Here is a 57,671-nt window from a genome sequence, read left to right as displayed (position 1 = left end):
CATGATGCGCAAGTTTGGAGAAGGTAAATACCAAAAGGATTCGGAAAAAATCAAGGACCTCCGTGTGGCTTTTGTTGTGGATGAATGTCACCGTGCGGTTACGCCTCAGACCCAAAAAGACATCAAGGGCTTTTTCCACAATTCGCTCTGGTATGGCTTCACAGGCACACCGATTTTCAAGGAAAATAAACGAAAGCAATTAGGCGATTTGGCACAAACCACCCACCAACAATATGGCGAACGCCTACACGAGTATACGGTCAAAGAAGCCATCCATGACGGAGCAGTTCTGGGATTCAAGGTGGATTATCGAAATACCATTATTTCGCTGATTCCTGAAAAAGATCTTCCTGACTCTGTTTATGAAGATAAAGAGCACATGCTAGAAGTCTTGGATGCTATCCTAAACAAAAGTTATCAACAGTTGGGCTTTCCAAATGGTGTGGGCAAGACTTACGAGGCTATCTTAACGGTTAAGTCCATTCCACAAGCTCAGGCTTATTACAATCTGCTCAAGAGTATCAAGGCAGGACACGAACGTGTCAAGGTGTCAGAGCGAGCTAAGCGCGTGCTACCTGACTTTCCAAAGATGACGGTCACTTACTCAGTGTCGGAAAATGAAGAAGAGTCTATCGACTACCAAGACCACATGAAACAGGTCATGGACGACTACAATCAGGAGTTCGGTACCCATTTTAACATGGCTGATTTGCGTGGCTTTAACACGGATATCAATAATCGTTTAGCCAGAAAGTTAGATAAATACATTCCTCGCAATGAGCAGTTGGATTTGGTTATCGTCGTTGACCGTCTTTTGACAGGTTTTGATGCCCCATGTCTATCCACTCTCTTTATCGACCGTAAGCCCATGCGTCCACAGGATTTGATTCAAGCCTTTAGTCGCACCAACCGCATCTTTGACAGTAAAAAGCGTTATGGCCATATCATCACCTTCCAAAGACCAGAGGCCTTTAAAGAGGCTGTGGATAACGCCCTTAAACTCTACTCAAACGGTGGTGAAAATGACGTCACTGCCCCAGATTGGGAAGAGGAAAAAGCCAACTTCATCCAAGCCTGGATAGACTTTCAAGTAAAGGTGGAAGATGTGGAAAACTATGTCATCACGATTGAGCAAGCCACTAGCCCACAACTCCGTCGCATTGCCAAGGCTTACCAAACCTTTGACAAGTATCTGGCATCTATCCGTGTCTATAGTGAATACGATGAAGCGGCTATCTATGCGGAGACAGGCCTATCAGATGAAAAGCTTGAAACCTATCTGGGAATCTATCAAAATATCCTAGCAGAGCTCAAAAGCCGAGCAGAAGACGACGGTGATGATAATCTCTTTGATATCCACTACGAACTGGAATCCGTCCAAGTCGACGAGATAAACTATGCTTACATCCTGACCCTGATTCAAAGTATGATTCAGCAGGAGGAGGATAGTCCACAAGCCCTCAGTGACAAGGATATCGAAACGGTTGATAACTATATCCAGAGTCTGGAACGCACCAATCCTAAACTAGCCGAAATCATCCGAAACCTGTGGAAAGAAGTCCAAGCCAATCCCAAAGATTACCAAGGACAATCTATCACTGGTGTCTTGGACACTATGATTGAAGCCATCATCGACGACCATCTCAAACACTTTGCCAGAAAATGGTATGTCGGACTCGATGAACTTCGTTACTATGTCCAACACTATCGCAAGGGTGCTAAGAAGCAATCTGGAGAAAGCCAGCTCACCAAGAGCCAACGCTACAAAGACTACAAAGCAGAAACAGCTGATGCCCTTAACCCGCTCAGCTACAAAAAACACATCAAAGAAGCCTACACCAAACTCATCGAAGAGGTTATTGAACCCCTGAGAGTGGGGAGGTAGAGAGAATGGAAATATCTCAACTAGACAGAATTTCATATTCAATTTTATTGCAAGAGACTTTAGAATTAAGACAAGTTTTACAGTCAATTGTAAATTCTCAAGATACTATTGATAATTCTGACATCTTTATTCCCTTTCTACCTATTATGTCTTCTGTGTGTCTCGGTTGGTGTGATTTATTTACGAAAGAAGGTATAAAAATAGAAATTCCTGATATAGAAGGTTATAGTTGTGTAAGGTTGCTAAAAAATTGTAGAATTGGTTTGAAGTTATATTGTGACCAGAGAATTGGCAAAGCAACTAAACAACTTAAGAAGAATTCTGAAGAAACATATCGGTTATTAAAAACTGACTATAATATCTTTCAAAGATTAGTCGTTTCTATGTTAGGGCAATGTGACTTTGGCGTTTTTACAATTAACAAATTACCTTATGGGAATACGAGTCAACTCTTTCTTTATATCTCAGACATAATTAATTTTGAAAGGTATAAATCCCTTGGAGTATGGGAAATAGAAGCACGAAAAGTTGTTTTTGAATTTTCTAAATTACTTTCCCAATTTATAAATACAATTATAGACTCATTTGCCAAATCGAATATGATCGATAAGGACTCCCAAATTGAATTGGTGCGATTTAATTTTTCTTATGATGATTATTTTCTAATTGATGAAAAGCGTAGAAATATATTACGAGGTAATTTACCTTTCGAAGTACAATTACAGTTGTTTAATATTGTTTGTCAGAATAATTTCATTACTAATGTTTTACCAAAAATATTGCAAAGTAGTAGTTTCTTATATAATAGAACTAAAATACAAACATATTTAGTAAGTGTTATCACTATTAACAATATTATTAATAAATATCCAAATATAAAATATCAAAAGCTATTGAAGCAAATTATAGAAACTAAAGAAGTCTATTTCGGTAAAGGAAGTATGTTTAGGAATAATATTTTTCATTACATGATTCAGGGGATTGAAGAATCAGTATTTTTAAATCCAGACCTATATTTCAATGAGTTTGTTGAATTCTATAGTAAGACAGATTTCAATCAGTTTATGCAGGAAATAAGTGAAGAAATTGATAAAATCAATGAAATAATATACCAGTTAATTAAGTTTTATGAAGATTAAGCTATTCAGCATACTTTGGAGAAAGGTGTTACATATGTCAAAAAAATTCCATATATTTTCCGATGAATCTAACCATGATAAGAGTATTACTAATAAAGGTGATAATATTAATATTGATAATAAAGGGTTATCTAGAGAGTATGTTAGATCTTTTCTAATAATAGATACATCATGTTTGAATTGTGTAAGAGATGAAGTAGAAAACTTAGAAAAAAGATACTTTTCTTGTCAAGGAAGTGAGCCCAAGGGTAAGAATCTTTTTAAACTTTCCGAAAAAGTTGGATTAAAAAATTTATCAGATGGAGCTGCAAATTATTTTTTTAAATTACTAGATATTATTGATAAGTATGATATTAAGATATTTCTTGTGATATTCAATAAATTTGAATATGTTATCAATAAGAGTGTGGAGATAGACTTAAATAGATTGTCAAAAAAAATAAAGTGTACTCTTGAAGAGGATAAGGAAATAAAGTATTCATTCGCAAAATATTTTGAAAACCATTATAGCGATAGATTATGTAATGCTCTTTTTAAGGAAAAGGATTCACAGACAAATTATAGGATAAAAAAAGCCATACATGATATGAATAAAGGATTGAAAAACCACAAACTAAAAGATTATGAATATATAGTAGGTAAAAATCTATATTCACTGATAGATGATGGTATTGTTAGCTTTAATACAAAGGGAAGTTATAAGTGGGATTATACTTTTGAGAGTAAAGTGTTCTTGGACTTGATGAATCAGGATGATAATAGAAAGATAACAATTTCTTTTGATAAAGGAACTAGAGTGAGTGCGGTTTTCAAAGAACAGTTGATTTCAAGAAATATAGAAAATATAGAAGTTACTGAGGATATAGAATCAAAAGAGGATATATTTATTAGATTCTCTGATTATTTTGCTACTTTTTTTGGGAAATTATCTAGATCATATTCAAATTCATTTAAGTTAAAAGATTTCGAAACGGGCAAAAAAAATTATAGTACAGTTGAATCCATTCCTCAAAGCTGGTTTGCACTAGATGAAACACAATTTTATCTAGCAAAAAGAATAGGAGAATTAATTAATAAAGGTTCAGTAATTTTGTTGCACGGTATTTTAGCAGATACTCCAATTGGTTTAAAAAATTATTTTCAGTTTATCTCTGATTTTAAAGAGTTTAGTGATTATCAAGCAGTAGATAATGTGAAATTGAGTCAATTGAATAATCAGAGATTATCAGAAACATGGAATACTAGTTATTCAAAACAAGGAATATTTTTTTCACCATATGATGCAACATATGGAGCTTTAAGCGAAAATTTTGGAAAGTCTTAGTAGATTAACCAATTATAGTGTTGAAATATTAAAATGAGACAATTAAAAATAAGATTTAAAAAATATAATGATGTTTGGGAAAATGTTAAGTTAACAGAAATAGCACCCATTGTAATGGGGCAATCACCTGATAGTAAAAACTATACTGATAATCCGAATGATTATATATTAGTACAAGGTAATGCAGATATGCAGAATGGTAGGGTTGTCCCAAGAGTCTGGACAACACAGATTACAAAGTTAGCCGAAAAAGGTGATCTAATTTTAAGTGTTCGAGCACCCGTTGGAGATATAGGTAAGACAGACTACAATGTTGTTTTAGGTCGTGGAGTAGCAGCGATAAAAGGAAATGAGTTTTTGTTTCAACTATTAACAAAAATGAAACAATATCACTATTGGGCAAAATTCTCTACGGGATCAACTTTTGAGAGTATTAATTCAAATGACATAAAATCAGCTGAAATTTATTTGCCTAGTATAGAAGAACAATCCGCTATCGGCTCCCTTTTCCGTACCCTCGATGACCTTTTGGCTAACTACAAGGACAATCTCGCCAACTACCAATCTCTCAAGACGACCATGCTCTCCAAGATGTTTCCAAAAGCTGGACAGACAGTTCCTGAGATACGTTTGGATGGATTTGAAGGTGAATGGGAAAAAGTGAGGTTGAAAGATGTAACTGAGAGTATCGAATACGGATTAAATGCCTCAGCTAAGGAATTTGATGGAGAAAATAAATATATTCGTATAACTGATATTGATGATGTTTCTCGTAAATTTAAAGAAGATAGTCTAACATCTCCAAACATTAACGTAAGTGAATGTGACAACTATCTATTGTGCGAGAAAGATATATTATTTGCTCGTACTGGTGCTAGCGTTGGGAAAACGTATCTTTATGACATGAAAGATGGTAAAGTTTATTTTGCCGGTTTCTTGATTCGTGCTCGAATAAAAGAAAAATTTGATTCAAAGTTTATTTTTCAAAATACATTGACTAATAGATTCACACAGTATGTAAAAGTAATTTCTCAAAGATCGGGACAACCAGGAGTTAATGGGAAGGAGTATGGGGAATATGAGTTGTTTTTACCAAAATATAGAGAACAACAAGCCATCGGTGCCTATTTCTCTAATCTTGACAACCTCATCACTGCGCACCAAGAAAAAATTTCACAGCTCGAAACACTCAAAAAGAAACTCTTGCAAGATATGTTTATCTAACCTTCAAAATACTCCTTATCAGTACCCATCAGCACACCATTTTTCGAATAGTATAAGTGAGTCCCTTTGATCCTTTCAAAGGGTGTTCCTTAGTAGTTAATAACTTAAAAGTATTTACTTTTAATAACTTTAGAGTTATAATAAATTCGAGAAGAGGTTGCTTTGTGCACGCTATTTATTTTTATAAGGACAAACAGGGGAATCAACCGGTCTTGGACTACATGAGGGAGTTAGCTTGTCGCGATAACAAGGACAGCCGAATCAAACTCAACAAGCTCAACGACTATATTGAACTTTTGAGCCAGCATGGAACTCGTGCTGGCCAACCCTACATCAAGCATTTGGATGCGGAGATCTGGGAGTTGAGACCCTTGCGGGATCGGATTTTATTCGTGGCTTGGTTGGATGGGAGCTTTGTCTTACTGCATCATTTTGTCAAAAAGACACAAAAGACACCTAAACGAGAGATCGAGAAAGCCAAGCGGGAGTTGCAAGATTTGAAGGAAAGAGGGCTAAGAGATGAAGAATAGTGCCATCGGTAGCAATTGGAAAGATGTGAGAGCAGAGCTCTTCACCAAGGAAGAAATCTTGGAAAGTGATCTGCGGGTCGCGATTATGACAGAGCTGATTGAGGCTCGGCATGAAAAGGGCATTAGCCAAAAGAAACTAGAAGAACTTAGTGGGGTCAGTCAACCGGTCATCGCTCGGATGGAGACAGGAAAGACCAGTCCTCAATTGGACACTGTCTTAAAAGTCTTAGCCAGTCTGGGCAAGACCCTCGCTGTCGTCCCACTTGAGCAAGAAAAGGTCTAAAAGAAATCAGAAAGAATTACTATGGAAACAACACAAACGTCCCAGTCGCTTTATCAAGCTCTGTGGAACTCAGCGGATGTGCTCCGCTCTAAGATGGATGCCAACGATTACAAGTCATATCTCTTGGGTATGGTCTTTTACAAGTATTTGTCGGACAAGATGCTCTTTTTCGTGGCAGAGACCATGGAGAAGGAGACAGAAAGCTTGGAAGAGGCACTGGCGGTCTATCGTAGATACTACGAGGATGAGGAGACTCATGAGGACCTCTTGGCAGTCATCACTGATGAGATGAGCTATGCCATTCATCCTGACTTAACCTTTACGGCCTTGGTAGAGCGAGTGAATGATGGAAGTTTTCAGCTAGAGGACTTGGCCCAGGGCTTCCGTGATATTGAACAGAGTGACGAGCTCTATGAAAACCTTTTTGAAGATATCGATCTCTACTCTAAGAAACTTGGTGCGACTCCACAAAAGCAAAACCAGACTGTTGCGGCTGTGATGAAAGAGTTGGCTGTCTTAGATGTGGCAGGTCATGCTGGTGACATGCTTGGTGATGCTTACGAGTACTTGATTGGTCAGTTTGCGACGGATTCGGGTAAAAAAGCTGGTGAGTTCTATACACCGCAACCTGTTGCCAAACTCATGACCCAGATTGCCTTTTTAGGACGTGAGGATAAGCAAGGCTTTACCCTTTACGATGCGACTATGGGGTCAGGATCGCTCTTGCTTAATGCAAAACGCTATTCACGTCAACCACAGACAGTGGTTTACTTTGGTCAAGAGTTGAATACCTCAACCTATAACCTGGCACGTATGAACATGATTCTACATGGTGTGCCGATTGAAAATCAGTTTTTACACAACGCTGATACCTTGGATGAGGATTGGCCAACCCAAGAGCCGACTAACTTTGACGGTGTTCTCATGAATCCACCTTATTCAGCCAAGTGGTCTGCTAGCTCAGGATTCATGGATGATCCTCGATTCTCACCATTTGGGAAACTAGCACCTAAGTCTAAGGCTGATTTTGCCTTCCTCTTGCACGGCTACTATCACTTGAAACAAGACAATGGTGTCATGGCTATCGTTCTACCTCATGGGGTGCTCTTCCGTGGTAATGCTGAAGGGACTATTCGTAAGGCTTTGTTAGAAGAAGGAGCCATTGATACGGTTATCGGTCTGCCTGCTAATATTTTCTTTAACACCAGTATTCCAACGACGGTTATCATTCTCAAAAAGAACCGCACCAATCGTGATGTTTACTTTATCGATGCCTCTAAGGAGTTTGATAAGGGGAAAAATCAGAACATCATGACAGATGCCCATATTGAGAAGATTCTTGATGCTTATAAGAGCCGTGAGGATATGGACAAGTTCGCTCATCTGGCTAGCTTTGAAGAGATTGTGGAAAATGACTACAACCTTAATATTCCTCGCTATGTGGATACCTTTGAGGAAGAAGAAGTGGAGCCCTTGACCGAGATTGTGGCTAAGATTAATCAGACCAATTTGACGATCGAAAGTCAGACAGCATCCCTTCTTGATATGCTTGGTCAGCTTCATGGAACCACACCAGAAGCAGACGAAGAACTCAAAAAATTTGTCGAAGCATTTAAGGGGTAATTGCATCTTTCATTTACTTTTTCCGAATAATAGAAGTAGAGGGGCCAACCTTCTATTTTTTCTTAAGGAGAGGTAAATGGAAAAAAGACACAAGCATGTCTCACCGACCTTGGATATCATGGCTAAGAAGATTTTTAGTCTGCCTGAGGTGACGGTGGCTTTCATTCGAGATATTTTGGATTTGGATGTTGTGGATGCTCAGATTTTGGAGGGGACACAGCTTCATAAAAAGGACTTTGAGGAGGATGAGCTTTTCTCAACGTCAGTGGATGTTCGGGCTAAGTTGAATGATGGAACTGAGGTCATTATTGAAATTCAGGTGCGTAAGCAGCATTATTTTCTCAATCGTTTTCATTATTATTTGGCTAATCAGCTGGTGGAAAATGTGCAACAATTACGTCAACAAGGACAGACGCATAAGATGTATGAGCAGATGGAGCCAGTCTATGGCATAGCTATCTTGGAGAAGACCTTGTTGCCAGATGAGGAGTCCCCGATTAATACTTATTGGATGGCCAATAGTCGGACGGGCAAACTTTTGAATTCTTACTATAAGGACGGTAAACGTCAGAACCTTCTTCAGATTGCCTTTTTAGAGTTGGATAAGTATAATAAAGGTAAACATATTACGGATGAAGGGCGGCAGTGGCTAGAGTTTTTTGGAAATCTTCCATTTTCTAAGGAACCTAGTCAAGCGGTCACGCATGCCGATTCATTACTGGATTCATCTAGCTGGACACAGGAGGAAAAGGCGATGATTGATGAACGCATACGTATTCAAGAAAATTATGACATGACTATGGAAACAGCTATCGATGAAGCACGTGAAGAAGGCATAGAGAAAGGGTTAGAGCAGGGACTAGAACAAGGCTTGGAGCGAGGTCGCCATGAGGGACAACTAGAACTGATTCGTAAGATGCTGTCAAAAGGTCTCTCTCTAGAAGTTGTGTCAGATGTGACTGGTCTATCGCTTGAAGAATTAGAGGCATTGTTATCGTAAGAGCCAACCGATAGGAGGAAAAGGCGATGATTGATGAACGCATACGTATTCAAGAAAATTATGACATGACTATGGAAACAGCTATCGATGAAGCGCGTGAAGAAGGTTTGGAGAAAGGGTTAGAACGAGGCCGTCATGAGGAGCGTCTAGAACTGATTCGCAAGATGCTGTCAAAAGGCCTTTCACTAGAGGTAGTATCAGATGTGACTGGTCTATCGCTTGAGGAACTAGAGGCATTGTTATCTTAAAATCAGTTGATTTAATCATTTTTTGAAAAGTCAGAGGCAGTTTTTGTCTCTTTTTTATTTTTGGGTATTTAACATTTGTAATACTAAAACATTCGGAAAATAATACTTTGAATCATAAAATTAAAAAAGACTGTCAAACGTTTGACAGAAATCTGAGAAAACAGATTTAAAACAATTTGATTGTTATAGCCGATAAATCTTGCTAAATAAGGATTGGAGGGAAATTAGATGTTTGTCTTTTTTACACGTGAAAGAAATTACCTTTTTGTGCGACATTTTTAGACTATAATTTAGAAATGAATGACTGAACTTTCTAATATGACAATTTTGTTAAGGCCTTGTTAAACTGGATTACTTAGCCTTTTATTTTGTTTTCTCATCCCTTATAATTTACTTTGGTTTGTTTTTAATAAGAAAAACAACAGTATTATTAACATTTTTTAATATGAAGGGATCTTTATTTTCTTTCAAAGGACGGCTTGGTCGTAAGATAGAGAGATTGTGAAAAAAGTATCAGGAGAATAGACTTGTTTAAAGAAAGAAAAACGAAACCAAAGTACAGTATCCGTAAATATTCCATTGGGGCAGCATCAGCCTTGATTGGGTTCATGGCTCTTGCCAATGGGCAAGCAACTCAGGCTGATGAGGCACAATCGATTAGTGAGTTGACTGATGCCTCAAATCAGGCACAGACACCTCATACAGCCTCAACGGCCCAATTGGCGACTTCAGAGCCAGCGTCAGCAGAGACAGTGCAAGCGTTGCAACCTGCCAATATTGCTCCAGTTCAACCTCAGGTAACAACTGTTCAAGCAGCTGAACAGACTCCTACCATTAATCAATTGGTTGAGGCAAGCAACCCACAAACTCAAGAAACCTCAGCAAACGTTTTAACCAATGCGACTGATGATCAAACTCAAGGCAAGGAGTATAGCACAGATGCCTACGGTGCCAAAATGCCTTACACGACTCATGAAGCAGAAAATGCGACTGTTGAAAATGGTGCTACAATCCAACAGTCAACGGATATGGAATCTACGGCTGTGGAAGCGACTAATCAAACTTATGTCGAGCTTCCTAAAAAATATGCGGCAGTGACTTTCAATGTTACTGAGCCAGCCAATGCTTTGAATGTGCGTTATACAATACCTGATGGTGCGTCAGGTCAGTTGGATGTTCAGGTTAATGGATCAAGCGTTGGTAATCTTGATTTGTCATCTCATTCAGCATGGCAGTACCTTAAAGGTGACCATGAGTATGATCAAGACATCGATGGCTCAAGTGCACGTTTTCGTTTTGATGAGACACGTCTCCTCCTCAAGGATATCCAATTAAAATCTGGTGATAAGATTTCTCTCGTTAAGAAGAAGGATGACAATGTCCCTTATGGTATTGATTTTATTGAGCTAGAACAGGCTCCAGCGCCAGTTGCCCAAAGTGAAAATAGTATCAGTATCGTGGATAAGGGCGCATCTGCTAATGATGATAGTGACGACACAGCTGCCCTACTTGCAGCTGTTGAAGAAGCTAAAGCCAGTGGAAAATCTGTCTATATTCCAGAAGGACGTTTCAATTTTGACAAACAAGTTAATATCGAAGCGGATAATCTAAAAATTTCAGGTGCCGGTGTTTGGCATACGCAACTACACTTCACAAGTGACAAACGCTATGGTGGTGGTATTGTCTTTGGTCATAACAGTAATGGTATTGAGTTGAGCAATCTCTATATGGATTCCAACTTGACTTCTCGTTACAATGAGGATGCACAGTACAAGGCTATTTCGGGAACACTTGGTAAGGATTCTAAAATTCACGATATCTGGGTTCAGCATTTTGAAGTCGGTATGTGGATTGGAGACTACGACCAAACGGGGAATATGAAGTATACGGACGGTCTTGTTGTTGAAAACGCTCGTATCCGTAATAACTTGGCCGATGGGATTAACTTTGCTCAAGGAACCAAGAATTCAACGGTTAAAAACTCTAACATCCGTGGGAATGGTGATGATGGTTTTGCTATCTGGTCAAGTATTTCAGATGGGACAAATGCCGCAGCCGAGGAAAATAATAAATTCCTCAACAACACCATTGAATCAGGCTGGCGTGCGGCTGGTATCGGTATTTTTGGTGGTAAGGGTCATGAAATCTCAGGAAACCTCATCAAGGACGTCTTTGCTGGAGCAGGTATCCGTGTAAACACAGTCTTTGCAGGCCACAATTTTGACCTCAATGATTCTGGAATTAAGATTCATGACAATACCATTCTACGTTCAGGGACAACTAATGACCTCTATAACCTCCATCGTGGTGCCATTGATTTCCAACAAGTTCGTGGAACAATCAAGAATGTTGATATCTACGATAATAAGCTATTGAATACCTTGGCTGAGCCGGTGATCACCAAAAACTTTGAGATGGGTGACAATGGTAATGGAGAAATCCGTTTATCAAATAATACGATTGACAATAAGGCGACGATTGTTGGAGCTGTTTCAACAGTTTCTCCAACAAAGCCTGAGCCAAAGCCAGTCAATAATCCAGTCTCTGAGACTTTAGCATCAGAAACACCAAAGAGTGAAGCAGGATCAAGCACCGCAGTTTCCGAAGCATCCAATATTGAAGTAGTCTCCGAAACTTCGGCATCAGAAACACCAAAAAGTGAAGCAGGGTCAAGCACCCCAGTTTCCGAAGCATCCAATAGTGAAGTAGTTTCCGAGACTTCGGCATCAGAAATAGCAAAGAGTGAAGCAGAATCAAGCACCCCAGTTTCCGAAGCATCAACTAGTGAAGTGGTATCCGAGACTTCAGCATCAGAAACACCAAAGAGTGAAGCAGGATCAAGCACTCCAGTTTCCGAAGCATCAAACAGTGAAGTGGTCTCTGAGACTTCAGTTTCTGAGTCACTAAAGAGTGAAGCAGAATCAAGCACCCCAGTTTCCGAAGTATATAATAGTGAAGTAGTTTCCGAAACACCAAAGAGTGAAGCCAGCTCGACTGCTCCAGCCTCTGAGTCACCAAAGAGTGAGGAAACACCAGTCGCTTCATCTACCAGTCAGGTTGACGTAGTAATTACTTCTGATAGCCCAGAGAAATCTCCAACTTCAGAAAGTACACAAAAGGATCCGATAAGCGAGGTTTCTTCAGAAGTTATTGAAAAAAGTTCAACAAGTCAGGTTGACGTCAAAGTTTTCGAAGCACCAACAACAGCAAGTACATCTGAAGTTGTCAGCATCTCGCCAAATAGTCAGGTCGCTTATAACAATGACCTAAAAACCCCTATAACAAGCAGTCAGCTCGCCTCAGAAGCTATTCGCTTTAATTCTCTGTTGAATGAGAAATCTGTGGATGTGATTGCAAGTAAAGTCATGGCGGTTATGGCATCTGAAACATTAGCCTCAGAAGCGGCATCACTTACAAGCTCTGAAGGTGTAGCCAAAGAGATTAGCAATGATTTGTCAGAATTGGCGGAAAGCAAGAAGGATGAGACACCTAAGAATGTCGCCCGTATTGATAAAACAACTGAGGAAAACCAGGTTGCTAAGGGTTCTGAAAGTCAAGCTAGCACTTCAAAAGAAAAAGGTAAGTCTAATACTACAACGGTCTTCCTTCTTGTCGGAGTTGCTGCGGCACTAAGTATATCTACAGTTTACCTTACAAAACAAGGTAAAAAAGCAGGTAAATAATAGGTAAGAAGCATCCAAGAAAATGGATGTTTCTTGTTTTTTTTAAGCAAGTTCTAAGATGGCTAATATCATTATTCTTTATTTTTAATCATCTACTTTGATTTGGTCCTGTATAATTAAAGTGATAAAAAATTAAGGAGTTAAGATAATGAAAGAAAAAAGAAATAGTAGGATTCGTTTATTTGCTCTTCTTGTTTTAGTATTTACTTTAGGTTTCGGATTTTCAGTAGATACTAGCAAACAATCGGTGACTGTAAGCTCTCAAGTAGCTCAAGCGGATGAGAGCAATGGTATATTAGCTTTTAATGGTCAAAAGCAGTTTGTCATGGAGGAAAAGGACCAGTTAGGACGTGCCCACAGTGCTCATATACAGTTACAAGATAAGGACGAGCCAAAGAATAAACGCCCCGGTAAAATAAAATATGATCCTGTAGGATGGCATAACTATAAGTTTTATTATGGTGATGGTAAATCAAAATCTTGGTTAATGAATCGAGGACATTTGATTGGCTATCAGTTTTCTGGTGTCAATGACGAGGGCAAGAATTTAGTACCTATGACTGCCTGGTTGAACTCTGGAAATTATAAAGGAACCGACGAAGGTAATCAGTCAGGCATGCTTTATTACGAGAATCGCTTGGATAACTGGCTGGCACTCCACCCTAACTATTGGTTAGATTATAAGGTAACAGCTATCTACAGTGGAGACGAGTTGTTGCCTCGTCAAGTGGAACTTCAGTATGTTGGTATCGATAGTTCTGGAAATCTCTTGGAAATTAAACTTGGTGGAGATAAGGAGACTCTTGATAGTCAGGGAGTTACACATGTTGTCTTAGATAACCAATCACCAAATGCAAAAATCAATTATGCAGATGGGACAGCAACAAATACGGTAACTGAACTTACTGAAGCACTATCTGAGCCTAGTTCTGAGAGTTCACAGGTGACTGAACAACCAAGTTCTGAACCAGAGCCTGTGCAACCTATACAAGAAGAGAATAGAACAGTTTATGTGGCGCGTCATGGAACAGCAGATGTTTATTGGTATGACATCAATAGTATGCCTAGCAATACCAACAAAGCAAATGTCGTTACTATGACAGAAGCAGATGCCCTAGCCCAAGGCAAACGACACACGTCTAAAGAGTAATAAAAAAAGCTGGACAAGATGTCCAGTTTTTTTTATAAAACGGCTCACATTTTACCACTTTTATCTGAAAATTTGATATACTGAGACTATCAAAATACTTGTAAGAGAAGTCGTACCGACTCTTTTTAAGTATAAGAAAGGAAACTAAATATGATTTGGATTATTATTGCCATTATTGTTGTTCTTGTGATTTTTGTTATTACAAGTTATAACGGCTTGGTTAAAAGCCGTATGCAAACCAAGGAGGCATGGAGTCAAATTGATGTTCAATTGAAACGTCGTAATGATCTTCTTCCTAACTTGATTGAAACTGTTAAGGGATATGCAAAATATGAAGGTTCAACACTTGAAAAAGTAGCAGAACTTCGTAATCAAGTAGCAGCTGCGACTTCTCCTGCAGAAGCGATGCGTGCCAGTGATGAATTGACTCGTCAGGTTTCTGGAATCTTTGCTGTAGCTGAAAGTTACCCTGATCTTAAGGCTAGTGCCAACTTCAGCCAGCTTCAAGAAGAGTTGACGAACACTGAAAATAAAATTGCCTATTCACGTCAACTTTATAACAGTGTGACAAGTAACTACAATGTGAAATTGGAAACATTCCCAAGCAATGTTATTGCTAAGATGTTTAGCTTTAAGGCTGCTGAATTCCTTGAAACACCAGAAGAAGAAAAAGCTGTGCCTAAGGTTGATTTCAGTGGACTAGGTAACTAATATGTTATTTGATCAAATTGCTCGAAATAAGAGAAAGACTTGGCTTTTGCTCCTGGTCTTTTTCCTCTTGTTGGGCCTTGTTGGTTACGGTGTCGGCTATCTTTGGTTAGGTTCAGGCTTCGGTGGTCTGATTCTTGCTCTAGTTATCGGTTTTATCTATGCCGTTACCATGATTTTCCAATCAACCAATGTCGTTATGGCTATGAATGGTGCACGAGAGGTTGACGAACAAACCGCTCCGAACCTTTATCATGTTGTTGAGGATATGGCTATGGTGGCACAAATACCGATGCCACGTGTCTTTATTGTCGATGATCCTTCAATGAATGCTTTTGCGACTGGATCAAGCCCTAAGAACGCGGCAGTAGCTGCTACAACAGGTCTTCTTGCGGTTATGAATCGTGAGGAACTTGAAGGAGTTATTGGACATGAAGTGAGTCATATTCGCAACTACGATATCCGAATCTCTACCATAGCAGTTGCCTTAGCATCTGCCATTACCATGCTAGCTGGGATGGCTCGTAATATTATGTTCTGGGGTGGAGGCCGTCGTAGAAATGATGATGACCGTAATGGAAGTAGCGGTTTGGAAATTATTCTTCTCATTATTTCTTTGATTGCCATTATTCTGGCGCCTTTGGCAGCTACCTTGGTTCAGCTGGCTATTTCACGTCAGCGTGAATTTTTAGCTGATGCTTCTAGCGTCGAATTGACACGTAACCCACAAGGTATGATTAACGCTCTGCTTAAACTTGATAATAGTACGCCAATGCAACATCATGTGGATGATGCGAGCGCAGCTCTCTATATCAATGATCCTAAAAAGGAATCTGGTTTGCAGAAGCTCTTTTATACTCACCCACCAATTTCAGAACGGGTGGAACGCTTGAAACAAATGTAAAAAAAGTGAGACTGATGACATTCTAAGGGTGTCTATCAGCCTCGCTTTTTTAGTTTGCTTCAATATAAAGGTTGCTAGCAACAGTTTCTGGAATTTGAATTTCTTTTCCATCAATATTCAGGCGGTATAGTAGTGTAAAAGGGTCAAAGCCTTTCAAGGTAAAAGTTACTCCAATTTTAAGACCGACAGTTTCCAAATAATGGAGTAAATCAATTTGATCCTGAACTCGACGAAGGACATATTCTCCAGGAGCAAGGTCTTGTGTAAAAGTCTGGTTGTAGATTTCCTCTATGAGCTGACCTGACTTGGGGATTTGCCCACCGTGTGGACAGGTTTGAGGGTAATTGAGTAGGCGGTCAAGCGCATCGATGAAGTGATCAGAGACAGTATGCTCTAAAATTTCAGCCTCTTGATGAATTTGATCACAAGTGTATTGCAAGTGGTCCACCAAAAAGACTTCGATGAGGCGATGTTTCCGATAGAGTTCAGCGACATTGATTTTACCAGTTTTCGTTAGAAGATAGCCCTTGACTTTGTCTTTGATGATGAGGTCTTCTGAAATCAATTTCTTAATCATTTCCGTCACAGCAGGTGGAGACACCTGCATACGGTTTGCGATTTCCTTATTGCTTATTTTGCCTTCTTCAGTACCAATCTCATAGATACATTTGAGGTAGTCTTCTTTGTTAGGTGTCATTTCTCTTCCTTTGAAAATAGTCTCACCTTAGTATAACAGATTTATCATAAGAATACAGAATGTTTCTTAGATAAGATTTTTACTGATTCAAGCCTTGGGTGATTTTATCCAGATTATATTTCATCATGTTGTAGTAGCTGTCACCGTTTTGTCCTTTTTCAGCAATAGAATCTGTAAAGATCTTTGCATAGATAGGAATATTGGTATCCTTAGATACTGTTTTCATAGGGCGTTCATCGACACTAGATTCGACAAAGAGAGCTGGTACCTTTGTTTGACGTAGTTTTTCCACGAGTGTTTTGATTTGGTCTGGTGTGCCTTCTTCTTCTGTATTGATTTCCCAGATGTAGGCAGATGGTACGCCATAGGCTTTTGAGAAGTATTTGAAGCATCCTTCACTAGTGACAATCAGTTTTTTCTCATCGGGAATCTTGTTAAATGTCTCTTTAGCTTCTTGGTCCAGTTTACTAAGTTTGTCAGTATAGGATTTTAGATTCTTTTCGTAGTAGGTCTTGTTTTTAGGGTCCTTAGCAATCAGTTGCTTGGCAATATTTTGAGCATAAATAATCCCATTTTCCAGATTAAGCCAAGCGTGGGGATCTTCCTTACCTTTTTCTGATTGACCTTCAAGGTAAATTACCTCAACACCATCACTAACTGCAAAATAATCTTTATTTTCTGTCTTATGAGCATTCTTGACTAACTTAGTAAACCAAGCATTTCCACCAGTTTCTAAATTGATGCCGTTGTAAAAAATTAAGTCAGCTTGTGAGGTCTTCTTTACATCATCAGGAAGAGGTTCGTATTCGTGAGGATCCTTACCAACGGGGACAATAGAGTGGAGAGTGATTTTATCTCCAGCAATATTTTTGGTGATATCGGCAATAATGGAATTGGTCGTAACGACTCGTAATTTATCCATGTTACTGCCTTGTTTATTGGTACAAGCTGTTAGAGTAACTACCGCTAAAAGTAGTAGTACTATTGTTGATAGTATTTTTTTCATATTATTTTCATCCTATTTTTTATTGTTTAGAAGTTTTATTCATGCCACTTTGTTTTGGGGCGATGAAAAAGCTGATGAGAAAGAGTAGAGCAGACGTTAATACAATGCTCGAACCAGCTGCAATATTAAAACTATAGCCGATAAAAAGACCTAGAACAGATGCCAGAGCCCCCAATCCTGATGAGAGAAGAATCATTGTTTTTAGGCTATGAACATAAAGGTAGGCAGTGGCAGCCGGTGTAATTAAAAGTGCCACAATAAGAATAGTGCCAACACTCTGCATGGCAGTTACAGAAACCAAGGTTAGAATAACCATAAGTAAGTAGTGGTAGAAGGTGACCTTAACTCCCATAGACTTGGCCAAAATTGGATCAAAGGATGTTAGGAGTAGAGGGCGAAAGAAGATTGTAATAGTTGCTAGTACGAGAAGTGAAACGATAATCGTTATCCACATATCCATGTCTTGTACAGCTAGAATATTCCCGAAGAGAATATGAAAGAGATCTGTGGAACTATTAGCAACACCGATGAGAATAATACCGAGAGCTAGAAAGCTCGAAAAGGTAATCCCAATTGCCGTGTCACTCTTAATAATGGAATTGCTTTTGATATAGGTAATCATTGTAGAAGCTAAAAGTCCAAAGATGATGGCTCCTATGAAAAAGTTAATACCCAAGATAAAGGAAATGGCTACCCCAGGTAGAACCGCATGTGAAATTGCATCACCCATAAGTGACATCCCTCTTAGAATAATAAAACAACCAACAGCACCCCCGACAATTCCAATAACTAAAGCCGTTATAAGAGCATTTTGTAAGAAGTGGAAATTTAGCAAACCATCAATAAATTCAGAAATCATTTACATCTCCTTTATAAAATAAACTGTTACCGTAGGTTTTACGGAGATTATCCTCATTAAAAATAAGATTAGTAGGCCCACTAGCAATCAGTTTACGATTTAGGAGGATAACTTGGTCAAAATAATGAGGAACTTTGCTCAAATCATGGTGGACAATAAGAATAAGCTTACCTTTGTCCCTAAGTTCTCTCAAGGTGTTCATGATAATATCTTCGCTAACGGAGTCAATCCCTACAAAGGGTTCATCTAATAAAATAATATCAGCCTCTTGTACAAGACAACGAGCGATTAGAACACGTTGAAATTGACCTCCTGATAATTGGCTTATTTGTCGATGAGCCAAATCATTTAGACCGAGTAGTGTTAAAGCATCTGTGACCTTAGACCAATCACTCTTAGATAGACGTTTAAAGAACTTGGTTTTGGGATAGAGTCCTAGAGAGATGCACTCTCTGACAGTAATCGGAAAGTTAAAATCAATATCAGCCTTCTGTGCAACATAGGAAATACGATTCAATTGCTGATGAATAGGTTGTTTATTGAAAAGGATTTTTCCAGAGTGAGGAATAATACCAATTAATGCTTTAATTAGAGTTGATTTACCAGCACCATTTGGTCCAATAATTCCAGTAATACTAGGTCCCTCCAAGTTTAAGGTGATATTATCCAGAGCTAATGTCTGTTGATAAGACACATTAATATTTTCAATTTGAATCATTAGCTACCTCCTTGAGTTTAATATACTTTAAAATAATAATTAAGTCAAGTTAACTTATGTAATTAATTGAACTTAATTTTTATCATTGTCAAGATGACAGAGGATAGTGAATGAGAGTACATTTTTTATATCAAATATTCAGCCTGATCAAACTGTTTGATATTTGGGAGAGGCTACAAGGAACATTATTTTTACAATTTGTACGATTTCACTCTGTATTTCAAGAAATCTTTAGTTTTTATTTTTTAAAACTAGTCATATTTCCTTATTTCTGGCATAATAGATATATGAAACTAACGATTCAACGAATGGCTCGAATTGCCATTCTGTCAGCTCTGGCGGTAGGATTGCGGTCAGCATTTATAGGATTGCCAAATATTCAGCCTATTACAGCTATGTTTTTTGTGGCTGTTCTTTATTTGGGTTTGCTTGATGGTCTATTGATTATGGCTTTAACCATGTCCATCTCAGGATTCATCTTTGGTTTTGGTCCTTGGGTCTTTAATCAGATTCTGGCCTTCGGCGTCTTGATGGCTTTTTGGAGTTTGATTGCACCTAGGTTATCACTTGTCTGGCAGATTGCTTTGGTAACTCTTTTGTCCTTTTTCTATGGAGTTCTCCTTGATTACGGGTATGGCCTTCTATTTAAAAGTGGGATTACCTTTGTTATTTCTGGTCTACTTTACGACACCTATCATGCAGTATCGACACTTCTATTTTATCCATTCATCCAGTCTATTTTTAGGAGGTTTTTGAAATGAAAAAATTATTAACCTATCTCTTTCTCGCTTTATCAATTGTTACCCTAGCAGCCTGCGGAAAAAATGAGGCAGCTAAACTTACTAGTAGCACAAACAATCATCAGTCTAAGGTTCAAGGTCAGGTGACTTTGATTTTGAAAACGGAAAAGGAAAGTAAGAAAAAATCAGTAGAAATCCAAAAAGGGGATACAGTGCTTGATGTCTTGGAAGAGGTATATCCTGTTCAAGAAAATGATGGCTTCATCACTGAGATTGATGGTATTTCTCAAGATAAAGATAAGGGCATCTATTGGATGTTTGATGTTAATGGGAAACTTGGTGAAAAAGCAGCCAACCAACTTAAGGTTGAAGATGGCGATGAAATCAAATTCTATCAAAAAAAGTATAATTAAGATTCTGAACTCTGTTTCAGAGTCTTTTTTTTTATAAAGTTCGGAAATAGACTTAAATAATTGTTTGAAAAAGTCGGAAAATTGCAAAATCACTGACGATTTAAAGGAAAATAGTTTACTTTTGTTTTAAAAGTGATATGATAAAAGGGTACTACATAAAGTAAGGAGAATACGGTTTGGCTTTTAACAAATTGGAAAGCAGTAACAACCAGGAAATCATCTCTGAAGAAGTTGGTATCTTGAAAGAATTGTTGGATGATGCAACACGAGGCATGGCTGGAGAGCAAGGTCTCACAACTATCCAACATTTGGTTGAACTTTATGATGAAGGTGACTATGTGGCCCTTACACAAGCCATTTCAGAAATGACGAATGACGATATGGTCGTTGCATCACGTTATTTCTCTTTGTTACCTCTCTTGATTAATATCTCTGAGGACGTGGATTTGGCTTATGAAGTCAACCACAAGAACAATATTGATGAATCTTATCTAGGTAAGTTGTCTGAAACCTTTGATGTTGTCGCTGAAAGTGATAATGCACGTGACATTCTTGAACATGTCAATGTCGTGCCAGTTTTGACAGCTCACCCAACTCAGGTTCAACGTAAAACTATGCTTGAATTGACTAACCACATTCACGAACTTCTCCGTAAGCATCGTGATGTTAAGGCTGGTCTTATTAACAAGGATAAATGGTATGCTGATTTGCGTCGTTATGTAGAAATTATGATGCAAACAGATATCATTCGTGAGAAAAAACTTAAGGTTAAAAATGAAATCACTAACGTTATGGAGTATTACAACTCCTCATTGATTAAGGCGATTACAAACTTATCGCATGAATTCAAACGTTTAGCGGTTGAAAAAGGTATTGAACTTGACAATCCAACACCTATTACTATGGGTATGTGGATTGGTGGTGACCGTGACGGGAACCCATTTGTAACAGCAGAAACTCTTAAACTTTCTGCAACATTGCAAAGTGAAGTTATCCTCAACTACTATATCGAAAAAGTTGATAATCTTTATCGTTCATTCTCCCTTTCATCACGCTTGACTGAGGTTTCAGATACAGTAGCAGAGATGGCGAAACATTCTCCAGATACATCTGTTTATCGTGAAAATGAACCTTACCGTCGTGCTTTCAGTTACATCCAGTCTAAGTTGATTCAAACACTTCTTTTCTTTAAAAAAGGAAACTTCAGCAAGGAAAGAGTTGCTCAACGTCTTTCTGAAAATGTTCGTCTGGGTTCAGCTTCAACAGGTGAAGTAGTAGCTGATTACGTGCAACAACGTCTCAGTCAAAGTCTTCAAGCCGTCTCACAACAAACAGCAGAATTCTACGAAACAGCAGATGCCTTCCATGATGATCTTTTGGCAATCAAAAATTCACTTCTTGAAAACGACGATGCTGTCTTGATTTCAGGTGATTTCGAAGAGCTTCTTCAAGCTGTAGAAGTCTTTGGTTTCTATCTTGCTACAATCGATATGCGTCAAGATTCAAGTGTTCATGAAGCATGTGTAGCAGAGTTGCTTAAATCTGCAAATATTGTTGATAACTATAGTGAATTAACAGAGGTTGAAAAAGTTGCGGTTCTTCTTAAAGAATTGCAAGAAGATCCTCGTACCTTGTCATCAACTAATGTGCCTAAGTCTGAAACACTTGAAAAAGAATTGGCAATCTTCCGCACTGCTCGTCTTTTGAAAGACTATATCGGTGAAGATGTCATCAAACAACATATCATCTCTCACACTGAGAGCGTTTCTGATATGTTTGAGTTGGCTATCCTTCTTAAAGAAGTTGGCTTGGTTGATACAGAACGTGCGCGTGTCCAAATCGTTCCACTTTTTGAAACTATCGAAGACTTGGAAAACTCTAATGATATCATGAAACAATATCTTGGTTATGATATCGTTAAACGTTGGATCAAGAATAGCAACAACTACCAAGAAATCATGTTGGGTTACTCAGATTCTAACAAAGATGGTGGTTACTTGTCTTCAGGTTGGACGCTTTACAAAGCTCAAAACGAATTGACTAAGATTGGTGAAGAGCGTGGCATTAAGATTACCTTCTTCCATGGCCGTGGTGGTACTGTCGGTCGTGGTGGTGGCCCATCATACGATGCTATTACGTCTCAACCATTTGGTACCATTAAAGACCGTATTCGTTTGACTGAACAAGGTGAAGTTATCGGTAATAAATATGGTAATAAGGATGCTGCCTACTACAATCTTGAAATGCTTGTTTCAGCTGCCCTTGACCGTATGGTAACACGTCAAATTGCGGACCCAGATGAATTGGTTGATTTCCGTGAAATTATGGACGGTATTGTTAATGATTCTAATGTTATCTATCGTGATCTTGTCTTTGGAAACGAACATTTCTATGATTACTTCTTTGAAGCAAGCCCTATTAAAGAAGTGTCAAGCTTGAATATCGGTTCTCGTCCAGCAGCTCGTAAGACTATTACTGAGATTTCTGGTCTTCGTGCGATTCCTTGGGTATTCTCATGGTCACAAAACCGTATCATGTTCCCAGGTTGGTATGGTGTGGGTTCTGCCTTTAATCGCTTTATCCAAGCTGAAGAAGGCAACCTTGAGAAACTTCAACATATGTTTGAAACATGGCCATTCTTCCGTTCACTTTTGTCAAACGTGGACATGGTGCTTTCAAAATCAGACATGAATATCGCCTTCCACTATGCACAATTGGCAGAGAGTGAAGAAGTACGTAGTGTCTTCAATATTATTTTGGATGAGTGGCAGTTGACTAAGGATGTTATTCTTGCTATTGAAAAACATGATGGCTTCCTTGATGAAAGTCCATCGCTTAAAGCAAGTTTGGACTTCCGTTTGCCATACTTCAATGTCTTGAACTACATCCAAATTGAATTGATTAAACGTCTTCGTAACAATGATTTGACCGATGACGAAATTAGCCTTATTCACATTACCATCAATGGTATTGCAACAGGTCTTCGTAACTCTGGTTAATAAAGTAAAGTTCATCACGTTAGTGGTGGACTTTTTGTTATGGTGAAAATTCTGTTATAATAAAACCATGATTGCTATGGAAACGATTGAAAAGCTGTCCAAAGAAAAGCTCCCCATGATAACGGTCTTGGCGGGCGAGGATTTAGGGCAGTATAGTCAAGCTAAAGAAAAATTTTTAAAACAAATTGGTTTCGATCCCAGTGACTTAACCTTTTCTTATTTTGATATGTCTGAGACTGATTATCAAGATGCTGAGCTCGATTTAGAAAGCATGCCTTTTTTTGCAGATGAAAAGGTGGTCATTTTTGATCATTTCGCGGATATGACTACTGCTAAAAAATCGTATCTGGATGAGAAAGAGTTGAAGCGCCTTGAAAATTATCTTGAGTCTCCTGTTGAAACAACACGTCTTGTCTTGATGTCTGCAGGAAAGCTAGATGGAAAGCGTCGTTTAGTCAAACTTCTCAAACGTGATGCCATGGTGCTTGAAGCCAGTCCCTTAAAAGATGCAGAACTTAGAACCTATTTTCAAAAGCAGGCGCATCAAGAGGGACTTACATTTGACACAGGAGTCTTTGAGGAACTTTTGATTAAGTCAAATTTTGACTTTTCAGATGTTCAAAAAAACTTAGCTTTTCTAAAGGGGTATAAAACGGAAGGAAATATCTCATCGCAAGATATTGCTGATGCTATTCCTAAAAGTTTGCAAGATAATATTTTTGATATGACGCAACTTCTTTTGCGAGGCCAGATTCAGAGTGTTCGTGAATTGGTTCATGATTTACGGCTTCAGGGTGAAGATGAGATTAAGTTGATTGCTGTGATGTTGGGACAATTTCGTACCTATTTACAGGTTAAACTCTTATCTGCTCAAGGCAAAAGTGAGCAGCAAATTGTTTCAAGTCTGTCTGATTGTTTAGGGCGTAAAGTCAATCAATTTCAGGTTCGTTTTGCACTGAGAGATAGTCGTCCTTTGTCAGTAGCGTTCTTAAAAATGACGATTAAGATTTTAGTAGAGACAGATTACCAGATAAAGACAGGAACTTTAGATAAAGATTACTTGTTTGATTTAGCACTTTTAAAAATCGCATCAAACCGCTAGAGATATAGAGTTTTCTTTGATTTTGTAAGCAAAATTTTTGAAAGCTCTACCACTTTACGGTAAAATGAAGAAAAAATGAAAAGAGGACCTTTACTATGGCAATTATCCTTCCAGACCTTCCTTACGCTTACGATGCTTTGGAACCATACATTGATGCTGAAACAATGACTCTTCACCACGATAAACACCACGCAACTTATGTAGCAAATGCTAATGCTGCTCTTGAAAAACACCCAGAAATTGGTGAAGATCTTGAAGCACTTTTGGCTGACGTGGAACAAATTCCAGCAGATATTCGTCAAGCACTTATTAACAATGGTGGTGGACACCTTAATCACGCACTTTTCTGGGAACTCTTGTCTCCTGAAAAACAAGAACCAACTGCAGAAGTAGCAGCTGCTATTAACGAAGCTTTCGGCTCATTTGAAGCCTTCCAAGAAGCTTTCACAGCAGCAGCAACAACTCGTTTTGGTTCAGGTTGGGCATGGCTTGTTGTTAACGCTGAAGGTAAGCTTGAAGTCGTTTCAACAGCTAACCAAGACACCCCTATCTCAGATGGTAAGAAACCAATCTTGGCACTTGATGTTTGGGAACATGCATATTACCTAAACTACCGTAACGTACGTCCAAACTACATCAAAGCTTTCTTTGAAATCATCAACTGGAATAAAGTTGCTGAGCTTTATTCAGCAGCTAAATAAGTTTAAAATTATCCTCACTATTGGGGATAATTTTTTTGTAATATGATTGTAAAATCTCCTTGCTTTTTAGTGAATTATAGCTTAAACTATTATTGTTATGAAAAAAAAGAAAAAACATTCAAGCAAAAAGTATAGTGGAAGCCGCCGAAAAACTAAAGATAAAAAGAAAGATTCGGTAAAACAAGACCTTCAAAAAGACGTCCAAAAAGACACTAAAGATACTAAAAAAGATGTCAAAAAAGGCGCCAAGAAAGACAAGAAAAAATCATCGAAAAAAGATGCTAAAAAGACTTCTAAAAAATCAGTAGAGAAGAAATCTGCTGAGGAATCAGTAGTACCAGTTGAGCACAAGGAAAATGAAGCAAAAACTGAAACCTTGGCACTTAGAAGTAAGCGCTCTAAGAAATCTAAAGCTAAATCAAAATCATCTCGTGATGATAAGAAAGCTTATATTATCTTAGCTTTCCTAGGTGTTTTGGTAATTCTTTTGTTTGTTGCCATGCTTGCTTTAGCAGGACGTGGTAAACAAGTTGGTCACACTGGTGGCCTTGGAAATATCTTCGGATCTAGTTCTAAAGTCACTAAAAAAGAAGACAAAGAAAAAGAGGAAAAGGTAACTCCAACAAATAAATCAGCCGAAGCTAAACAAGCAGTCATGGAAGCAGATGCAGATACTATGTATGGTAATGGCTTGTATTATGATTATGCTAACATGACATTGAACCAAGTAGTTGAAGCATTTATGGCTGACCAAGGTATTGAGTCAAGCCAAATTGCCTTTTCATATAAAAATACCAAGACAAATGAGCAATTCTCTATGAATGATACTCAGCCAATGACTGCAGGATCAACTTATAAATTGCCACTAAACATGCTCGTCATGGATGAGGTTAACAAGGGTAAACTTTCTTTAACTGAACGTTTTGATATTACTAATACTGAGTATGAATATCAGGCTGAGCACGATAGTTATGTTGCTGCTTTCGGTGGTTCGATGACTATTCCAGAGATGCAAGAGTATTCTCTTGTTTACTCTGAGAACACTCCTGCCTATGCTTTGGCGGAACGCCTTGGTGGTATGGAAAAATTCTATGGCATGCTCGATAAATACGGTAAATCAAAAGGTGAAGTGAAGACTATCCAAATGCATGGTAATAAGACGACAACGGATTATTATATCCAAGTTTTGGATTATCTTTGGAAACACCAAGAGGATTATAAAGACATTCTCAAATATTTAGGAGAGTCTTTCCCAGAATATTATTATAAAACATATAATCAAGGATTGACTATTTATCAGAAACCAGGTTATGTTCGTGAAGCACTTAACGTTGATGCTATTGTAATGGAAGATACACCGTATCTTATTGCAATTTATACACGTTACCTAGGAGGTTCTAACGAAGAAACTTCAGAGGTTAATAATGTGGGATTACAACAATTAGAGATGCTCTCTTATGTCATTAATGAGTGGCACCGTGTCAATATGAACTAACAAAGAAAAGCCGAGTTTATCGGCTTTTTTTCTATACAATTGAACAAAAAGTAAGAAGTACTATTCCTAGAAAAAGAAATGGGACAAATGCGATGCATTCTTTAAGATTTCTTCGTAGAAGGAAGTAAGCTAGTCCTAATAGGCAGGCAATTTCGATAATTAGTAGTATTTTTGAAAATGGGAAAATAAGTGAGGCACTTGCTAAGTAGAGAAAATCTCCTTCCCCAATATTTAGATGTTTCATATAAGAAAGGATAGCGAGGATTATACCTAAGGCAAATGTGATGTAGTAGTTGCCCATGAATAAGAGTGGGACTGTTCCAACTATCCAAATCAGAAGCGGATAGGATTTATGTTTCAAATCAAAAATCGACAGACAAAGGCTGAAGTAAAGAAAGTAGGTCACTTCAAGACTTAAAAAGTCATAGAAATATAGCAGGGATATTACTCCACAAAATAGTTCCATAAAGAGGTAACGAAAAGGGATAGGAGTCTGACATGAACGGCATCGAGATCTTAAGAAAAGTTGTGAGAGGATAGGGATCATCTCGAAAAAACGCAGCTGATGCTTGCAATGGCTACAGTGACTTCTAGGGAAAATAATCGACCTCTCAGGAAAACGATCACAAATTAGTCCGATGAATGAACCAAAAGAGGCTCCTAGAAAAAAATAAATAATACTTAACATACCTAATTATTCGAAAAAGAGTGAGAAAAAGCATTTTACTTGCATCTTATTTAGAAATATTCTAAAATAAAAGTATAAATAATAGTAATTCTAAATAAGGAGTATTAATATGGTAGATTCAATTAAAGAAACAATCAATGAAACAGTTAACCAACAAGCTGAAACACCTTCATATACAAAAACTAAAGCAGTTTTGAATCAAGCAGTCGCTGATTTGTCTGTAGCAGCTTCAATTGTTCACCAAGTTCATTGGTATATGCGTGGTCCTGGTTTCCTCTATCTTCATCCAAAAATGGATGAATTGATGGATAGTTTGAATGCTCACCTTGATGTTGTTAGTGAACGTTTGATTACTATTGGTGGGGAACCATACTCAACTTTGGTAGAATTTTCATCTAATTCAGGCTTGACTGAAACTACTGGTACATTTGATAAACCAATGTCTGATCAAATCCAATTATTGGTTGATACATACAAATATTTGTCAGTCTTGTTCCAAGTTGGTTTGGATATCACAGATGAAGAAGGAGATGCTCCTTCAAATGATATCTTCACTGCAGCTAAATCTGAAATTGATAAGACAATCTGGATGTTGACTGCAGAACTTGGACAAGCTCCAGGCTTGAGATAAGCATTTTTGAGTTAAGATGATTGTCAAGAGTTCCTCTAAAAGTGTATAATAGACATAAAATACTTTTAGACGAAGGGAGGCGGCGATATGTCTGAGCATCGACGTAGTCTAGGCGTTTATGAAGATGTCCTGAATCAGTTAAAAGCTAAAGGAATTCGGTTGACGGAATCTCGTAAAGCTGTTATTCGCTATTTGATGATGTCTGATCAACACCCTAGTGCAGATGTGATATATTATGACCTACTCCCTGACAATCCTGGGATGAGTTTGGCGACGGTCTATAACAACCTGAAGGTGTTGGTTGAAGAAGGGATTGTCTCTGAAATCAAGGTTAATAATGATAATACAACCTATTATGATTTTATGGGACATGACCACTTAAACATTGTTTGTGAAAAATGTGGTCACATTACTGACTTAGACTTACCGATTCCGTCTTTCAAGGAAGAGGTAGAATCACAAACTGGATTTCGCATTACTCGTGAACAGATGATTTTACATGGGATTTGCCCGAATTGTCAATAACCTGAGTCTAAATGACTTAGGTCTTTTTTGAAGTATACAATAATCTGTAAAGGTTTTCAAAACTATCTTGTCATGGCAGAAGCTTTTTGCTAAAATATTGCTATGAAAACTTTATATGACGTTCAACAGTTGTTGAAACAGTTTGGCATAGTAGTTTACCTGGGAAAAAGGCTCTATGATATCGAAATGATGAAGATTGAATTAGAAGCCCTCTACCAGAATGGTTTGGTGGACAAGGACAGCTACCTTACTGCTGAAATGATTTTACGACGTGAACATCGCATTGAAATGGAGAAAGAAAATGAGTAAAAAACTCTTGGGAATTGACCTTGGTGGAACAACTGTTAAATTTGGTATTTTGACTTCAGAAGGTGAAGTGCAAGAAAAATGGGCGATTGAAACAAATACGCTTGAAAATGGTCGTCACATCGTCCCTAACATCGTGGAGTCTTTGAAACACCGTTTGGAAATGTACGGACTTACTGCAGAAGATTTCATTGGAATTGGTATGGGTTCTCCAGGAGCTGTTGATCGTGAAAATAAAACGGTTACTGGTGCCTTCAACTTGAACTGGGCAGAAACTCAAGAAGTTGGATCTGTCATCGAAAAAGAACTCGGTATTCCATTTGCCATTGATAATGATGCTAACGTTGCTGCCCTCGGTGAACGTTGGGTTGGTGCTGGTGCTAACAATCCTGATGTTGTCTTTGTGACATTAGGAACAGGAGTTGGTGGTGGCGTTATCGCTGATGGTAACTTGATTCATGGTGTTGGCGGTGCTGGTGGTGAAATTGGCCACATTATCGTTGAGCCTGAAACAGGATTTGAATGTACTTGCGGAAACAAAGGATGCTTGGAAACTGTAGCTTCTGCAACAGGTGTCGTACGTTTGGCACGTCATTTAGCAGAAGGCTATGAAGGTAACTCTTCTATTAAAGCTGCTGTAGATAATGGTGAGCAAGTAACAAGTAAAGATATTTTCGTTGCCGCTGCCGAAGGCGACAAGTTTGCTAATAGCATCGTTGACAAAGTCTCTGAATACCTAGGACTTGCAACAGCAAATATCTCAAATATTCTTAACCCAGATTCAGTTGTAATCGGTGGTGGTGTTTCAGCAGCTGGTGAATTCTTGCGTAGCCGTGTTGAAGGATACTTTACACGTTATGCATTCCCACAAGTTCGCCGTACAACAAAAGTGAAATTAGCAGAGCTTGGAAATGATGCTGGTATCATTGGAGCTGCTAGCCTTGCACTTACAATTGATAACTAATGAATGACAGAAGGTGTGTCTGACCAATTATAGGTGGACAGCACCTTTTTCTTGTTGAAAAACGTTTACAATCAGCTGAGCTCTGCCATTTTGTTGAAAATGTGGTATACTTTAAAAGTTGAAATAAAAATTAAAGAGGAAAAAATGACTAAACTTAGAGAAGATATCCGTAACGTAGCCATCATTGCCCACGTTGACCACGGTAAAACAACACTTGTTGATGAATTGTTGAAACAATCACACACTCTTGATGAGCGTAAAGAGCTTGATGAGCGTGCAATGGACTCAAACGATCTTGAAAAAGAACGTGGAATTACAATTCTTGCCAAAAATACAGCCGTTGCTTATAACGGTACACGTATCAACATCATGGATACACCAGGTCACGCGGACTTCGGTGGAGAAGTTGAACGTATCATGAAAATGGTTGATGGGGTTGTCCTTGTTGTCGATGCCTACGAAGGTACAATGCCTCAAACACGTTTTGTGCTGAAAAAAGCGCTTGAACAAAACTTGACACCTATCGTTGTTGTTAACAAGATTGATAAACCATCAGCTCGTCCTGAAGAAGTTGTTGATGAAGTTCTTGAACTTTTCATCGAGCTTGGTGCGGATGATGATCAGTTGGAATTCCCAGTTGTGTATGCTTCAGCGATTAACGGAACATCATCATTGTCAGATAACCCTGCTGATCAAGAGCACACTATGGCTCCAATCTTTGACACTATTATTGACCACATCCCAGCTCCTGTAGATAACTCAGATGAGCCTCTTCAATTCCAAGTGTCACTTCTTGACTACAATGATTTCGTTGGACGTATCGGTATTGGACGTATCTTCCGTGGAACTGTAAAAGTTGGTGACCAAGTTACCCTTTCAAAACTTGATGGAACAACAAAGAACTTCCGTGTTACAAAACTTTTCGGTTTCTTTGGTTTGGAACGTCGTGAAATTGAAGAAGCAAAAGCTGGTGATTTGATTGCCATCTCAGGTATGGAGGACATCTTCGTTGGTGAAACAATTACACCAACTGATGCTGTTGAACCATTGCCAGTTCTTCGTATTGACGAACCAACACTTCAAATGACTTTCTTGGCTAATAACTCACCATTTGCAGGTCGTGAAGGTAAACACGTGACATCACGTAAGGTTGAAGAGCGTCTCTTGGCAGAGTTGCAAACAGACGTTTCTCTTCGTGTTGATCCAACTGATTCACCAGATAAATGGACTGTCTCAGGTCGTGGTGAATTGCACTTGTCAATCCTTATCGAAACAATGCGTCGTGAAGGATACGAACTTCAAGTATCTCGTCCAGAAGTTATCATCAAAGAAATTGATGGTGTGAAATGTGAGCCATTTGAACGTGTTCAAATTGATACTCCAGAAGAGTACCAAGGTTCTATCATCCAAGCCCTTTCAGAACGTAAAGGTGATATGCTTGATATGCAGATGGTTGGTAACGGTCAAACACGTCTTATCTTCCTCGTACCAGCTCGTGGACTTATTGGATTCTCTACTGAATTCTTGTCTATGACACGTGGTTACGGTATCATGAACCACACCTTCGACCAATACTTGCCAGTTGTTGCTGGTGAAATTGGTGGCCGTCACCGTGGTGCCCTTGTTTCTATCGATACAGGTAAAGCGACAACTTACTCAATCATGCGTATCGAAGAACGTGGTACAATCTTTGTTAACCCAGGTACTGAAGTTTATGAAGGTATGATTGTTGGTGAAAATGCTCGTGAAAATGACCTTGGTGTCAATATCACTACAGCAAAACAAATGACAAACGTGCGTTCAGCAACTAAGGACCAAACGGCTGTTATCAAGACTCCACGTATCTTGACTCTTGAAGAATCACTTGAATTCTTGGATGACGATGAGTACATGGAAGTAACGCCTGAATCTATCCGCTTGCGTAAACAAATTTTGAATAAAGCAGAGCGTGATAAAGCCAATAAACGTAAGAAAAAAGCAGCAGAAGCTGAATAATATATAGAGAGGAGAAGAGATGTTTTATCTGATTGTTGCTATATTGATTGCATCATTCTATTTCTTTATTGCACCAAAGTCGGTAAAAAACACCATGAATCTTCTCTTTGTCATGGCTACCTTAGCATTGCTCCTACTTTTAGCAGTGCTATCAATCATTAAATTCTTCAGTTTACCTGGTGAGTTCTTTGTTACGGTGGGAATGCTTGTATTGAGCTATTTCACCTTGAAAGATTTTTTCGCTATGTCAGAGCTTAATCATGAAAAAGCTGAACATGAAGATAAATAAGTAGCATGAGATTAAAAGTCAATCGAATAGATTGGCTTTTTCTTTTGCCAAGAAGAGGTAACTCCTTGAAATAGCTTGGGATAAAGGGTAAAATGATTATGATACAATTTGAGAGAATGGACGAATTATGAAATCAGTAACACAATTTGAAAATAAAAAAGTTTTGGTCCTTGGTTTGGCTAAATCTGGTGAAGCAGCTGCCCGCCTATTGGCTAAGTTGGGTGCTATTGTCACAGTAAATGATGGGAAACCATTTGAGGAAAATCCATCAGCACAGACGCTTCTTGAAGAAGGGATTAAGGTTGTCTGTGGCGGACATCCTCTTGAACTATTGGATGAAAATTTTGAATTAATGGTGAAAAATCCTGGAATTCGTTATGACAATCCAATGGTAGCTCGTGCACTTGAAAAAGGCATTCCTGTTTGGACTGAAGTGGAATTAGCTTACCTAGTATCTGAAGCACCTATTATCGGTATTACAGGCTCAAATGGTAAGACAACAACGACAACTATGATTGCTGATGTCCTAAACCATGGTGGCAAATCGGGTGTCTTGTCTGGAAATATCGGTTTCCCTGCGTCAGAAGTTGCACAGTCAGTTACTGCTCAAGATACCTTAGTTATGGAATTGTCTTCTTTCCAATTGATGGGGATTGACAGCTCCCATCCACATATTGCTGTGATTACTAACTTGATGCCGACACATATTGACTATCATGGTAGTTTTGAAGAATATGTGGCTGCTAAATGGAATATTCAAAATCAGATGACTGCGGATGATTTTGTTGTTTTGAACTTCAATCAAGATTTAGCTAAGGAATTGGCTACACAAACTAAAGCACAAGTAGTTCCATTCTCAACAGTGGAAAAAGTAGATGGTGCCTATCTTGAAAATGGTGGTCTCTACTTCAAAGGTGAATTGGTGATGCAAGCCGATGAGATTGGCGTTCCTGGTAGTCACAATGTTGAAAATGCCTTGGCAACTATAGCTGTAGCAAAATTGTCAGGTATTTCAAACCAAGCTATCAAGGAAACTCTCGCAAGCTTTGGTGGGGTTAAGCACCGTCTCCAATTCGTTGACACTATCGATGAAGTGAAATTCTATAATGATAGTAAGTCAACAAACATTTTAGCGACACAAAAAGCACTTTCTGGTTTTGATAATAGCAAAGTCATTTTGATTGCCGGTGGTTTGGACCGTGGTAATGAATTTGATGAACTCATTCCTGACATTACTGGTCTTAAGAAAATGGTGATTTTAGGAGAATCAGCTCCCCGTGTCAAACGTGCTGCTGATAAAGCGGGCGTGACTTATCTTGATGCCAAAGATGTGGCAGATGCGACACGTATTGCTTTTGATCAAGCAAGTGCAGGAGATGTTGTCTTGTTGAGCCCTGCAAACGCAAGTTGGGATATGTACAAGAATTTCGAAGTGCGTGGTGACGAATTTATCACAACTGTTGAGCAATTGAAGGGATAGTCTATGGCAAAAGCGAAAAAGATTGTTTTTACCGGTGGTGGAACCGTTGGACATGTGACTTTAAATCTTATCTTAATTCCAAAATTTCTCAAAGATGGATGGGAAGTGCACTATATCGGTGACAAGCACGGGATTGAACATGAGCAGATTGATAAATCTGGCTTAGATGTGACTTTCCATAGTATTGCTACAGGTAAACTACGTCGTTATTTCTCATGGCAAAATATGTTGGATGTCTTTAAAGTTGGTTGGGGGATTCTTCAGTCTATTGCAATTATTGCCAAGATTCGCCCCCAAGCACTCTTTTCAAAGGGTGGATTTGTCTCAGTGCCACCGGTAATTGCTTCTAAATTATTAGGAGTTCCTGTATATGTGCATGAGTCTGACCTTTCTATGGGCTTGGCCAATAAAATTGCCTATAAATTTGCGACTACTATGTTTACGACTTTTGAACAATCAAAAGGATTGGCAAAGACAAAACATGTAGGTGCTATTACAAAGGTAGGAATGGCGACATCTAATCAGTCTGGTGCCCTTGATAAGATTAAAGAACAGTTTGATGACAACTTAAAAACTGTCCTTTTCATTGGTGGTTCAGCTGGTGCAAAGGTATTTAATGATTTTATTAGTAATACTCCACAGCTGACTGAAAAATATAATGTCATTAATATTTCTGGGGACTCTTCATTGAATACCTTAGAACGTCATCTTTATAGAGTTGATTATGTGACAGATTTGTACCAACCTCTTATGGATACGGCAGATTTAGTTGTAACTCGTGGTGGCTCAAATACGATTTTCGAATTGTTGGCTATGAAAAAACTTCATTTAATTATTCCTTTAGGGAAAGAAGCTAGCCGAGGAGACCAACTTGAAAATGCTGCCTATTTTGAACGAAAAGGCTACGCACGTCAATTACAGGAAACAGAATTAAGTTGGGAAACCTTGAATCATGAGCTTGAACAACTTGTTGAACATGCAGAGACTTACAAAGAAGCGATGGCTAAATCTGATGAAATCACTTCTCCTGATGATTTTTATAACCTATTAGTGACTAGTATTTCAAAAAAATAAAGGAATTTCATGGCAAAAAAGGATCAAGAATCACAAGAAAAACAAGTTCTTACAGAGTGGCAGAAGAGAAATCTCGAATTTTTGAGAAAAAAAGAAACCGAAGATTCTGAAGAATTTGCGAATGGAAAGGTCGTTCATTCACAAGAAGCGACTTCAAATGAGAGCCAGCCACCAGTGAAAAAGAAGGTTAAAAAGAAAAAAAAGACCAAAAGGAAGAAACGAAAAAAAGGTAATACAACTAGTAATATTCCAATTGCACAACAAAATCTTGCAGGACTAGTTGTTTTTATCGCTGCACTCCTAATCGTATTTTCACTTTTCTTTATTTCACCTTGGTCAAAACAAAAGGTTCTCACTGTATCAGGAACAAAAAATGCTTTACCAGAAGATGTGAAAGTTGCAAGTGGTATTCTTGATACAGACTATATCACTCATGTCTTTTTCAACCAAGGAAAGGTTGCATCAACTGTTGAAAAAACTAATGTTTGGGTTAAAAAGGCTACAGTTACATATAGTTTTCCAAATCAATTTAATATTGCAGTAAAAGAATACCCAATCGTGGCTTATCGTCAAACTACAAATGGTTATGTTTCTATTCTTCAAAGTGGTAAGACAGGAGGAACAGTTTCAACTAGTAATCTACCTGATAAATTCATCACCTTAAAGATGGATGACGAGAAGAAAATCGAAGAGTTAGTAAAAGAATTAAATAAACTTGATACAAAAATCAAGAATAATATTCAAATTATTAATCTTACGCCTACTAAAGCAACTTCAGATTTACTAACGATTGAGCTGTATGATGGCAATTCCATTCGTGTTCCACTTTCTCAATTAACAGTTAAGCTTCCTTACTACGAGAAAATTAAGAGTCAACTTTCAGATGGAAGTATTGTAGATATGGAAGTTGGACTTTATACAACGACTCCTGAAGTTGAATCATCAAAAACTGATGGGGATAAAAAGAAAGATAAAGATAAGACTGATAAAAAAGAAGAAAATGCAACTTCTGAAGAAGGTCAAGATACTACAACATCAACGGAACAGCATTCTGAAGAAGAAACTATTTCTGAAAATTCAGGTATTCAAACAGAAGAAAATCCACCAGTTGGTCAGGAAACAACTCATCGGACTTCCCCTGCTCAAGGCTAATATTGAATAATAAAAAACGTAAAATGCTGACATTTTACGTTTTTTTATGGTACAATAGTATCCGAATAATTCTGTTTTTATACAGTTTACAAAGATATTGAATGGAAAGATTGAGAGGTCGAGTGAATGGCTAGAGATGGCTTTTTTACAGGATTAGATATAGGAACTAGCTCGATTAAGGTTCTTGTTGCTGAGTTTATTGATGGATCAATGAATGTCATCGGAGTAAGTAATGTTAAGAGTTCTGGTGTGAAAGATGGCATCATTGTTGACATTGACGCTGCAGCGAAATCAATCAAAACAGCTATTGAACAAGCAGAAGAAAAAGCTGGGATTGTTATTGAGCAAGTGAACGTTGGGCTTCCAGCTAATCTTCTTCAAATTGAGCCTACACAAGGTATGATTCCTGTAACAAGTGAATCAAAAGAAATCAAAGATGAAGATGTTGAAAGTGTTGTTCGCTCAGCCTTGACAAAGAGCATTACACCTGAGCGTGAGGTTATCTCACTAGTTCCTGAAGAGTTTATTGTTGATGGCTTCCAAGGAATTCGTGATCCTCGTGGAATGATGGGGATTCGTCTTGAAATGAGAGGTCTCATATACACAGGTCCAACAACAATTCTTCACAACCTTCGTAAGACAGTTGAACGTGCTGGTATTCAAGTAGAGAATATTATCATCTCTCCTCTTGCAATGACACGTGCTGTTCTAAATGAAGGTGAACGTGAGTTTGGTGCTACTGTTATTGATATGGGTGGCGGTCAAACAACTGTTGCGAGCATGCGTGCTCAAGAACTTCAATTTACCAATATTTATTCTGAAGGTGGCGAGTACATCACTAAGGATATTTCAAAAGTTTTGAAGACTTCAATGCAGATTGCTGAAGCACTTAAGTTCAATTTTGGTAATGCAGATATTGAAGAAGCAAGCGAAACAGAAACTGTCCAAGTAGAAGTTGTAGGTGAGAATTCACCAGTTGAGATTACAGAAAAATACCTTGCTGAGATTATCTCAGCTCGTGTTAAGCATATCCTTGATAGAGTTAAACAAGACTTGACTCGAGGACGTCTACTTGATTTGCCTGGTGGCATTGTCCTTGTAGGTGGAACAGCTATCATGCCAGGTGTGGTTGAAGTTGCTCAAGAAATTTTTGAGACAAATGTTAAACTTTACGTGCCAAATCAAGTTGGTATCCGTAATCCAATGTTTGCAAATGTGATTAGTCTTGTTGAGTATGTTGGTCTTCTTACAGAAGTTGATATCATCGCGCAACAAGCTGTGTCTGGTGAAGAGTATCTTCGTCGTAAACCAATCGACAATGAGGCTCCTTCCTTGAGTTTTGATAGAACTCCTGCTCCAGCACCTCGAGTGGCTCCTCAACCAAATCCTATTCCTGTTGAGAACACTATTGAGGTACCCCTGCCAGTTGAAGAAGAAAATCATGAACAAAAACAAAAACTTGGTGATCGTGTTCGTGGAATTTTCGGCAGTATGTTTGATTAATTGAATCTAGTAAAAGCGAGGAAATAAAATGAGTTTTTCATTTGATAGCGCATCAGTTCAAGGTGCGGTAATTAAAGTTATCGGTGTCGGTGGAGGTGGCGGAAACGCCATCAACCGAATGATTGAAGAAGGTCTTGCTGGTGTTGAATTTATTGCAGCTAATACTGATATTCAAGCACTCAGTTCTTCTAAAGCAGAAACAGTAATCCAATTGGGTCCTAAATTGACTCGTGGTCTTGGTGCCGGAGGTCAACCTGAAGTTGGTCGTAAGGCAGCTGAAGAAAGTGAAGAAACACTTACAGAAGCACTTACAGGAGCTGATATGGTCTTTATCACTGCTGGTATGGGTGGTGGCTCTGGTACAGGGGCAGCACCAGTTATTGCACGTATTGCGAAAAGTTTGGGTGCATTGACAGTTGCAGTTGTGACACGTCCATTTGGATTTGAAGGTAACAAACGTGGTGCCTTTGCTGTCGAAGGGATTCAAGAGTTGCGTGAGCAAGTTGATACCCTTCTTATTATCTCTAACAATAACCTTCTTGAAATCGTTGATAAGAAAACACCTCTTCTTGAAGCTCTTAGTGAAGCAGATAATGTTCTTCGTCAAGGGGTTCAAGGTATTACTGACCTTATCACTAACCCAGGTTTGATTAACCTCGACTTTGCCGATGTGAAAACAGTTATGGCCAATAAAGGTAATGCACTTATGGGTATCGGTATTGGGTCTGGTGAAGAACGTATTGTTGAAGCTGCACGCAAAGCAATCTATTCACCACTTCTTGAAACTACTATTGATGGTGCAGAAGATGTTATCGTTAACGTAACTGGTGGTCTTGATATGACGCTTACAGAAGCAGAAGAAGCTTCTGAAATTGTTGGTCAAGCAGCTGGTAACGGTGTTAACATTTGGCTTGGTACATCAATCGATGATACATTGAAAGATGAAATCCGTGTAACAGTTGTTGCAACTGGTGTTCGCAAAGATCGTGCTGAAAAAGTATCTGGTATCAAAGCTCAACCACGTAAAGTGACTACAGCTCCTTCACAATCATCAGCTCCTACTCAAAAAGTTGTTCAAGAAGAACAACGTCCAGTCTCTCAACCTTCATTTGAACGTCAACCAAATTTTGACTATAATGAAACACCTTCAATGCCACAACCAGGAGTTCGTCCTGCAGCGGCAGCTCCTCAACAGGAGCAGTCAGCTTTTGGTAATTGGGATTTGAGACGTGATAATATTTCTCGTCCTGAAACTGGTCAACTAGATAGTCAATTGACTATGTCTACATTCTCAAGTGATGTCGAAGATGATGATGAATTGGAGACACCACCATTCTTTAAAAATCGTTAATAATGACTGTAGAAGAGAATAAAAATAATGTTTATCAAGCGGTAAAAGAAGCATGTGAAAAGGCTAATCGCTCTAGTGATGAAGTCAATATTATTGCCGTAACCAAATATGTTTCAAGTGATGTCGCTGAGGAATTGGTTCAAACGGGAATTAAGCACATTGCTGAAAATCGCGTTGATAAATTCTTAGATAAGTATCAAGCTTTAAAAAATTATGATTTGACTTGGCACCTTATTGGTACCTTGCAACGTCGTAAAGTAAAGGATGTTATTAATTTAGTTGATTATTTTCATGCTTTGGATTCTGTTAAATTAGCAGAGGAAATTCAAAAGCGTGCCGACCATACTATTAATTGCTTCCTACAAGTTAACGTTTCAGGGGAGGAATCAAAACATGGTTTTTCAGCTGAAGAACTTGATACTGTTCTAAAACAAATTGAAAATCTTGATAACATTTGTATAGTTGGACTAATGACTATGGCTCCAATTGATGCAGATGCTCAAGAACTTGATAAGATTTTTTCTGAGACAAATGAGCTTAGACAATCAATTCAAGAGAAAAAACTAAAGAATGTTCCTTGTGATCAGTTAAGCATGGGGATGAGTCGAGACTATGACATGGCTATTCAGAATGGATCAACCTTTGTCAGAATAGGCAGTGCATTCTTTAAAGAGAACGGAGAATAACCTTATGGCATTAAAAGACGCAATTGATAAAATTGTTTCATATTTTGATACCGACGAAGTAACAGATTATGAAGATGCTGCTAAAGAAGAGGCTAAAGAACGTCCAGTAAAAGTACGTCCAGTAAAAGCACAGAGATCTGTGCAGACACCACCTCCTCGTCAGCAACGTCAACCTGAGCGTTCTCAGGCAACAGTCCCTCCTCGTCGCCAACATGTTAATTCAGACTTACAGGAAACTCAAGTCCTTCGTAGTTTACCTCTGAGTCGTTCACAAGCAAATCAGGGACCACAACAAATGAATACAACTAAAACAACAATTGCAATTAAATATCCTAAAAAGTATGAAGATGCTCAGGAAATTGTAGAACTATTGATTGAAAATGAATGTGTTCTAATCGATTTTCAATATATGTTGGAAGCGCAAGCTCGTCGTTGTCTTGACTTTATTGATGGTGCTAGCAAGGTACTTACGGGCAACTTGCAAAAAGTTGGCTCTTCAATGTATTTGCTTACGCCAATTAATGTCGTAGTTGACATTGAAGAGATTGGTTTGGCTCACGGCAACCAAGAAGCTAATTTCGACTTCGACATGAAGAGACGTTAAGTGATGTCTGTATTACTTTATGTTATTTGGGCACGTGTTGTTAACGTGATAGAGATTCTTCTTGTAGTCTATGCTTTGTTATCCTGGTTTCCAGGAGCTTATGATACTAGCCTTGGAAGAATCATTAGACAAATTGTTCAACCGATTCTCGCACCATTTCGTCGCCTGAATTTAGCTTTTGCTGGTATTGATTTTTCAATAATCGTAATTGTACTTCTACTAAACTTTTCACTTAGAATTCTTAGATTTATTCTACTCTGATGTCAGATATTAAAAAAATTGAACAGCATTACTCGTTAGATGAACGGCCTTTTCTAGAGAAGGTTAGGGGATTTTGTCATTTAGTTGATGAGAGGTACAGTCCTTACTTAACTGATTTCTTGAATCCTCGTGAAATTCAGATTGTTGAAGAGTTGGCTCATTATTACAATTTAAAATTTTTTGTGAGTTCAACTCTTGAATCTGAAGAGTATGGAAGAGTGATACTTGCTCCCGAATATTACGAGCTTGAAGAAGATGACTTTGAAATTAAACGATTAGAAATCTTATATGCGAGACAGTTCAATAAATTGACACACCCAAAAGTTTTGGGAGCGCTGCTTAGTCAGCTTGGTCTTGATCGTCAAGTATTTGGAGATATTATTCTTGATGAAGAAGGACGCGTTCAATTTTACATTGCTTCTCATTTAGCAAGTTATGCGATAATGACTATTACTAAGATTGGTAATGTTTCGGTTACTCTAAAAGAAGTAAGTAAAGACGATTGGATTTCAAATCAAGAAAAGTACTCAAAAACTTTTGTCTTACTTTCCAGTATGCGTCTTGATAATGTGTTGTCGACGGTATTAAACTTATCTCGTTCTAACGCCTTAAAACTTATTGCTTCAGGAAAAGTAAAATTAAATTATAGACAAGTTGAGAAGGCTGATCAGGCAGTTATTATTGGTGATATGATTTCGATTAGAGGTTATGGTCGATTTCGACTAGCTCAACAAGACGGATTTTCAAAGTCCGGGAAAGCTAAAATCGTTATTGAAAGTCTGTTAAGACGGAGAAAAAAGTAGTTATTTAATTTAAACCATTAAATATGGTAATGAAAAATAAAGGAGGCCTGTAATGGCTATTACAGCACTTGATATTAAAGATAAACAGTTTACAACTAAATTTCGTGGATATAATGAGCAAGAAGTTGATGAATTTCTTGATATTATTGTAGACGATTATGAAGATTTAGTTCGTGACAATCGTGAACTTGCTGCTCGTGTAAAAGAGCTTGAAGAAAAATTGGCTTATTTTGATGAAATGAAAGAATCATTGAGTCAATCAGTTATTTTGGCTCAAGAAACAGCAGAAAAAGTTAAAGCTTCAGCGGCTGACGAATCAGCTAACTTGATTAATAAGGCTAACTTCAATGCTACTCATTTGGTTGAAGAAGCTAAATCTAAGGCATCTGAAATTCTTCGTGATGCAACAGATGAAGCCAAACGTGTTGCCATCGAAACAGAAGAACTTAAACGTCAAAGTCGTGTCTTCCACCAACGCCTATTGGCTGCAGTTGAAGGTCAGCTTAGCTTAGCAAGTGCTCCAGAATGGGGTGAATTGTTGCAACCAACAGCTATTTATCTTCAAAATTCAGATGCTGCCTTTAAAGAAGTTGTTGAAAAAGTTTTGGATGAGCATGTACCTGATTCAAATGATGCAGCTTCATTTGATGCAACTCGTCAATTCACTCCTGATGAAATGGCTGAACTTCAACGTCGCGTTGCTGAAAGTAATAAGCAAGTTGAAGATTTCTCTAGTCCAGAAGTTGATGAAACAAACGAAGTTGTTTCAACTCCAGTTGAGTTTGGTATTCCAGACACTTTCGAGAGTGAAGTGGCAGATTTCCCAACTTCAGCACCAGTAGATGAAGATTTTGATTTGCAACCTGAGACAACAGGTGAAATTAATCTAAACGAAACACAAACGTTTAAATTGAATATTAGCGAATAAGAAAAATACAACTTACCAAGTATATTAACAGCGAGTGGGAGATGGTGTGAGTCCCACATTCCCTATTTGGATAGTTATCATTTTCAAGCATTCTAACTGAAATAAGTAAGTTAGAAGGATGGTCCTCCTTACGGACATATGAGGGAGCAAATTCTTTTGCTCTGAATTAAGGTGGTACCACGAGCTTTCGTCCTTTTTGATGAAGGCTCTTTTTATTTAGTAAATTAAATTAAAGAGGAGATATAATGAAACTCAAAGAAACCTTAAATCTAGGTAAGACAGCCTTTCCAATGCGAGCTGGACTTCCTAACAAAGAACCAATCTGGCAAAAAGAGTGGGAAGATGCTAAGATGTATCAACGTCGTCAAGAGTTGAACCAAGGTAAACCTCACTTCACTCTTCATGATGGTCCTCCCTATGCCAATGGTAATATTCACGTTGGACATGCGATGAATAAAATTTCTAAGGATATCATTGTGCGTTCAAAATCAATGTCTGGTTTCTATGCTCCTTACGTTCCTGGTTGGGATACGCATGGTCTTCCAATTGAACAAGTGTTGGCAAAACAAGGTGTGAAACGTAAAGAACTTGATCGTGCTGAATATCTTAAGATGTGTCGCGATTATGCACTTTCACAAGTTGACAAACAACGTGAAGATTTCAAACGTCTTGGTGTTTCGGCTGATTGGGATAACCCATATGTTACTTTGACACCAGATTATGAAGCAGCTCAGATTCGTGTCTTTGGTGAGATGGCTAAAAAAGGTTACATCTATCAAGGTGCAAAACCAGTTTATTGGTCATGGTCATCAGAATCAGCGCTTGCTGAAGCAGAAATTGAGTATCATGATTTGGTTTCAACTTCACTTTACTATGCCAATAAGGTTAAGGATGGTAAAGGAGTACTAGACACAGATACATATATCGTAGTTTGGACAACAACACCATTTACAGTAACAGCTTCACGTGGTTTGACTGTTGGTGCTGATATCGAATACGTTCTCGTAAAACCTGCCGGAGAAGACCGCAAATTTGTTGTTGCTTCTGAATTACTTAATAGTCTTTCTGAGAAATTCGGTTGGACAGATGTGGAAGTACTTCAATCATACCGTGGTGAAGAATTAAATAAAATTGTGACTGAGCACCCATGGGATACAGAAGTTGATGAGCTTGTTATTCTTGGTGACCACGTTACTACAGATTCAGGTACAGGTATCGTCCATACGGCTCCTGGTTTTGGTGAGGATGACTATAACGTAGGTATTGCTAATGGTCTTGAAGTTGCCGTAACCGTTAATGAGCGTGGTATCATGATGGAAAATGCTGGACCTGATTTTGAAGGTCAGTTCTACGATAAAGTGGCTCCAATTGTTATGGAAAAACTCGGCGATTTACTCCTTGCTAAAGAAGAAATCTCACACTCATACCCATTCGACTGGCGTACGAAGAAACCAATTATCTGGCGTGCAGTACCACAATGGTTTGCATCTGTTTCTAAATTCCGTCAAGAGATTCTGGATGAGATTGAAAAAGTTAAATTCCATTCTGAGTGGGGTAAAGTTCGTCTCTACAACATGATTCGTGACCGTGGTGACTGGGTAATCTCTCGTCAGCGTGCTTGGGGTGTGCCACTCCCAATCTTCTATGCTGAAGATAAAACACCAATCATGACTGAAGAAACTATCGAACATGTGGCTAAACTTTTCGAAGAACACGGTTCAGTTATTTGGTGGGAACGTGATGCCAAAGATCTTCTTCCAGAAGGTTTTACACATCCTGGCTCACCAAACGGCGAGTTTACTAAAGAAACTGACATTATGGACGTATGGTTTGACTCAGGCTCATCATGGAACGGTGTTGTTGTTAACCGTCCTGAGTTAACTTATCCAGCTGACCTCTATCTCGAAGGTTCAGACCAATACCGTGGATGGTTTAATTCATCTCTTATTACATCTGTTGCCAATAATGGTGTTGCACCATATAAACAACTCTTGTCTCAAGGTTTTGCGCTTGATGGTAAGGGTGAGAAGATGTCTAAATCGCTCGGTAACACAATTGCTCCTAGTGATGTTGAGAAACAATTTGGTGCTGAAATTCTTCGTCTTTGGGTAACAAGTGTTGATACAACTAATGACGTTCGTATCTCAATGGATATCCTTAGCCAAGTATCAGAATCTTATCGTAAGATTCGTAACACACTTCGTTTCTTGATTGCCAATACCTCTGACTTCAATCCAACAACTGATGCTGTAGCCTTTGAAGACTTGCGTTCTGTAGATCAGTACATGACTATTCGATTTAACCAATTGGTTAAGACTATTCGTGATGCCTATGCAAACTTTGAGTTCTTGATCATCTACAAAGCCTTGGTTAACTTTATTAACGTTGAGTTATCTGCATTCTATCTTGATTTTGCCAAAGATGTGGTTTATATTGAGAGTGCGGAATCACTTGAACGTCGTCAAATGCAAACAGTCTTCTACGATATTCTTGTCAAGATTACAAAACTATTGACACCAATCCTTCCTCACACTGCAGAAGAAATTTGGTCATATCTTGAATTTGAAACAGAAGACTATGTTCAATTGTCAGAGTTGCCAGAAGCAGAAGATTTTGTGGGTCAAGATGCACTTCTTGAAAGATGGAATGCCTTCATGGATTTCCGTGGCCAAGCTCAAAAAGCTTTGGAAGAAGCTCGTAATGAAAAAGTTATTGGTAAATCGCTTGAAGCTCATTTGACTATCTATCCTGATGATGAAGTCAAAGAACTTATTGAAGGTTTGAACACTAACCTTGCTCAACTTTTGATTGTTTCAGCATTGACTATTGCTGAAGGAGAAGCACCTGAATCTGCTGTAAGCTTTGAAGGCGTGGCATTCACAGTAGAACGTGCTACAGGTGATGTCTGTGACCGTTGTCGTCGTATCGATCCAACTACTAAAGAACGCAGCTACAACGCGACTATCTGTGATCACTGTGCTAGCATTGTTGAAGAAAACTTTGCTGAAGGTGTAGCAGAAGGTTTTGAAGTAAAAGCAAAATAAAATAAAAAGAGTTCACCGTGAACTCTTTTTTCTATTTGTTTTTCGAATATGGTATTGAACACAATAAAAAACTAGCTCAGCTAGTTTTTTATTATAGTCCGTAGTTATAATCATCGTCTTGCATGGCTTCGACAGTTCCTAGAAGGTAACCATTACCAACTTGAGAGAAGAAGTCGTGGTTAGATGTTCCTGTAGAAATACCATTCATAACGATTGGGTTAACATCGTTCGCACTATCTGGGAAGAGTGGATCTTGTCCCAGGTTCATAAGAGCCTTGTTGGCGTTGTAACGAAGGAAAGTCATAACTTCCTCAGTCCATCCAACACCATCATAAAGCGATTTAGTGTAGAGCTCTTCATTTTCATACAATTGATAGAGGAGATCATACATCCATTCACGGAAACTTTCTTGCTCTTCTTCAGGCAATTCGTTGAATCCAAGTTGGAATTTATAGCCAATATAGGTTCCGTGAACAGATTCGTCACGGATAATGAGCTTGATAATTTCAGCAACGTTAGCTAGCTTGTTATTACCAAGATAATAGAGTGGAGTGAAGAACCCTGAATAGAAAAGGAAAGTTTCAAGATATGTTGAAGCAACCTTTTTCTGAAGAGGCGTTCCATTTTCATAGATATCGTTAATGATTTTCGCCTTGGTTTGGAGGTATTTGTTACTGTTAGTCCACTCGAAAATTTCTTCAATTTCAGATTTAGTATTCAAAGTTGAGAAGATTGAAGAGTAGGATTTGGCGTGAACAGACTCCATGAACTGAATGTTGTTCAATACAGCTTCTTCATGAGGTGTACGGACGTCTGCACGAATGGCTTCAACACCAGTTTGAGATTGCATGGTATCTAGCAATGTTAAACCACCGAAAACTTTTCCAACCAAATCTTTTTCTTCAGTGGAAAGTTTACGCCAGTCATCAAGGTCATTTGAAAGTGGGATACGTGTATCTAGCCAAAATTGCTCGGTCAATTTTTCCCAGGTAGATTTATCAATCGCATCTTCGATTTCATTCCAGTTAATGGCTTTGTAGTAAGTTTCCATTAGAAACCTCTTTCTTTATTGATATCGTTACTATTTTATCATAATTCAAAATCATGATATAGTTTTTTTGAGTTGATCTATTAAAAAAGTCGGCGAACCGACCTTTTAATACATTTTGTAAATAAGAGTAGTGAAGTTGCTATCGTTAAATCACTATCTTAAATGACACAGCTTTCACATTGGTTAGAACCAACCTCTTCCCCATCATCTGTATAAGTACGGATGTAGTAGATTGATTTAATTCCTTTGTTAAAGGCGTAGTTACGAAGGATAGAAAGGTCACGAGTTGTTTGTTTATTTTCTGTTTTCCATTCGTAAATTTCTTTTGGTAACTCACTACGCAAGAATAGGGTTAATGACAAACCTTGATCAACGTGTTCAGTCGCAGCGGCATAGACGTCGATAACTTTACGCATGTCCATGTCGTAGGCTGAGGTGTAGAAAGGAATTGTGTCTGTTGAAAGACCGTTGGCCGGATAGTAAATTTTTCCGATTTTCTTTTCTTGACGTTCTTCAATACGTTGTGTAATTGGATGGATAGAAGCAGAACAGTCATTAATATAAGAGATTGAGCCATTTGGTGCAACAGCCAAACGGTTTTGATGGTAGAGTCCATCTTTCTTAACGAGTTCACGTAGTTCTTCCCAATCTTTGGCTTGTGGGATGAAGTGACCATCGAAAAGTTCTTTGATACGGTCAGATTTAGGAACGTATTGACCTGTAACGTATTTATCAAAGTAAGAACCATCAGCATATTTTGATTTTTCAAAACCGACAAAGGTTTCTTGACGTTCGCGGGCAATATTGTTAGATTCAACCAAAGTCCAGTAGTTCATAAGCATGAAGTAGATATTAGTGAATTCAACAGATTCGGGGCTACCATACTCGATATGGTGTTTAGCAAGGTAAGAGTGAAGCCCCATAGCTCCTAAACCAAAGGTATGAGCTTGTTGGTTACCATTTTTGATGGATGGTACAGCATCAATACTTGAACTATCTGTAACAAAGGTAAGTGCACGTGTCATAGCCTTAATCGAACGTCCGAAGTCAGGAGATGTCATCATGTTAAGGATATTAGTTGATCCAAGGTTACATGAAATATCTGTACCGAGTTTGACAAACTCTTGTGCATCGTTAAGTTCACTTGGTGTTTGAACTTGGAGAATTTCAGAACAGAGGTTGGACATGACGATCTTACCATCAATTGGGTTGTGTCGATTGGCTGTATCAACATTGACAATATATGGATAACCTGATTCTTGTTGGAGTTTAGAAATTTCAGTTTCTAGCTCACGTGCATTAATCTTGGTTTTTGTAATATTGGGATTGGCCACCAACTCATCATACATAGCTGTAATATCAATGTAGTTATATGGTTTACCATACTCTTTTTCGACTGAGTAAGGGCTGAAGAGGTACATATCTTCATTATTACGTGCCAACTCGTAGAATTTATCTGGAACTGTAACACCAAGTGATAGTGTCTTAACACGCACCTTCTCATCGGCATTCTCTTTCTTAGTAGAAAGGAAGGCAAGGATATCTGGGTGGAAAACATCCAGGTAAACAACACCAGCACCTTGACGTTGGCCAAGTTGGTTTGAGTAAGAGAAGCTATCTTCAAAAAGCTTCATAACAGGTACGACACCAGAGGCTGCCCCAGCGTATCCTTTGATAGGAGCACCAGCTTCACGTAGATTGGATAGGCTAATACCTACCCCACCACCAATACGTGATAACTGGAGGGCCGAGTTGATAGAACGTCCGATTGAATTCATGTCATCCGTTACTTGAATAAGGAAACATGACACGAGTTCACCACGACGGCTACGTCCAGCATTTAGAAATGAAGGAGTAGCAGGTTGGTAACGTTGGTGAATCATTTCGTTAGCAAGGTCACTAGCAAGGTTTTCATCACCATCAGCAAAGTAAAGGGCGTTGAAAAGAACGCGATCTTCAATACTTTCGAGGTAAGACTCGCCATCGTTTGTTTTGAGGGCATATTGTTGGTAGAACTTGTAGGCTGCCATGAAAGATTGGAAGCGGAATTTTTGAGAATGAATTTCTGCAGACAACTTTTCGATGAAAGCAGGTTCGTATTTACCGATGAATTCAGACTCGATATAATCGTTCTCAATCAAATAATTAATTTTATCTGTGATGCTGTTGAATGCCATTGAATTTGGCTTAACGTTTTCAAGGAAGAAGGCACGAAGTGCTTCTTTGTCCTTATGCAAAGGAATTTGACCGTTAACAGGACGGTTAATTTCGTTGTTGAGGCGGAAGTATGAGACATCGCCAAGATTTTTTAAAGACATAATACAGATACCAGGCTCAGTTTAATAGTATATTAAGGTTAAAATATTAAACTAAGCAAACAAGTTCCTTTCTATTTAAAAACTTGATAATTAAAGGATTTCTTTAAGTTTAGTCGGTTGAAAACCTGAAAAGACGATATCGCCTGCTTCAATAACTGGAGCAGCAGTGAAACCAAGACTTTTTACGTAATCGATTTTTTCTGGTTGTTCATCAATGTTGATTTCTTCGAAATCAGCACCTTCCTTTTCCAAGAATTTTTTAGTCATTTTGCACTGCATGCAGTTGTTTTTAGAAAACAATGTAATCTTTGCCATTGCAAATACTCCTTTATAAAAAGATTTTAAGTGACTAGGAGTCACTTTTTCAACTCTAATAGAATACCCAAAATATTGGGAAAAATCAAGCTAAATATCTTAAGGAGATACAATATTTTGTGTTTAGTATTGAAACACAACCCTATATCTTGTGTTTCAAAGGCTTTTTTAAGTTCTCTAAATTAAATAGAATTTGTTTATGAAAATGGCTAAAAAAGAAATATCTCACCATAAATGTTATATAATATGACATCAAAATGCCAATTCTATTTGTTTTTTCAAAAAAAACAGTGTAGAATAAAGAAAATTTTTAACTAATGGAGGTTCAAGTATGCAAGAATACTGTTCAAATCTAACTGTAAATGGTAAGACATTCTCTTTCTATGATCTCGAAAAAGCAGCGAAATTTCATGATGTTAAGGTCGGAGAACTACCTTATACCATTCGAATCCTACTTGAAAGTCTCCTCCGAAAAAAAGATGGCGTCGATGTTAAGGAATCTCACATTGCTGATCTAATGAAATTTCCGAATTTTCCAACAATTTCTGAAGTGCCTTTTAAACCAAGTCGTGTTATCTTACAAGATTTTACAGGAGTTCCTGTTGTTGTTGATTTAGCTTCAATGCGTGATGCTATAGTGGCTAATGGTGGTAAAGCCGAATTTATTAATCCCGAGATTCCAGTAGATTTGGTCATCGACCACTCTGTCCAAGTAGATTCATATGGATGTGATACTGCTCTTGAAGATAATATCAATCTAGAGTTTAAACGTAATAACGAGCGCTATGAATTTCTTAAGTGGGCTGAACAGTCTTTTGAAAATTACCGTGCGGTTCCACCAGCAACAGGGATTATTCACCAGGTTAATATTGAATTTTTGAGCGATGTCATTATTGAAAATGATGGGCTCCTATATCCTGACTCTATGTTTGGTACAGATAGTCACACGACTATGATTAATGGTATTGGCGTTCTTGGTTGGGGTGTTGGTGGAATTGAAGCTGAAGCAGCTATGCTAGGTGAAGCGTCTTATTTCCCAATTCCAGAGGTTATTGGTGTACATCTGACAGGAGAGCTGCCTAAAATTGCCACAGCAACAGATTTGGCTCTCAAGATTACTCAGGTGCTTCGTTCTGAAAATGTGGTTGGTAAATTTGTTGAGTACTTTGGACCTGGCTTGAAGAGTTTATCTCTAGCTGACCGTGCTACTGTCGCTAATATGGCACCGGAATATGGTGCGACTTGTGGTTATTTTCCTATTGATGACGAGACTCTTAACTACATGCGTTTAACTAATCGTGATGAGGAACATATCCAAGTCACTGAAGCCTATACAAAAGCCAATCATCTTTTCTATGATCCAAGTAAAGAAGCCAAGTATACTAAGATTGTTGAAGTCGATTTGTCATCTATTAAACCTTCTATCTCAGGTCCTAAACGTCCACAAGATTTGATTCTCTTATCTGATGCTAAGCAAGAATTTCAAGATGCAGTGGTACGTGAAGCAGGTGTCCGTGGTTTCGGTTTGGATAATGAAGAGTTAGCAAAAACTGCAAAAGTTGATTTTGAGGATCATTCAGAAACAATTCAAACGGGTCATGTTGCCATTGCAGCAATCACATCATGTACCAATACCTCAAATCCGTACGTTCTTATGGCAGCCGGTCTTTTAGCTAAAAAAGCGGTTGAGAAAGGATTAAAAGTCTCTCCAACAGTCAAGACCTCTTTGGCGCCTGGATCTAAAGTCGTTACAGGTTATCTCAAAGCTTCAGGCTTGCAAACCTATCTAGATAAGCTTGGCTTTAACTTGGTAGGTTATGGTTGCACAACTTGTATTGGTAACTCAGGAGATTTACGTCCTGAAGTGGCTAAGGCTATTGTAGACAATGACCTCCTAGCGAGTGCTGTATTGTCAGGAAATCGTAATTTTGAAGGGCGTATTAATCCACTTGTTAAAGCGAATTTCTTGGCTAGTCCACCATTAGTTGTTGCTTATGCCTTGGCTGGTAACACGAATATTGATTTGACAACTGAGCCTCTAGGCTTTGACGACAATGGTCAAGCTGTTTATTTAGAGGAGATTATGCCATCTCGTGATGACATTGAGACTTATGTTGATAAATACGTCACCCGTCAACTCTTCCAAGATGAATATGCCAGTGTCTTTTCTGATAGCGAGAAGTGGAATGCCATTCCTACTGAACAAAATCAAAATTATAAATGGAATCAAAACTCTACCTATATTCAAAACCCACCTTACTTTGATGCTTTAGGAGATGATTTGAGTATTAAACCATTGAATGATTTGAAGGTTTTGGCTAAATTTGGAGATACGGTTACAACAGACCATATTTCTCCAGCGGGTAATATTGCTAGAAATAGTCCAGCAGCTCGTTATTTGACTGAGAATGGTGTTGATTATCAAGAATTTAATTCTTATGGTAGCCGTCGTGGAAATCACGAAGTCATGATGCGAGGAACTTTTGCTAATATTCGTATCAAGAATGAGCTAGCAGATGGAAAAATTGGTGGATATACTAAATATGATGGTGATATTCTACCTATATATGATGCTGCTATGAAATATAAAGAAGCTAATCAAGATACGCTTGTAATTGCTGGTAAGGATTATGGTATGGGCTCTAGTCGTGACTGGGCTGCTAAAGGTGCAAATCTCCTTGGTGTAAAAGTAGTGCTTGCTGAGAGTTTTGAGCGTATTCACCGTTCAAATCTAGTTATGATGGGGATTTTACCAGTACAATTTATGGAAGGGGAAAATGCTGAAAGTCTTGGATTGACAGGGCATGAGACCTTTAGCTTCGATCTTTCAGAAAATCCAGGTGTCCATGATGTTATCACTGTTACAGCTTCAACACCTGAACAAACCAAAACCTTTAAAGCCTTGGTACGCTTCGATGCAGATGCTGATATTCGCTACTATAAAAATGGTGGTATCTTACCAATGGTTGTAAGAAAAAAATTGAAGGGAGCCTAATATGACAACAGTTGAAATTAATGGACTTAAGGATATGATTGCCTGTAATACTAGGATTTCATCTATTATTGATGACCATTTATCCTATGCAGGATATGATATTTCCGAGTTTATGGAAAATAAAGCGTCTTTTGAGGAAGTGATTTATCTCTTATGGAATGGTCATCTTCCTACGCAAATGGAACTCAAGTATTTTGAAGCTGAGTTGCGTAAGAACTATGACATTTCAGATGCTGTAGAACAATGCATTCTTATCCAATCTCGTCCACATTTGCACCCAATGAGTGTTTTACGTTCAACAGTTTCACTACTTGGGGTATACAATGTGGATGCTGAGGAGAAATCCATGGAAGCCGTTTATCAGCAAAGTATTGAATTGATGGCTAAATTGCCAACAATTATTACGACTTTTGCACGCTTACGCACTGGTAAAATGCCCCTCAAACCAAGAGAAGATTTAGGTTTTGCTGCTAATTTTCTTTACATGCTGAATGGTGTTGAACCTTCTGAAATTGAAGTTGAGGCTATGAATAAGGCCTTAATTCTACATGCTGATCATGAGTTGAATGCTTCAACTTTTGCAGCGCGTGTTTGTGCTTCGACTCTGACAGATATTTATTCTTGTGTTACAACAGCTATTGGTGCTCTAAAAGGTCCCCTGCATGGTGGGGCTAATGAACGCGTCTTTGATATGCTTAAAGAAATCCGCGAATCAGGTGATGTTTATGCTTACTTGCAGGAAAAACTTGACTCTAAAGAGAAAATCATGGGATTTGGGCACCGTGTATACAAGAAACAGGACCCTCGTGAAATTTTCTTAAGAGATATGGCTAAAAAGTTGACAGAGGGTACCGAGAATGAAGAATTCTTTAATATGTCTCAAGAAATTGAAGAGTTCATGAAAGATAAGAAGGGATTAATTCCCAATGTAGACTTCTATTCAGCCACCGTATATCATACTCTAGGAATTGACAGCGATATCTTCACACTTATCTTTGCAATGAGTCGTGTTGCCGGCTGGATTGCTCATATTCAAGAGCAGCAAAAAAATAACAAATTGATTCGTCCTCGCTCACAGTATATTGGACAAGAAAATATGACCTATATTCCTTTAGAAAAACGCTAGGGAGGAAAGCTATATGGCAGAAAAAATCGTAATGACAAATGGACAGCTTCAAGTTTCTGATAGTCCAATTATCCCTTTTATTGAAGGGGATGGTGTTGGAGATGATATCTGGAAGAATGCCCAAGCAATCTTTGATAAAGCAGTAGAAGTAGCCTATGAAGGAAAGCGTCAAATTGAGTGGCAAGAGCTCCTAGCTGGTAAGAAGGCTTATGATAAAACAGGGGAATGGTTGCCGAAAAAAACATTGGAGACTATTCGAGAAAGTTTAGTTGCTATTAAGGGTCCGCTTGAGACGCCAGTAGGTGGAGGGATTCGTTCTTTAAATGTAGCTTTACGTCAAGAACTTGATCTCTACGCTTGTGTTAGACCGGTTCGTTACTTTGAAGGAGTAGCAAGTCCGCTTAAGGAACCTGAAAAAACGAATATTACTATTTTTCGTGAAAATACTGAAGATATTTATGCGGGAATTGAATGGGAAGCGGGAACAACAGATGTTAAGCGCGTGATTGAGTTTCTCCAGACAGAAATGAATGTTAGTAAAATTCGCTTCCCAGAATCAAGTAGTATCGGAATCAAGCCAATTTCAATAGAAGGAAGTAAACGTCTCATTCGCTCGGCTATCGACTATGCTCTCAAGAACAATCTAAAAAAAGTGACCTTAGTTCATAAGGGGAATATTCAAAAATTTACAGAAGGTGGCTTCCGTAAATGGGGTTATGAAGTGGCTCAGGAAGAATATAAAGAAGAATTGCTGACTGGTCGTTTAGAGATTAATGATATAATCGCGGATAACTTTCTACAACAGATTCTTTTAAATCCAGAAAAATTTGATGTTGTTGCCTTAACCAACTTGAATGGTGATTATGCCAGTGACGCCTTAGCTGCACAAGTTGGCGGTATCGGCATTTCCCCTGGAGCCAACATTAACTATCAAACAGGCCATGCTATTTTTGAAGCAACACATGGAACAGCTCCGGATATCGCAGATCAAGATAAGGCTAATCCTTGCTCAGTTCTATTATCTGGCTGCATGCTTCTAGATTATATTGGTTGGACTGAGGCAGCTCAACTGATTACAAGTGCTATTGAAAAGACATTTAAAGCTGATATCTTTACAGCTGACTTAGCATTTGGAAAACAAGCTTATTCAACGAGTGCCTTTAGCAATCAAATTCTTTCAATTATGTGATTGTTTTTGCTCGAAAATGAAAATTAACGATTGAAAACACCATGAAAGAAATTTTCTGAAAATGTTGTAAATAACTAGAGACTAGTATTTGCTTATGTTTAAAAAATTGAAAATGAGCAGTAAAATGAGAGATAGGCTTTTGAAAAACTTGTAGAAAGTACGTTTTAACCTTGATAATCTCAATTAGCTATGTTATAATTCTAAATTGTAAGGGTTATCATTGATAACTCAAATATTCCAAACTAAGAAGGAGAATCCATTATGGCTTCTAAAGATTTCCACATTGTTGCAGAAACAGGTATCCACGCACGTCCAGCTACTTTGCTTGTTCAAACAGCTAGCAAATTTGCTTCAGATATCACTCTTGACTACAAAGGTAAAGCAGTTAACCTTAAATCAATCATGGGTGTTATGAGCCTTGGTGTTGGTCAAGGTGCTGACGTAACTATCTCTGCAGAAGGTGCTGATGCTGATGATGCAATCGCAGCAATCGCAGAAACAATGACAAAAGAAGGATTGGCATAAGAATATGACAGAAATGCTTAAAGGAATCGCAGCATCTGATGGTGTTGCAGTTGCTAAGGCATATCTGCTTGTTCAACCGGACTTGTCATTTGAAACTGTAACAGTTGAAGATACAAGTGCAGAAGAGGCTCGTCTAGATGCTGCTCTAGCGGCGTCACAAGACGAGCTTTCTGTTATCCGTGAAAAAGCAGTTGAAAGCCTTGGTGAAGAAGCGGCAGCCGTTTTTGACGCTCACTTGATGGTTCTTGCTGACCCAGAAATGACTGGTCAAATTAAAGAAACTATCCGTGCTAAACAAGTTAATGCTGAAGCTGCTTTGACAGAAGTAACAGACATGTTTATCGCTATTTTTGAAGGTATGGAAGATAACCCATACATGCAAGAACGTGCAGCGGATATTCGTGACGTTACAAAACGTGTGCTTGCTAACTTGCTTGGTAAGAAATTGCCTAACCCGGCAACAATCAACGAAGAATCAATCGTTGTTGCTCATGACTTGACACCATCTGATACAGCTCAGTTGAACAAAAAGTACGTAAAAGCCTTTGTTACTAACATCGGTGGACGTACAAGTCACTCAGCTATCATGGCGCGTACACTTGAAATCGCAGCCGTTCTTGGAACAAATAACATCACAGAACTTGTCAAAGATGGTGATGTTTTGGCTGTTTCAGGTATTACTGGTGAAGTTGTTATCAACCCAACTGAAGAGCAAATTGCTGAGTTCAAAGCAGCTGGTGAAGCTTACGCTAAACAAAAAGCTGAATGGGCTCTCCTTAAAGATGCTCAAACAGTTACTGCTGATGGAAAACATTTCGAATTGGCTGCTAACATCGGTACACCTAAAGACGTTGAAGGTGTAAATGATAACGGTGCAGAAGCTGTTGGTCTCTATCGTACAGAATTCTTGTATATGGATTCTCAAGACTTCCCAACTGAAGATGACCAATATGAAGCTTACAAAGCAGTTCTTGAAGGTATGAACGGTAAACCTGTTGTCGTTCGTACAATGGATATCGGTGGGGATAAAGAACTCCCTTACTTCGATCTTCCTAAAGAAATGAACCCATTCTTAGGTTACCGTGCTTTGCGTATCTCTATCTCTGAAACTGGTAATCAAATGTTCCGTACACAATTGCGTGCTTTGCTTCGTGCATCTGTTCACGGTAAATTGCGTATCATGTTCCCAATGGTTGCTTTGTTGACTGAGTTCCGTACTGCTAAAGGTATTCTTGAAGAAGAAAAAGCTAAATTGGTTGCTGAAGGTGTTGCCGTTGCAGACGATATCGAAGTAGGTATCATGATTGAAATCCCAGCTGCAGCTATGCTTGCTGACCAATTTGCTAAGGAAGTTGATTTCTTCTCAATTGGTACAAATGACCTTATCCAATACACAATGGCTGCTGACCGTATGAACGAACAAGTTTCATACCTTTACCAACCATATAACCCATCAATCCTTCGTTTGATTAACAATGTTATCAAAGCGGCTCATGCTGAAGGTAAATGGGCTGGTATGTGTGGTGAAATGGCCGGTGACCAAACTGCTGTTCCACTTCTTGTTGGAATGGGCTTGGATGAGTTCTCAATGTCAGCGACATCTGTTCTTCGTACACGTAGCTTGATGAAGAAACTTGACACAGCTAAAATGGAAGAATACGCTAACCGTGCTCTTACTGAATGTGCAACAATGGAAGAAGTTCTTGAACTTTCAAAAGAATACGTTAACGTAGACTAATCATAAAAAGTGGAGGCTTAGGCTTTCACTTTTTTTATATCTAAACGGAGACAAAATAATTGACTCATTCTTTAGTTAGGAGTAGAATACGGCTAACCTAGGTTAACAATTTTAACTATTTTTTGTCAAAATTTTCTGAATAATTCTCGTTTAAATCTTGGAATATTTCTAAAAAAATGATAAAATAGGTCTTATAATAGATAAAAGGAGTTACTATCTTGGCTAAACAATACAAAAACTATGTCAATGGTGAGTGGAAAACATCTGAAAACGAAATTACTATCTATGCACCTGCAAACGGTGAGGAACTTGGATCAGTTCCAGCAATGAGTCAAGCTGAAGTAGACGAAGTCTACGCAGCAGCTAAAGCAGCACTCCCAGCATGGCGTGCGCTTTCATATGCTGAACGTGCAGCATACCTTCATAAAGCAGCAGATATCTTGGAACGTGATGCAGAAAAGATCGGTCAAGTTCTTTCTAAAGAAATCTCTAAAGGTTTGAAATCAGCAATCGGTGAAGTCGTTCGTACTGCTGAAATCATCCACTATGCAGCTGAAGAAGGTTTGCGTTTGGAAGGTGAAGTACTTGAAGGTGGTGCCTTTGACGCTGGTAGCAAGAAAAAAATCGCTGTTGTTCGTCGCGAACCAGTAGGTCTTGTCCTTGCTATTTCACCATTTAACTATCCAGTAAACTTGGCTGGTTCTAAAATTGCTCCTGCCTTGATTGCTGGTGACGTTGTTGCCTTCAAACCACCAACACAAGGTTCTATCTCAGGTCTTCTTTTGGTTGAAGCATTTGTTGAAGCTGGTATCCCTGCAGGTGTCTTGAACTCTATCACAGGTCGTGGTTCTGTTATCGGTGACTACATCGTTGAACACAAAGCAGTTGATTTCATCAACTTCACAGGTTCAACACCAGTTGGTGAAAACATCGGTCGTTTGGCAGCTATGCGTCCAATCATGCTTGAACTTGGTGGTAAAGATGCCGCTATCGTTCTTGAAGATGCTGATCTTGACTTGACTGCTAAAAACATTGTTGCTGGTGCCTTTGACTATTCAGGTCAACGTTGTACAGCTATCAAACGTGTCCTTGTAATGGATAGCGTTGCAGATGAATTGGTAGAAAAAGTAACTGCTTTGGTAGGTAATATCACTGTTGGTATGCCTGAAGAAAGCGCAAGCGTTACACCGCTTATCGATACAAAAGCTGCTGACTTCGTTCAAGGTTTGATTGATGATGCAGTTGAACAAGGTGCTACTGCTAAAACTGAATTGAAACGTGAAGGTAACCTTATTTACCCAGCAGTCTTTGACCATGTAACAACTGATATGCGTCTTGCTTGGGAAGAACCATTTGGTCCAGTATTGCCATTCATCCGTGTATCTTCAGTTGAAGAAGCAATCAAGATTTCTAACGAATCTGAATTTGGACTTCAAGGTGCTGTCTTCACACAAGATTACCCACGTGCATTTGCAATTGCTGAACAACTTGAAGTTGGTACAGTTCACATCAACAACAAAACACAACGTGGTACAGATAACTTCCCATTCCTTGGTGTTAAAGGATCTGGTGCCGGAACTCAAGGTGTGAAATACTCTATCGAAGCTATGACTCGTGTGAAATCAACAGTATTTGATATCGCAAACTACTAAGAGTGTAGCTATTCAATCATTAAAAAAGTGTAAAGAGTCCCAATAAT

General features: G+C 38.5%; 49 protein-coding genes, 2 pseudogenes and 1 other annotated feature (1 of these 52 running past the window's edge). Of the genes and pseudogenes, 43 read left to right on the top strand and 8 right to left on the bottom strand.

The features are described 5' to 3' along the window. From O3670_RS02945 to htpX, 13 genes are all read left to right on the top strand, one after another. A protein-coding gene (locus O3670_RS02945) for a type I restriction endonuclease subunit R (RefSeq protein ID WP_349955139.1) crosses the window boundary here: on the top strand, positions 1–1,885 show its 3' portion. It extends 1,106 nt beyond the left edge of the window; only the last 1,885 of its 2,991 coding nucleotides appear in the window; its start codon lies off the left edge, out of view; it ends in the stop codon at positions 1,883–1,885. Between the two features lie 5 nt (positions 1,886–1,890). Further along, positions 1,891–3,024 carry a hypothetical protein gene (locus tag O3670_RS02940; RefSeq protein WP_349955140.1) on the top strand — a complete coding sequence of 378 codons (1,134 nt, stop codon included), beginning with the start codon at positions 1,891–1,893 and terminating at the stop codon, positions 3,022–3,024. Positions 3,025–3,058: 34 nt separating this feature from the next. Then, on the top strand, positions 3,059–4,348 hold the full coding sequence (locus O3670_RS02935; protein WP_349955141.1) for a hypothetical protein: 1,290 nt from the start codon (positions 3,059–3,061) through the stop codon (positions 4,346–4,348). A gap of 33 nt (positions 4,349–4,381) precedes the next feature. Beyond that, positions 4,382–5,572 carry a restriction endonuclease subunit S gene (locus O3670_RS02930; protein WP_349955142.1) on the top strand — a complete coding sequence of 397 codons (1,191 nt, stop codon included), beginning with the start codon at positions 4,382–4,384 and terminating at the stop codon, positions 5,570–5,572. Positions 5,573–5,736: 164 nt separating this feature from the next. After that, positions 5,737–6,102 (top strand): type II toxin-antitoxin system RelE/ParE family toxin, encoded by a 366-nt coding sequence (locus O3670_RS02925; protein ID WP_349955143.1) that lies wholly within the window; start codon positions 5,737–5,739, stop codon positions 6,100–6,102. Continuing rightward, positions 6,092–6,385, top strand: a complete 294-nt coding sequence (relB, locus tag O3670_RS02920) for a type II toxin-antitoxin system RelB family anti-toxin (RefSeq protein WP_021144391.1) — start codon at positions 6,092–6,094, stop codon at positions 6,383–6,385. Before O3670_RS02925 ends, relB begins: the two co-directional genes overlap by 11 nt. A 21-nt stretch (positions 6,386–6,406) precedes the next feature. After that, positions 6,407–8,008, top strand: coding sequence for a type I restriction-modification system subunit M (locus O3670_RS02915; RefSeq protein WP_371595769.1), 1,602 nt, complete (start codon positions 6,407–6,409; stop codon positions 8,006–8,008). Positions 8,009–8,084: 76 nt separating this feature from the next. After that, positions 8,085–9,008, top strand: coding sequence for an Rpn family recombination-promoting nuclease/putative transposase (locus tag O3670_RS02910; protein ID WP_371595768.1), 924 nt, complete (start codon positions 8,085–8,087; stop codon positions 9,006–9,008). Between the two features lie 26 nt (positions 9,009–9,034). Continuing rightward, positions 9,035–9,256: an Rpn/YhgA-type helix-turn-helix domain-containing protein gene (locus O3670_RS02905; RefSeq protein WP_371595767.1), complete on the top strand. Its 222-nt coding sequence runs from the start codon at positions 9,035–9,037 to the stop codon at positions 9,254–9,256. A gap of 527 nt (positions 9,257–9,783) precedes the next feature. Then, positions 9,784–12,939, top strand: coding sequence for a YSIRK-type signal peptide-containing protein (locus O3670_RS02900; RefSeq protein ID WP_371595766.1), 3,156 nt, complete (start codon positions 9,784–9,786; stop codon positions 12,937–12,939). A 148-nt stretch (positions 12,940–13,087) separates the two neighbouring features. Then, positions 13,088–14,089, top strand: coding sequence for a DNA/RNA non-specific endonuclease (locus tag O3670_RS02895; protein ID WP_371595765.1), 1,002 nt, complete (start codon positions 13,088–13,090; stop codon positions 14,087–14,089). 150 nt (positions 14,090–14,239) lie between these two features. Continuing rightward, positions 14,240–14,800 (top strand): LemA family protein, encoded by a 561-nt coding sequence (locus O3670_RS02890; protein WP_037600435.1) that lies wholly within the window; start codon positions 14,240–14,242, stop codon positions 14,798–14,800. 1 nt (position 14,801) lies between these two features. Beyond that, the gene (gene htpX, locus O3670_RS02885) at positions 14,802–15,701 is read left to right on the top strand and encodes a zinc metalloprotease HtpX (protein WP_049545959.1); all 900 of its coding nucleotides are present in this window, start codon (positions 14,802–14,804) and stop codon (positions 15,699–15,701) included. A gap of 49 nt (positions 15,702–15,750) precedes the next feature. Here the strand turns inward: htpX and O3670_RS02880 are convergent, their stop codons facing one another. From O3670_RS02880 to O3670_RS02865, 4 genes are all read right to left on the bottom strand, one after another. Then, positions 15,751–16,398, bottom strand: coding sequence for a metal-dependent transcriptional regulator (locus O3670_RS02880; RefSeq protein WP_198463234.1), 648 nt, complete (start codon positions 16,396–16,398; stop codon positions 15,751–15,753). Between the two features lie 79 nt (positions 16,399–16,477). After that, a complete protein-coding gene (locus O3670_RS02875) occupies positions 16,478–17,404 on the bottom strand; it encodes a metal ABC transporter substrate-binding protein (RefSeq protein ID WP_002884085.1) in 927 nt (308 codons plus the stop codon). Positions 17,405–17,423: 19 nt separating this feature from the next. Next, positions 17,424–18,263 (bottom strand): metal ABC transporter permease, encoded by an 840-nt coding sequence (locus O3670_RS02870; protein ID WP_002884063.1) that lies wholly within the window; start codon positions 18,261–18,263, stop codon positions 17,424–17,426. Continuing rightward, positions 18,253–18,981 carry a metal ABC transporter ATP-binding protein gene (locus tag O3670_RS02865; RefSeq protein WP_002884031.1) on the bottom strand — a complete coding sequence of 243 codons (729 nt, stop codon included), beginning with the start codon at positions 18,979–18,981 and terminating at the stop codon, positions 18,253–18,255. Before O3670_RS02865 ends, O3670_RS02870 begins: the two co-directional genes overlap by 11 nt. 287 nt (positions 18,982–19,268) lie before the next feature. Here O3670_RS02865 and O3670_RS02860 point away from each other — a divergent pair, with 287 nt between their 5' ends. From O3670_RS02860 to O3670_RS02835, 6 genes are all read left to right on the top strand, one after another. After that, a complete protein-coding gene (locus tag O3670_RS02860; protein WP_037601179.1) occupies positions 19,269–19,742 on the top strand; it encodes a membrane protein in 474 nt (157 codons plus the stop codon). Next, on the top strand, positions 19,739–20,134 hold the full coding sequence (locus tag O3670_RS02855; RefSeq protein ID WP_037600905.1) for a DUF4430 domain-containing protein: 396 nt from the start codon (positions 19,739–19,741) through the stop codon (positions 20,132–20,134). Before O3670_RS02860 ends, O3670_RS02855 begins: the two co-directional genes overlap by 4 nt. 176 nt (positions 20,135–20,310) lie before the next feature. Beyond that, the gene (gene ppc / locus O3670_RS02850; RefSeq protein ID WP_037600908.1) at positions 20,311–23,133 is read left to right on the top strand and encodes a phosphoenolpyruvate carboxylase; all 2,823 of its coding nucleotides are present in this window, start codon (positions 20,311–20,313) and stop codon (positions 23,131–23,133) included. A gap of 67 nt (positions 23,134–23,200) precedes the next feature. After that, positions 23,201–24,235, top strand: coding sequence for a DNA polymerase III subunit delta (gene holA, locus O3670_RS02845; RefSeq protein WP_038675727.1), 1,035 nt, complete (start codon positions 23,201–23,203; stop codon positions 24,233–24,235). A 95-nt stretch (positions 24,236–24,330) separates the two neighbouring features. Next, complete coding sequence (sodA, locus tag O3670_RS02840) at positions 24,331–24,936, top strand: superoxide dismutase SodA (protein ID WP_002884006.1); 606 nt, start codon at positions 24,331–24,333, stop codon at positions 24,934–24,936. 97 nt (positions 24,937–25,033) lie between these two features. After that, positions 25,034–26,431: a serine hydrolase gene (locus O3670_RS02835; RefSeq protein WP_080702553.1), complete on the top strand. Its 1,398-nt coding sequence runs from the start codon at positions 25,034–25,036 to the stop codon at positions 26,429–26,431. A gap of 31 nt (positions 26,432–26,462) precedes the next feature. Here the strand turns inward: O3670_RS02835 and O3670_RS02830 are convergent, their stop codons facing one another. Further along, a complete protein-coding gene (locus O3670_RS02830; protein ID WP_080702554.1) occupies positions 26,463–27,119 on the bottom strand; it encodes a prepilin peptidase in 657 nt (218 codons plus the stop codon). A gap of 109 nt (positions 27,120–27,228) precedes the next feature. On the opposite strand from O3670_RS02830, the gene O3670_RS02825 reads away from it, so the two are divergent. The 18 genes and pseudogenes from O3670_RS02825 (at position 27,229) to ileS (ending at position 44,715) form a co-directional block, all read left to right on the top strand. Continuing rightward, entirely contained in the window at positions 27,229–27,750 is a 522-nt protein-coding gene (locus O3670_RS02825) for a Dps family protein (protein WP_014634248.1), read from the top strand. An 87-nt stretch (positions 27,751–27,837) separates the two neighbouring features. Next, on the top strand, positions 27,838–28,275 hold the full coding sequence (locus tag O3670_RS02820) for a Fur family transcriptional regulator (RefSeq protein WP_002884117.1): 438 nt from the start codon (positions 27,838–27,840) through the stop codon (positions 28,273–28,275). A gap of 102 nt (positions 28,276–28,377) precedes the next feature. After that, positions 28,378–28,584 carry a YqgQ family protein gene (locus tag O3670_RS02815; protein WP_014634249.1) on the top strand — a complete coding sequence of 69 codons (207 nt, stop codon included), beginning with the start codon at positions 28,378–28,380 and terminating at the stop codon, positions 28,582–28,584. After that, positions 28,577–29,545, top strand: coding sequence for an ROK family glucokinase (locus tag O3670_RS02810; RefSeq protein ID WP_002884020.1), 969 nt, complete (start codon positions 28,577–28,579; stop codon positions 29,543–29,545). Before O3670_RS02815 ends, O3670_RS02810 begins: the two co-directional genes overlap by 8 nt. A 144-nt stretch (positions 29,546–29,689) precedes the next feature. Continuing rightward, the gene (gene typA, locus O3670_RS02805; RefSeq protein WP_002884130.1) at positions 29,690–31,540 is read left to right on the top strand and encodes a translational GTPase TypA; all 1,851 of its coding nucleotides are present in this window, start codon (positions 29,690–29,692) and stop codon (positions 31,538–31,540) included. Positions 31,541–31,559: 19 nt separating this feature from the next. Further along, positions 31,560–31,829: a DUF3165 family protein gene (locus O3670_RS02800; protein WP_002884134.1), complete on the top strand. Its 270-nt coding sequence runs from the start codon at positions 31,560–31,562 to the stop codon at positions 31,827–31,829. Between the two features lie 127 nt (positions 31,830–31,956). Further along, entirely contained in the window at positions 31,957–33,309 is a 1,353-nt protein-coding gene (murD, locus tag O3670_RS02795) for a UDP-N-acetylmuramoyl-L-alanine--D-glutamate ligase (protein WP_371490089.1), read from the top strand. Between the two features lie 3 nt (positions 33,310–33,312). Beyond that, entirely contained in the window at positions 33,313–34,383 is a 1,071-nt protein-coding gene (locus tag O3670_RS02790) for a UDP-N-acetylglucosamine--N-acetylmuramyl-(pentapeptide) pyrophosphoryl-undecaprenol N-acetylglucosamine transferase (RefSeq protein WP_037611520.1), read from the top strand. Positions 34,384–34,392: 9 nt separating this feature from the next. Continuing rightward, complete coding sequence (locus tag O3670_RS02785) at positions 34,393–35,535, top strand: cell division protein FtsQ/DivIB (protein ID WP_038675731.1); 1,143 nt, start codon at positions 34,393–34,395, stop codon at positions 35,533–35,535. Between the two features lie 126 nt (positions 35,536–35,661). After that, complete coding sequence (gene ftsA / locus O3670_RS02780) at positions 35,662–37,038, top strand: cell division protein FtsA (protein ID WP_371595764.1); 1,377 nt, start codon at positions 35,662–35,664, stop codon at positions 37,036–37,038. 28 nt (positions 37,039–37,066) lie between these two features. After that, positions 37,067–38,156, top strand: a pseudogene (gene ftsZ / locus O3670_RS02775) (cell division protein FtsZ); the annotation flags it as partial. Between the two features lie 74 nt (positions 38,157–38,230). Further along, positions 38,231–38,389: pseudogene (locus tag O3670_RS02770) on the top strand (cell division protein FtsZ); the annotation flags it as partial. Between the two features lie 2 nt (positions 38,390–38,391). Further along, entirely contained in the window at positions 38,392–39,075 is a 684-nt protein-coding gene (locus O3670_RS02765) for a YggS family pyridoxal phosphate-dependent enzyme (RefSeq protein ID WP_002890668.1), read from the top strand. Between the two features lie 4 nt (positions 39,076–39,079). Next, positions 39,080–39,679 carry a cell division protein SepF gene (locus O3670_RS02760; RefSeq protein ID WP_316583082.1) on the top strand — a complete coding sequence of 200 codons (600 nt, stop codon included), beginning with the start codon at positions 39,080–39,082 and terminating at the stop codon, positions 39,677–39,679. Between the two features lie 3 nt (positions 39,680–39,682). After that, on the top strand, positions 39,683–39,940 hold the full coding sequence (locus O3670_RS02755) for a YggT family protein (RefSeq protein ID WP_002890670.1): 258 nt from the start codon (positions 39,683–39,685) through the stop codon (positions 39,938–39,940). Continuing rightward, positions 39,940–40,743, top strand: a complete 804-nt coding sequence (locus O3670_RS02750; RefSeq protein ID WP_371595763.1) for a YlmH family RNA-binding protein — start codon at positions 39,940–39,942, stop codon at positions 40,741–40,743. The genes O3670_RS02755 and O3670_RS02750 overlap by 1 nt, the downstream gene beginning before the upstream one ends. Positions 40,744–40,795: 52 nt before the next feature. Then, positions 40,796–41,671: a DivIVA domain-containing protein gene (locus O3670_RS02745; RefSeq protein WP_002890673.1), complete on the top strand. Its 876-nt coding sequence runs from the start codon at positions 40,796–40,798 to the stop codon at positions 41,669–41,671. Beyond that, positions 41,658–41,869 (top strand) — a binding site (T-box leader). Its footprint overlaps the gene before it by 14 nt. Before the next feature lie 47 nt (positions 41,870–41,916). Beyond that, positions 41,917–44,715 (top strand): isoleucine--tRNA ligase, encoded by a 2,799-nt coding sequence (ileS, locus tag O3670_RS02740; protein WP_002890674.1) that lies wholly within the window; start codon positions 41,917–41,919, stop codon positions 44,713–44,715. 91 nt (positions 44,716–44,806) lie between these two features. Here the strand turns inward: ileS and nrdF are convergent, their stop codons facing one another. From nrdF to nrdH, 3 genes are all read right to left on the bottom strand, one after another. Beyond that, entirely contained in the window at positions 44,807–45,766 is a 960-nt protein-coding gene (gene nrdF / locus O3670_RS02735; protein ID WP_155124228.1) for a class 1b ribonucleoside-diphosphate reductase subunit beta, read from the bottom strand. A 158-nt stretch (positions 45,767–45,924) separates the two neighbouring features. Next, positions 45,925–48,084: a class 1b ribonucleoside-diphosphate reductase subunit alpha gene (gene nrdE, locus O3670_RS02730; RefSeq protein ID WP_002890676.1), complete on the bottom strand. Its 2,160-nt coding sequence runs from the start codon at positions 48,082–48,084 to the stop codon at positions 45,925–45,927. A gap of 90 nt (positions 48,085–48,174) precedes the next feature. Beyond that, on the bottom strand, positions 48,175–48,399 hold the full coding sequence (nrdH, locus tag O3670_RS02725) for a glutaredoxin-like protein NrdH (RefSeq protein WP_004182714.1): 225 nt from the start codon (positions 48,397–48,399) through the stop codon (positions 48,175–48,177). Between the two features lie 331 nt (positions 48,400–48,730). On the opposite strand from nrdH, the gene acnA reads away from it, so the two are divergent. The 6 genes from acnA to O3670_RS02695 all read left to right on the top strand — a co-directional run bounded on the left by acnA (position 48,731) and on the right by O3670_RS02695 (position 57,624). Then, the gene (gene acnA / locus O3670_RS02720; RefSeq protein WP_371595762.1) at positions 48,731–51,394 is read left to right on the top strand and encodes an aconitate hydratase AcnA; all 2,664 of its coding nucleotides are present in this window, start codon (positions 48,731–48,733) and stop codon (positions 51,392–51,394) included. A 1-nt stretch (position 51,395) separates the two neighbouring features. Next, the gene (locus tag O3670_RS02715; RefSeq protein ID WP_002890679.1) at positions 51,396–52,520 is read left to right on the top strand and encodes a citrate synthase; all 1,125 of its coding nucleotides are present in this window, start codon (positions 51,396–51,398) and stop codon (positions 52,518–52,520) included. 13 nt (positions 52,521–52,533) lie between these two features. Then, a complete protein-coding gene (gene icd, locus O3670_RS02710; RefSeq protein WP_002890680.1) occupies positions 52,534–53,709 on the top strand; it encodes an NADP-dependent isocitrate dehydrogenase in 1,176 nt (391 codons plus the stop codon). A gap of 261 nt (positions 53,710–53,970) precedes the next feature. Next, entirely contained in the window at positions 53,971–54,234 is a 264-nt protein-coding gene (locus O3670_RS02705) for a phosphocarrier protein HPr (protein ID WP_002884015.1), read from the top strand. A gap of 4 nt (positions 54,235–54,238) precedes the next feature. Continuing rightward, the gene (ptsP, locus tag O3670_RS02700) at positions 54,239–55,972 is read left to right on the top strand and encodes a phosphoenolpyruvate--protein phosphotransferase (protein ID WP_002890681.1); all 1,734 of its coding nucleotides are present in this window, start codon (positions 54,239–54,241) and stop codon (positions 55,970–55,972) included. Positions 55,973–56,190: 218 nt separating this feature from the next. After that, on the top strand, positions 56,191–57,624 hold the full coding sequence (locus O3670_RS02695) for an NADP-dependent glyceraldehyde-3-phosphate dehydrogenase (protein WP_002890682.1): 1,434 nt from the start codon (positions 56,191–56,193) through the stop codon (positions 57,622–57,624). Positions 57,625–57,671: the final 47 nt, after the last annotated feature.

It is taken from the genome of Streptococcus sp. 27098_8_74 (assembly GCF_041431705.1).
In the GTDB taxonomy this organism is placed as follows: domain Bacteria; phylum Bacillota; class Bacilli; order Lactobacillales; family Streptococcaceae; genus Streptococcus; species Streptococcus salivarius_E.
This window is presented reverse-complemented; position numbering and strand designations above follow the sequence as displayed.

Bases quoted from the DNA above. Each gene is read 5' to 3' on its own strand.
- nrdE (WP_002890676.1), bottom strand. From the start codon at position 48,084: ATGTCTTTAAAAAATCTTGGCGATGTCTCATACTTCCGCCTCAACAAC.
- nrdH (WP_004182714.1), bottom strand. From the start codon at position 48,399: ATGGCAAAGATTACATTGTTTTCTAAAAACAACTGCATGCAGTGCAAA.
- O3670_RS02760 (WP_316583082.1), top strand. From the start codon at position 39,080: ATGGCATTAAAAGACGCAATTGATAAAATTGTTTCATATTTTGATACC.
- O3670_RS02860 (WP_037601179.1), top strand. From the start codon at position 19,269: ATGAAACTAACGATTCAACGAATGGCTCGAATTGCCATTCTGTCAGCT.
- O3670_RS02890 (WP_037600435.1), top strand. From the start codon at position 14,240: ATGATTTGGATTATTATTGCCATTATTGTTGTTCTTGTGATTTTTGTT.
- O3670_RS02930 (WP_349955142.1), top strand. From the start codon at position 4,382: ATGAGACAATTAAAAATAAGATTTAAAAAATATAATGATGTTTGGGAA.
- O3670_RS02910 (WP_371595768.1), top strand. From the start codon at position 8,085: ATGGAAAAAAGACACAAGCATGTCTCACCGACCTTGGATATCATGGCT.
- O3670_RS02820 (WP_002884117.1), top strand. From the start codon at position 27,838: ATGTCTGAGCATCGACGTAGTCTAGGCGTTTATGAAGATGTCCTGAAT.
- murD (WP_371490089.1), top strand. From the start codon at position 31,957: ATGAAATCAGTAACACAATTTGAAAATAAAAAAGTTTTGGTCCTTGGT.
- typA (WP_002884130.1), top strand. From the start codon at position 29,690: ATGACTAAACTTAGAGAAGATATCCGTAACGTAGCCATCATTGCCCAC.
- O3670_RS02755 (WP_002890670.1), top strand. From the start codon at position 39,683: ATGTCTGTATTACTTTATGTTATTTGGGCACGTGTTGTTAACGTGATA.
- icd (WP_002890680.1), top strand. From the start codon at position 52,534: ATGGCAGAAAAAATCGTAATGACAAATGGACAGCTTCAAGTTTCTGAT.
- O3670_RS02800 (WP_002884134.1), top strand. From the start codon at position 31,560: ATGTTTTATCTGATTGTTGCTATATTGATTGCATCATTCTATTTCTTT.
- O3670_RS02895 (WP_371595765.1), top strand. From the start codon at position 13,088: ATGAAAGAAAAAAGAAATAGTAGGATTCGTTTATTTGCTCTTCTTGTT.
- O3670_RS02855 (WP_037600905.1), top strand. From the start codon at position 19,739: ATGAAAAAATTATTAACCTATCTCTTTCTCGCTTTATCAATTGTTACC.
- O3670_RS02940 (WP_349955140.1), top strand. From the start codon at position 1,891: ATGGAAATATCTCAACTAGACAGAATTTCATATTCAATTTTATTGCAA.
- O3670_RS02750 (WP_371595763.1), top strand. From the start codon at position 39,940: ATGTCAGATATTAAAAAAATTGAACAGCATTACTCGTTAGATGAACGG.
- ptsP (WP_002890681.1), top strand. From the start codon at position 54,239: ATGACAGAAATGCTTAAAGGAATCGCAGCATCTGATGGTGTTGCAGTT.
- O3670_RS02915 (WP_371595769.1), top strand. From the start codon at position 6,407: ATGGAAACAACACAAACGTCCCAGTCGCTTTATCAAGCTCTGTGGAAC.
- O3670_RS02935 (WP_349955141.1), top strand. From the start codon at position 3,059: ATGTCAAAAAAATTCCATATATTTTCCGATGAATCTAACCATGATAAG.
- sodA (WP_002884006.1), top strand. From the start codon at position 24,331: ATGGCAATTATCCTTCCAGACCTTCCTTACGCTTACGATGCTTTGGAA.
- ileS (WP_002890674.1), top strand. From the start codon at position 41,917: ATGAAACTCAAAGAAACCTTAAATCTAGGTAAGACAGCCTTTCCAATG.
- O3670_RS02790 (WP_037611520.1), top strand. From the start codon at position 33,313: ATGGCAAAAGCGAAAAAGATTGTTTTTACCGGTGGTGGAACCGTTGGA.
- O3670_RS02880 (WP_198463234.1), bottom strand. From the start codon at position 16,398: ATGACACCTAACAAAGAAGACTACCTCAAATGTATCTATGAGATTGGT.
- nrdF (WP_155124228.1), bottom strand. From the start codon at position 45,766: ATGGAAACTTACTACAAAGCCATTAACTGGAATGAAATCGAAGATGCG.
- O3670_RS02835 (WP_080702553.1), top strand. From the start codon at position 25,034: ATGAAAAAAAAGAAAAAACATTCAAGCAAAAAGTATAGTGGAAGCCGC.
- O3670_RS02870 (WP_002884063.1), bottom strand. From the start codon at position 18,263: ATGATTTCTGAATTTATTGATGGTTTGCTAAATTTCCACTTCTTACAA.
- acnA (WP_371595762.1), top strand. From the start codon at position 48,731: ATGCAAGAATACTGTTCAAATCTAACTGTAAATGGTAAGACATTCTCT.
- O3670_RS02785 (WP_038675731.1), top strand. From the start codon at position 34,393: ATGGCAAAAAAGGATCAAGAATCACAAGAAAAACAAGTTCTTACAGAG.
- O3670_RS02830 (WP_080702554.1), bottom strand. From the start codon at position 27,119: ATGTTAAGTATTATTTATTTTTTTCTAGGAGCCTCTTTTGGTTCATTC.
- O3670_RS02745 (WP_002890673.1), top strand. From the start codon at position 40,796: ATGGCTATTACAGCACTTGATATTAAAGATAAACAGTTTACAACTAAA.
- O3670_RS02765 (WP_002890668.1), top strand. From the start codon at position 38,392: ATGACTGTAGAAGAGAATAAAAATAATGTTTATCAAGCGGTAAAAGAA.
- O3670_RS02715 (WP_002890679.1), top strand. From the start codon at position 51,396: ATGACAACAGTTGAAATTAATGGACTTAAGGATATGATTGCCTGTAAT.
- relB (WP_021144391.1), top strand. From the start codon at position 6,092: ATGAAGAATAGTGCCATCGGTAGCAATTGGAAAGATGTGAGAGCAGAG.
- O3670_RS02825 (WP_014634248.1), top strand. From the start codon at position 27,229: ATGGTAGATTCAATTAAAGAAACAATCAATGAAACAGTTAACCAACAA.
- O3670_RS02815 (WP_014634249.1), top strand. From the start codon at position 28,378: ATGAAAACTTTATATGACGTTCAACAGTTGTTGAAACAGTTTGGCATA.
- O3670_RS02875 (WP_002884085.1), bottom strand. From the start codon at position 17,404: ATGAAAAAAATACTATCAACAATAGTACTACTACTTTTAGCGGTAGTT.
- htpX (WP_049545959.1), top strand. From the start codon at position 14,802: ATGTTATTTGATCAAATTGCTCGAAATAAGAGAAAGACTTGGCTTTTG.
- O3670_RS02705 (WP_002884015.1), top strand. From the start codon at position 53,971: ATGGCTTCTAAAGATTTCCACATTGTTGCAGAAACAGGTATCCACGCA.
- ftsA (WP_371595764.1), top strand. From the start codon at position 35,662: ATGGCTAGAGATGGCTTTTTTACAGGATTAGATATAGGAACTAGCTCG.
- O3670_RS02905 (WP_371595767.1), top strand. From the start codon at position 9,035: ATGATTGATGAACGCATACGTATTCAAGAAAATTATGACATGACTATG.
- O3670_RS02865 (WP_002884031.1), bottom strand. From the start codon at position 18,981: ATGATTCAAATTGAAAATATTAATGTGTCTTATCAACAGACATTAGCT.
- O3670_RS02810 (WP_002884020.1), top strand. From the start codon at position 28,577: ATGAGTAAAAAACTCTTGGGAATTGACCTTGGTGGAACAACTGTTAAA.
- holA (WP_038675727.1), top strand. From the start codon at position 23,201: ATGATTGCTATGGAAACGATTGAAAAGCTGTCCAAAGAAAAGCTCCCC.